Below are 56948 nucleotides of genomic sequence, written 5' to 3'. Positions count from 1 at the left end.
CGGGCACGTCCGCTGGGGCAAGTGGGACCTGCGCATCGGGTTCAACGAGCGCGAGGGCCTGACCCTGCACCAGATCGCCTTCGACGGCCGCCCGATCTGCTACCGCGCCTCGGTGGCCGAGATGGTCGTCCCCTACGCCGACCCGTCCCCGGTCCGCTTCTGGCAGAACTACTTCGACTGCGGCGAGTACATGTTCGCCCGCTACGCCGACTCGCTGCAGCTGGGCTGCGACTGCCTCGGCGACATCCTCTACACCGACGCCGTGATCGCCGATGACCTCGGCAACCCGCGCACCATCCAGAACGCGATCTGCATGCACGAGGAGGACTACGGCGTCCTCTGGAAGCACTCGGACATGTTCACCGGGTCCCGCGAGACCCGCCGCCAGCGCCGCCTGGTGATCAGCTTCTTCACGCCGATCGGCAACTACGACTACGGCTTCTACTGGTACCTCTACCTCGACGGCACCATCGAGCTCGAGGCCAAGGCCACCGGCATCGTGTTCACCTCGGGCACGCCCGGCGAGTACGCCACCGAGATCGCGCCCGGCCTGGGCGCGCCGTTCCACCAGCACCTGTTCTCCGCGCGGCTGGACATGACCGTCGACGGCGGGCGCAACGCCGTCGAGGAGATCGAGGCCGCGCGGGTCCCGATGGGCGAGGGCAACCCCTACGGCAACGCCTTCGCCCGCAAGGTCACGCGCCTGTCCCGGGAGTCCGACGCCCAGCGCGACGCCGACGCGTCCACCGGCCGGGTCTGGCACATCATCAACACGGAGAAGACCAACTCCCTGGGCCAGCCCGTCGGGTACACCCTCCACCCGGAGGGCCAGCCGACCCTGCTGGCCGACGACGCGTCCGTGATCCGGTCCCGCGCCACCTTCGCCAGCAAGGCGCTGTGGGTGACGCAGTACGACGCGGACGAGCGCTACCCCGCCGGCGACCTCGTGAACCAGAACCCGGGCGGCGCCGGGCTGCCGGCCTGGGTGCAGGCCGACCGGCCGGTCGACGGCGAGGACATCGTCGTGTGGCACACCTTCGGGCTCACGCACTTCCCGCGCCCGGAGGACTGGCCGATCATGCCGGTCGACTACACCGGTTTCGTGCTCAAGCCGTCGGGCTTCTTCGACCGCAACCCCGCGCTCGACATCCCGGCCTCCACCGACGGCCACTGCCACGGCGGGGACAGCGGCCACGCAACGGTGCACGGCCCGGGCAAGGACCGCGAGCCCGAGTGACGCACGGCGGACACGGGCCGGTGGATCGTCAGGCCTGGTGGACCCGGCTCCGGCCGGTCATCCTGGTCGTCGTGGCGTACCGGTTCCTCGCCGACGCGGTGATGCTGGTCCACTTCGCGTTCCTGGCCTTCGTCGCGCTCGGCGGTTTCCTCGCCCGGCGGTGGCCGCGGGTCCTCGTGCTGCACGTGGCCGCGGTCGGGTGGGGCCTGGTCAGCGTGCTCGCCCACGTCGAGTGCCCGTTGACGGCGTGGGAGGACCGGTTCCGCCGGCTCGCCGGGGAGCAGGGACTGGCGCGGGGCTTCATCGACACCTACCTGACCGGTGTGCTCTACCCGCGCGAGTACCTGCCCGGCATCCAGCTCGCGATCGGCTGCCTGGTGGTCGTGTCGTGGGTGGGGTTCGCGCTGCGCCGGCGCCGTGTGGTGCGGCGCTGACGCCGCACGTCGACCAGGCGCGCGCCCCGACGTCGTGCCATCCTGTCGCCCGGGCGGGAGGACCGGAGCCGGGAGCACGCATGAACCTCGAGAAGGTCGTGTTCGGCTTCTTCGTGCTGCTGGCCGCGACCCTCAACTTCGGCTTCTTCCTCGGCGACATCTCGAACCCGGCGCTGCACAACATCTACGAGCTGTTCGCCGCCATCGTCGTCAGTCTCATCGCGACGGTGCTGAAGTTCGGCGACCGCACCCAGATGGGCGCGGTCCACCTCGCCACCAGCCTGGTCGCCGACCTCCAGCTCATCGCGGCGGCACTGGCCTGGACCTACTCGGCGCACGTCGCCGAGAACAGCCTGACGCCCTCCGCGATGGCCGCCGTCGTGTCCCTCTCCGGCGGGGCCCTGTTCGCCAACGTGGTCTCGGTGGTGCTGCTCGTGGTCGAGACCGTGTCGTACCACCGCCGGTAGACACTCATGGGCAACCCGCTGCTCTCCTTCTGGATGCGGCTGCTGGGGCAGGACGAGGAGCCCCGTCCCCGCGGTCCGTCCCGGCGGATCCCGATGGCGTCCGCCGTCGAGGCCGAGTCCACGATCTTCCTGATCCTGCGCCGCATGCGCGCCCCGTTGATCGTGCTGATCACGATCTTCGCGGTGAGCGTGTTCGGCCTGACCCTCGTCCCCGGTCAGGACGCCACCGGCGCGCCGTACCGGATGAGCTTCTTCGACGCCTTCTACTTCATGAGCTACACGGCGTCGACGATCGGCTTCGGCGAGCTGCCGAACACGTTCACCCCCGCCCAACGGCTGTGGGTCACCGCGACGATCTACCTCACGGTCATCGGCTGGGCCTACGCGGTCGGCACGCTGCTGGCGCTCCTGCAGGACCGCGCGTTCCGGCGGGCGCTCGCCCTGCAGCACTTCACCCGCAAGGTCAAGCGGCTGCGCGAACCGTTCCTGCTGATCGTCGGGCACGGTCGCACCGGTGAGCTGCTGTGCCGCGCGTTCGACGCGCTCGGCAAACGGGTCGTCGTGATCGACATCGCCGAGGACCGCATCGACGCCCTCGAGCTCGGCTCGTACCACGGGGACGTCCCCGGGCTCGTCGCCGACGCCCGCGACCCGGGGCACCTCGGCGTGGCCGGGCTGCGCAACCCGCGGTGCGAGGCCGTCGTCGCCCTCACCGACGACGACGAGGCCAACCTCGCCGTCGCGATGACCGCGGCACTGCTGCGACCCGACCTGCCGGTGATCGCGCGCACCGTCTCGCCCGCGATCGGCGAACGCATGCGGGCCTTCGGCAGCCCGACCGTCGTCAACCCCTTCGACCGCTTCGGCGACCACCTGCGGATCGCCATGCGCTCGCCCGCGTCCTACCAGCTCATGACGTGGCTGGAGAGCGGACCGGGCGCCGAGCTGCCCACGCGGGGACGGCCGCCCGGCGAGGGCCGCTGGGTGGTGTGCGGTTGCGGCCGCTTCGGCCGCGAGGTCATCGCCGACCTGCGCGCCGAGGGGCTCGACGTGACGGTGGTCGAGCCGCGCGCCACGGCACCCGGACCGGGCGACGGCGTCACGCCCGTCGAGGGTTCGGGCGTGGACCCGACGGTCCTGGTGCGCGCGGGCGTCGCCGACGCCGTGGGGTTCGTCGCCGGCACGGACGACGACACCACCAACCTCTCGCTGGTCTCCGACGCCCGCCGGCTGAACCGCTCGATCTTCGTGGCCGCCCGGCAGAACCGCGCCACGAGCGCGCCGCTCTTCGCCGCCATGGAGATCGACTCCCTGCTCGTGCCGGCCGAGGTCGTGGCGCACGAGGTGTTCGCCCAGCTCAGCACCCCGCTGCTCTGGCGCTTCCTGCAAGGGGTGCCGCAGCAGGGCGACGCGTGGGCGGCAGACCTGCTCCGGCGCGTGACCTCGGACTGCGGGCAGCGGATGCCGGCGCTGTGGAAGATCCGGCTCGACCGCGGCGAAGCGCCGACCCTGCTCGGTTGGCTCGATTCCGGCGAGGCCCGGCTCGGCGACGTCCTGCGCGACCCGGAGCGCCGCGAGGACCGGCTCGGCATCACCGTGCTGATGATCCTGCGGCGGGCCGGCGACGGTGCGGAGGAGCACGTGATGGGGCCGGACGACGACTTCGTCCTCGCCCCGGACGACGAGCTGCTCCTGCTCGGCACCACCCCGGCCCGCCGCGGCCTCGACCTCACGCTGCTGGTCGACGCCGCCCGCGAGTACGTGCGGACCGGGCGACGGGTGCCGGCCGGCTGGCTGTGGCGCACGCTCACCCGGGCCCGGGTCGGCTGAGCGCGCCGGCGCCCGGGCCGGCGTGCGGCCGGGCCCGGGCCCGGCCTCACGGTCGGGCGAGGTCGAACCGGTCGAGGTTCATGACCTTGTCCCAGGCCGCGACGAAGTCGTGCACGAACCGCTCCTTCGCGTCCTCGCAGGAGTAGTACTCGGCGATGGCCCGAAGCTGGGCGTTCGCGCCGAAGACGAGGTCGACGGCGGTGGCGGTCCACCTCGCCTCGCCCGTGCTCCGGTCCCGGCCCTCGTAGACGTTCTCCTCCGACTCGGACGTCCGCCACTCCGTGCCCATGTCGAGCAGGTTGACGAAGAAGTCCGAGCTCAACGTGCCGGGCCGGTCGGTGAGGACGCCGTGCCGGACGTGCCCGGCGTTGGCGTCCAGGGCCCGCATACCCCCGACCAGCACCGTCATCTCGGCTGCGGTCAGGTTGAGCATGTACGCCCGGTCGACCAACCGCTGCTCCGGCGGCACCTTGTCGCCGGCCCGCATGACGTTGCGGAACCCGTCCGCGCTCGGTTCGAGCACGGCGAAGGAGTCCACGTCGGTCTGCTCCTGCGAGGCGTCCGTGCGGCCCGGTGCGAAGGGGACCGTGACCTCGTGCCCACCGTCGTGCGCCGCCTTCTCGACGGCCGCGCAGCCGCCCAGCACGATCAGGTCGGCCAGCGAGATCTTCTTCCCGCCGGACTGCGCGTCGTTGAACTCCTGCTGGACCCGCTCGAGGCTCTCCAGGACGGTCGTCAGCTCGCCGGGCTCGTTGATCTCCCAGCTGCGCTGCGGCTCGAGCCGGATCCGTGCCCCGTTCGCCCCGCCGCGCTTGTCCGTGCCGCGGAAGGAGGCCGCCGAGGCCCACGCGGTCGCGATCAACTGCTGCACGGTGGGTCCCGAGTCGAGGAGTGTCCGCTTGAGCGCGGCCACGTCGTCGTCGCCGACGAGCTCGTGGTCGACGGTCGGGACGGGGTCCTGCCACAGCTGCGGCTCGGCCACCCACGGGCCGAGGTAGCGCGAGACCGGGCCCATGTCGCGGTGCAGCAGCTTGTACCAGGCTTTGCCGAACGCGTCGGCCAGCTCGTCGGGGTTCTCGTGGAAGCGCTTGGTGATCGGCCCGTAGGTCGGGTCGAACCGCAGCGCGAGGTCCGAGGTCAGCATCATCGGCGCGTGCCGCTTCGCCGGGTCGTGGGCGTCGGGCACGGTGTCCCGGGCCTCGGGGTTCTTCGGCGTCCACTGCTTCGCCCCGGCGGGGCTCTCGGTGAGCTCCCAGTCGTAGCGGTACAGGTTGTCGAGGTAGCCGTTGTCCCAGCGGGTGGGCTCGTTCGTCCAGGCACCCTCGAGCCCGCTGGTGAGCGTGTCGGCGCCCGTGCCGCTGCCGCAGGTGTTCCGCCAGCCCAGCCCCTGCTGCTCGATGGGGGCGCCCTCGGGTTCGGGCCCGAGGCAGTCCGGGCTGACCGCGCCGTGGCACTTGCCCACGGTGTGGCCGCCGACGATCAGCGCCACCGTCTCCTCGTCGTTCATCGCCATCCGGCTGAAGGTCTCGCGGATGTCCCTGGCGGAGGCCAACGGGTCCGGGTTGCCGTTGGGCCCTTCCGGGTTCACGTAGATCAGGCCCATCTGCACGGCGCCCAGCGGGCCGGCGAGCTCGCGGTCGCCGCTGTAGCGCTCGTCGCCCAGCCAGGTGTCCTCCGGTCCCCAGAAGATCTCCTCGGGCTCCCAGATGTCCTCCCGCCCGAAGCCGAAGCCGAAGGTCTCGAAGCCCATCGACTCGTAGGCGCAGTTGCCGGCGAAGATGATCAGGTCGGCCCAGGAGATCTTCCGGCCGTACTTCTGCTTGACGGGCAGGAGCAGCCGGCGCGCCTTGTCCAGGCTGACGTTGTCCGGCCAGCTGTTCAGCGGCGCGAACCGTTGGGCGCCGCTGCCACCGCCGCCGCGGCCGTCGGCGATGCGGTAGGTGCCCGCGGCGTGCCAGCTCATCCGGATGAACAGGCCGCCGTAGTGGCCGTAGTCGGCCGGCCACCAGTCCTGCGAGGTCGTCATCAGCTCCATGACGTCCCGCTTGAGGGCTTCGACGTCCAGACCCGCGAACTCCTTCGCGTAGTCGAAGGCCCCGCCCATCGGATCGGCCTGCTGTGCGTGGGTGCGCAGGACGGAGAGGTCCGGCTGGTTCGGCCACCAGTCCCGGTTCGTCATGGCACGGTGGGCCTGCGGTACAGGCGAGGGGATCGCCGGGTTCTCGCTCTCGCTGACGCTCTCGGTCACGTCGGTCCTTCCTCCCGTCTCACTGGTTCCTTCTGGTCGCCGATCGCTCGTCGTGGTCCGTCGCCGGGTCCGGCCGGGGCGCCGGCGACGCACGCCGGGCAGAGGCCCCAGTAGATGACCTCGGCCTCGTCGATCGCGAAGCCGCGACCGTCGGACGCGGTCAGGCAGGGGGTGACGCCGACGGCGCAGTCGACGTCGGCGATCGCGCCGCACGAGCGGCACACCACGTGGTGATGGTTGTCCCCGACGCGCGCCTCGTAGCGCGCCACCGAGCCCATGGGCTGGATCCGCCGGACGAGCCCCGTGGCCGTGAACGCGCGCAGCACGTCGTAGACGGCCTGATGGGACACCGCGCCGAGGTCCTCGCGCACCGTGGCGAGGATCGACTCCGTGTCCGCGTGCGGGTTCTCGTGCACCGCACGCAGCACCGCCACCCTCGGCCGGGTCACCCGCAGGGCGGCCCCGCGGAGCATGCGCTCCAGGTGCGGCGTCGTCGGCACCCGCCCGAGTGTCGTCCGGTTCCTTGAACCACTCAACGAGCAGGTCGCAGGTCCGCCACGTTCGGCTCAGCGTCACGGCGACCGGGGGCGCCGGCGCTACGCCGGGCGGCAGGCCCTGGTGGTCTACCGGAGTGAGGCGGGCCGCTCGTCCTCGACGTCGGTCTCCTCGTCGTCCTCGTCGTCGTCCTCGTCCTCGGCGTCGGCGTCGGCGTCGGCCTCGGTCCGAGAGTCGGGCCGCCGGGAGGCCGCGAACTGCTCCAGCCGCTCGGCGAGCCGCTGGAGCCCCTGGAGCGCCATCAGGGCCAGCCGCTTGATCAGCTGCAGCAGGATGGCCGCCCTCGCGACGAGGAAGCGCAAGGCCACCCCCGTGCCGGTCCGGACGACCGAGCCCACGGCACCGACGGTGCTCTTCAGCGTGCCGGTCGCGGCCGACGCCAGCTCACCGACGCCGGAGACGGCGCCCTGGCCGGCCTCGGCCACCCCCGCCGCGGCGCCCCGGCCGGTGTCGGCGGCGGCGCGCCCGGTGCCACTCACCGCTTGCGCCGCACCGGAGGCCGCGGTCGTCCCGGACTGCGCGAAGGCCCGAGCGGTTCGTTCGGCACCCGGCGTGACCGCCTGTCCCGCCCGGCCCGCGGCCTGTCCCGCCCGGCCCACGGCCCGACCCGTCCGGCCCGCCTGCGTGGCCACGCTCCGGCCGGCCCGGCCCGCGGCCCGACCGGTCGTCCCCGTCGCCCGGCGGACACCTCCCGCGATTCCCGGGACGCGTGGCTTGGTGCCCCCGTCGGGTGCGTTCGTCCCGGGCACCCGGCCCCGGGTCTTCCGCGCGGCGTCGGACGCGTCCTGAGCACCTGCGCGCGCGGCGCGCCCGCGCTCGTCCTGGGGCCGGTCGGATTCCGTCATCGGTCCGCTCCTTCGGTCGGGCCGCAGGGCTACCACTTCCCGGTGCCCGGCTACCTCGCAGGAGCGATGCGGCGGGCAATTTGCGCCGAACGGACGCACGCCCGGACCCCGGGTCCCGCACCACGGGAGGACCGAACGCCAGAGCCCGGACGGTGAGTCGCACGCGTCGGAGCGGGAACCCCGCCGGGATGTGGTTCGACTCCTGGTCCGATCTCGGCCGCATCCTCGTGGTGGGGCCGCTCGCCTACGTGGCCCTGGTGGCCGTGCTGCGCATCTCGGGGGCGCGCACGCTGTCGAAACTGAACGCGTTCGACCTCGTCGTCACGGTGGCGCTGGGGTCCACGTTGGCCACGGTGCTGCTCAGCAGCGACGTCAGCCTGGCCGAGGGGGTGCTGGGCCTGGTGGTGCTCATCCTGCTGCAGTACCTGGTGAGTCGCGCCTCGCTGCGGTGGCCGCGGGTCGAGCGGATCGTCAAGTCCGAGCCGGTGCTGCTCTACCGGCGCGGGTTCGTCGGCCCGGAGATGCGCCGGGCGCGGGTGACCCGCGACGAGGTCCACCAGGCGGCCCGGGCGTCCGGGCGGGCGAGCCTGGCGGAGGTCGAGGCCGTCGTCCTGGAGACCGACGGCACCCTCAGCGTCCTCCCCGCCGTCCCCGACCTGCCCGAACGCCACGGCTGAGCGGCCGTCTCACCCGAGGGCCGCGCGGGTGCCGCGGGCGATCTCGAGGTCCTCCCGGGCCGGGACGACGAGGGTGCGGACGGCCGCCCCGGGCCCGGTGATCTCGCCGTCGGTGCTGTCCTCCTGCGCGGGGTCGACCGCCACGCCGAGGAAGGCGAGCCGCTGCGCGGCCCGGGTCCGGATCCCTCCGGCGTGCTCGCCGACGCCGCCGGTGAACGCCAGCACCTCCAGGCCACCGGCCGCGGCGGCCATCGAGGCGATCCCCGCGGCCAGCCGGTGGACGTAGACGTCGAGGGCGAGGGCGGCGTCGGCCTCGTCGCGGGCGGCGGCCGCCACGACCTCCCGCATGTCCGCCGTACCCGCCAGCGCCGCCAGCCCCGAGCGCTTCTCCAGGGTATCGGCGACCTCGTGCGGGCTGAGGTGCTCGTGCTCCTCCAGCCACAGCACCAGGCCCGGGTCGACGGTGCCGGAGCGGGTCGCCATGACGAGCCCCTCCAGCGGCGTGAAACCCATCGTGGTGTCCACGCTGCGCCCGTCGAGCACCGCGGCCAGCGACGCCCCGGCCCCGAGGTGCGCCGTGACGACGCGCCGGGCCCCGGTCAGCTCGGCGGCGCGCGCCGCGCACCAGGCGTGGGACAGGCCGTGGAAGCCGTAGCGGCGGATCGCGTACCGCTCCCGCCACCGCCTCGGCACGGCGTAGGTCGCCGCCGCCTCCGGGATCGTGGCGTGGAAGGCGGTGTCGAAGCAGGCCACGGCCGGGACGTCGGGCAACAGCGCGCCGACGGCGTCGAGACCGGCCAGCGACTTCGGCTGGTGCAACGGGGCGAGCGCGGACAGGTCCTCGAGCTCCTTCCGCACCGTCCGGTCGATCACGACGGGGTCGGTGAACCGGGTGCCGCCGTGCACCACGCGGTGGCCGACGGCGTCGGGCGTCGGCCAGTCGCGCACGAGCCCGTCGAGGTCGGCGCCCGGCTCGGTGTCCGCGGTTCGCTCCACCTCGTCGTCCGGCCCGAGGAGGCGGAGCTTGAGGCTGGACGAACCGGCGTTGACCACCAGGACCCTCATGCCCACCGCCAGTTCGCGATCTCCGGGTCGTCCTCGCCGTGTTCGCGGGTGTAGGCGCGGGCGGCCAGGCGCCGGTCGGCCATCCGCTGGCGCAGGGTCGCGGCCCGGCTGCCCAGCGACGGCACCCGGTCGATCACGTCCATGACCAGGTGGAAGCGGTCCAGGTCGTTGAGCATGACCATGTCGAAGGGCGTGGTCGTGGTGCCCTCCTCCTTGTAGCCCCGCACGTGCAGGTTGTGGTGCCCACGGCGGGAGTAGGTCAGCCGGTGGATCAGCCACGGGTAGCCGTGGAAGGCGAAGATCACCGGCTTGTCGGTGGTGAACAGCGCGTCGAACTCGCGGTCGGACAGCCCGTGCGGGTGCTCGCGGTCCGGCTCCAGCCGCATCAGGTCCACGACGTTGATGACCCGGACCTTCAGCTCGGGCAGGTGCTCGCGCAGCAGCGTCGCCGCCGCGAGGGTCTCCAGGGTGGGGATGTCGCCGCAACAGGCCAGCACGACGTCGGGCTCGTCCTCCCCGTCGCTGCCCGTGGTCGACGCCCAGTCCCAGATGCCCAGGCCCCGCGTGCAGTGCGCGACGGCCTCGTCCATGGACAGGTAGTTCAGCTGCGGCTGCTTGCCGGCGACGATGACGTTGACGTAGTGCCTGCTGCGCAGGCAGTGGTCGGCGACCGACAGCAGGGTGTTGGTGTCGGGCGGCAGGTAGACGCGGGTGATCTCGGCCTTCTTGTTCACGACGTGGTCGAGGAAGCCGGGATCCTGGTGGCTGAAGCCGTTGTGGTCCTGGCGCCAGACGTGGCTGGACAGCAGGTAGTTCAGCGACGCCAGCGGGGCCCGCCACGGGATCGACCGGGTGGTCTTGAGCCACTTGGCGTGCTGGTTGAGCATCGAGTCGACGATGTGGATGAACGCCTCGTAGCTGGTGAACAGCCCGTGCCGGCCGGTCAGCAGATAGCCCTCGAGCCAGCCCTGGCACAGGTGCTCGGAGAGGATCTCCATGACCCGCCCGTCCGGGGCCAGGTGGTCGTCGCCCGGCTCGCGGGCGGCGTTCCAGGCCCGGTCGGTCTCGTCGAACACCGCCTGCAGCCGGTTCGACGCCACCTCGTCCGGCCCGAACAGCCGGAAGCGGTCGGGGTTGCGGTGCATCACCTCGCGCAGGAACTCACCCAGGACGCGGGTCGCCTCGCTCATCTCGACCGCGGGCTTGTCGACCGGCACGGCGTGGGCGCGGAAGTCCGGTATCGCGAGGTCGCGCAGCACCAGCCCGCCGTTGGTGTGCGGGTTGGCGCTCATCCGCCGCCCGCCCTCCGGCGCGAGGGCGCGGACCCATCCGACCACCCGCCCGTCGTCGTCGAACAGCTCCTCGGGCCGGTAGCTGCGCATCCACTCTTCGAGCTGGGCGCGGTGGCCCTTGTCGGTCCGGGTTCCGGCGAGCGGGACCTGGTGGGCGCGGAAGGTGCCCTCGACCGGCTTCCCGTCGACCACGGCCGGCCCGGTCCAGCCCTTCGGGGTGCGCAGCACGATCATCGGCCAGGTCGGGCGGCCGGCGGGCGGGTCCGCCTTGATGGCGGCGATGTCGTCGAGCGCGGCGTCGAGGGTCGCGGCGAGCTCGGTGTGCACGGCAGCGTGCTCGGTGTCGATCCCGGCGGTGACGAACCGGGGCGCGTAGCCGTAGCCGCGCAGCAGCGCCGCGAGCTCCTCCTCCGGGATCCGGGCCAGGACCGTCGGGTTCGCGATCTTGTAGCCGTTGAGGTGCAGGACCGGGAGCACGACCCCGTCGCGGCGCGGGTCGAGGAACTTGTTCGAGTGCCAGCTCGCCGCGAGCGGGCCGGTCTCGGCCTCGCCGTCGCCCACCACGCAGAGGGCCAGCAGGTCCGGGTTGTCGAACACCGCGCCGTAGGCGTGCACCAGCGCGTAGCCGAGCTCACCGCCCTCGTGGATCGACCCGGGCGTCTCCGGCGCCACATGGGAGGGCACCCCGCCCGGGAAGGAGAACTGCCGGAACAGCGCGCGCAGCCCGTCGTGGTCCTCCCCGATGCCCGAGTAGACCTCGCTGTACGTGCCGTCGAGGTAGGCGTTGGCCACGAGCCCGGGCCCGCCGTGGCCGGGCCCGGTCACGTACAGGGCGTTCAGGTCGCGGGCCCGGATCGCCCGGTTCATGTGGGCGTAGAGCAGGTTGAGCCCGGGCGTGGTCCCCCAGTGGCCGAGCAGGCGCGGCTTGACGTGCTCCGGGGCCAGCGGCTCACGCAGCAGCGGGTTGTCGAGCAGGTAGATCTGCCCGACGGACAGGTAGTTCGCGGCCCGCCACCAGGCGTCGAGCACGGTCAGGTCGTCGGACGGAACAGGGGACACGAGCGGCTCCCGCGGATCGGCGCTGGATACTGGTCCACCCCGATCGTGCCCGGCCCGCCGGTGATCGGCCAGCGCCCGCCCCCGGGTCGGCGGCCGATGAGTTCCCGGCGGCCGGACGGTCTCCCCCGCGAGAGCACGTCAGCACCCCTGAGAGGCACCGATGACCCGCACACTGATCTCCACCGCCTTCATCTCGCTCGACGGCGTCGTCGAGGCCCCGGGCGGTGAGCCCGGGCACCGCTCGTCGGGCTGGACCTTCACGGACATCGCCCAGGACCCCGACGCCTACGAGCTGAAGGACAGCGAGCAGAAGGAGGCCACCGCGATGATGCTGGGCCGGGTCAGCTACCGGGCCTTCGCGCCGGTCTGGCCGACCATGGACGACTTCGCGGACTACAACGCGATGCCGAAGTACGTCGTCTCCTCGACCCTGTCCGAGGCCGACCTCGCGACGAACTGGGGCGAGACCACCCTGCTCCGCACGCTCGACGAGGTCGCCGCCCTGAAGGAGACCGAGGGCGGCCCGATCATCATCCACGGCAGCGCGACGCTCAGCCGCGCCCTCTCCGACGCCGGCCTGATCGACCGCTACCACCTGCTCGTGTTCCCGCTGCTCCTCGGTGCGGGCAAGCGGCTGTTCAGCGAGACGGACAAGGACAAGCAGATGCTGCGGCTGGTCGACAGCCGGGCGTACGCCAACGGGGTGCAGAAGCAGGTCTTCGAGGTCGTCCGGTAGCGGCCGGGAGACGCCGTGCGGGTCGGCCGAGGCCCGGCCGGCCTCACCGGCGAGCGAGCGCGTCCGTCCTCAGTGCGGCGAGGATGTCCTGGACGCGTTCCTTGGCGTCGCCGAAGAGCATCTGGGTGTTGTCGCGGAAGAACAGCGGGTTCTGCACGCCGGCGTAGCCGGTGGCCATGGACCGCTTGAACACCACGACGGTGCCGGCCTCCCACACCCGCAGCACGGGCATCCCGGCGATCGGGCTGCCCGGGTCCTCGGCCGCGGCCGGGTTGACGGTGTCGTTGGCGCCGATGACGAGCACGACGTCGGTGTCGGCGAGGTCGTCGTTGATCTCGTCCATCTCCAGGACGATGTCGTAGGGGACCTGGGCCTCGGCGAGCAGCACGTTCATGTGGCCGGGCAGCCGCCCGGCGACCGGGTGCACCCCGAACCGCACCTCCACGCCGGAGTCGCGCAGCGTGCGGGTCAGGTCCGCGACCGGGTACTGCGCCTGCGCGACGGCCATCCCGTAGCCGGGGGTGATGACCACCGAGCGGGCGTTCGCCAGCAGATCGGCCACGCCGGCGGCGTCGATCTCCCGGTGCTCACCGGTGACCTCGGCCCCACCCGACGCGGCGGGAGCCCCGAAGCCGCCGGCGATGACCGAGAGGAACGAGCGGTTCATCGCCTTGCACATGATGTAGGACAGGTAGGCACCCGAGGACCCGACGAGCGCGCCGGTGATGATGAGCAGGTCGTTGCCCAGCAGGAAGCCCGACGCCGCCGCGGCCCAGCCCGAGTAGCTGTTGAGCATCGACACCACCACGGGCATGTCCCCGCCGCCGATCGAGGCGACCAGGTGGATGCCGAGCAGCAGCGCCAGCACCGTGACCACCCCCAGCAGCCACACCTGCGGGGTGATCACGAAGACGACGGTGAGCACGGCGAAGGCCAGCAGGGCGCCCAGGTTCAGCACGTTCTTGCCGGGCAGGGTCAGCGGCGCCGAGGCGATCTTCGCCGACAGCTTCAGGTACGCCACGACCGAGCCGGTGAACGTCACCGCGCCGATGAACACCCCGATCACCACCTCGGCGTGGTGGATGCCCAGCAGCGACCCGGCCAGCTCGGTGTGACCGGCCCCAGCACCCGTGGTGGGGTCCGCACGCTCCCCCTCCACCTCGAGGAAGCCGTTCCAGCCCACCAGCACCGCGGCCAGGCCGACGAAGCTGTGCATCAGCGCGATCAGCTCGGGCATGCCGGTCATCTCGACGACCCGGGCCCGCCACAGCCCGATCGCCGCGCCGACGACCAGGGCCACCAGCAGCAGCGCGATCCCGAGCCCGGACGCGGAGCCCAGTGCCACGATCGCCGTGGCGACCAGCGCGATGGTCATCCCGGCGATGCCGAACACCACCCCGGCCCGGGAGGTCTCGTGCTTCGACAGCCCGGCGAGGCTGATCACGAACAGCAGGGCGGCGATCAGGTAGGCCGCCGTCGTCCACGTCTGCACCAGCTCAGCTCCGTCCGGGGCTACGGGAGAACATCGACAGCATCCGGCGGGTCACCGCGAAGCCACCGACGATGTTGATCGAGGCCAGCAGCACCGCCACCGCGGCCAGCCCGAGCACGAGCCCACCGCCGCCGGTGCCGATCTGCAGGATCGCGCCGACGACGATGATCCCGGAGATGGCGTTGGTGACCGACATCAGCGGCGTGTGCAGGGCGTGGTGCACGTTCCCGATCACGTAGAAGCCGATCACGATGGCCAGCACGAACACCGTCAGGTGCCCGGCCAGCTCCGCCGGCGCGAACGCCGTCGCCAGGAACAACACCACCGCACCGGCGATCCCCACACCGGCGCGCGCCCACGGCGAGCGCTGCTTCTCCCGTTCGGGTTCGGGCCGGGCGACGACGGGCTGGGCGGCGGGGGCCGCGCTCACCGACACCGGGGGCGGCGGCCACAACGTCTCGCCCGCGTGGGCCACGGTCAGCCCCCGCACCACGACGTCGTCGAGGTCGAGCACCAGCCGCCCGTCCTTGGCCGGGGTGAGCAGCTTCAGCAGGTTGACCACGTTGGTGCCGTAGAGCTGCGAGGCCTGCGCGGGCAGCCGGCCCGGCAGGTCGGTGTAGCCGATGATCGTGACCCCGTTGTCGGTGACGACGGCCTCGCCGGCCACCGTGCCCTCGACGTTGCCGCCCTGCGCGGCGGCCATGTCGACGATCACGCTGCCCGGGCGCATCGAGGCGACCTGCTCGGCGGTGATCAGTCGCGGTGCGGGGCGGCCGGGGATCAGCGCGGTGGTGATGATGATGTCGCAGTCCGCGGCCTGCTCGGAGTAGATCTCCGCGGCCCGGCGGTCGTAGGCCTCCGAGGTGGCCTTCGCGTACCCGTCGGTGGACGCCTCCTGCTCGACCTCGACCGCCAGGTACTCCCCGCCCAGCGAGCGCACCTGCTCGGCGACCTCGGCGCGGGGGTCGGTCGCGCGGACCACCGCGCCGAGGCTGTTCGCCGCGGCGATCGCCGCCAGGCCGGCCACTCCGACCCCGGCGACCAGGACCTTGGCCGGCGGGACCTTGCCCGCCGCGGTCACCTGACCGGTGAAGAACCGGCCGAACGCGTGCGCCGCCTCGATCACCGCCCGGTACCCGGCGATGTTCGCCATCGACGACAGCACGTCCAACGACTGCGCCCGGCTGATCCGCGGCACCGCGTCCATCGCCAGCGCGGTCACGCCCCGCTCGGCCAGCTTGCCCAGCCGGTCCGGCTCGATCGCGGGGGCCAGCATCGACACCAGCGTGGCCCCCGGGCGCAGCCGCTCGATCTCGTCCGGAGCCGGGGCGTCGATCGTGACCACCACGTCGGCGTCCCACACCGGCCCCTCGGACACCTCCGCGCCCGCGGCGAGGTAGGCCGCGTCGTCGAACCCGGCCCGCCCGCCGGCACCGGCCTCGACGGTGACCGCGTACCCCAGGTCGAGCACCTTGCGGACGGTGTCCGGGGTCATCGCCACCCGGGTCTCCGCCTTCGTGGACTCGGCCACGACGCCGAGGCGCAGTGGCTGTTCGACCGGGGGTGCGGTCGAGGGCTCGGCGGCCTCGGGGCTGTCGCTCATCGCTCTCCTCGACGTCCGGCGTCGCTGTCGATCGCCACGTACGGCAGCCTGGCGGCAGTTCGGTCGCGCGCTCCTCGGCGGCCCGCGCGATCCCCAGGCGATGCTTGAGAAAGTTAACGTAGTGCTGCGCGTCAGCAAGCAACGATTTCGTCACACCGCGATCACTCCCCACGCAGCGCGCTCCGGTCCGTGCTCGGCAGGCGCGGTTACGCCAGTCCCCTGCACCGCCACACCCGTACCGAGTGGGCGACCGGCGTGCTCCGCGCAGAGGCGTCCGCTTCGCTCGTTCCGTGACGGGCGCCGAATCCTGAACGCGGAGCCAGACCTAGCGACCGGCAGGCACGAATTCGGGCTCGGTCCCATGCTGCGGCAGTGACGGATCAGGGAAAGAGGGCTCTGACTTTCTCGGGATCGGGCCCTCCCGGCTCGATCACCACCACCGCGTCGTCGAAGCCTGCTTCGGCGTAGCGGTGGAGTTGCTCGCCGACCGGGGCGAGGTCGGACGGGTCGGAGAGTGGGATGGCGCAGACGATGGCTCGTCCGCCACCCGCCACTCGGAAGCGCCGGAGAGCCTCGAGGATCTGGTCGGGGGTGCGGCGGTGGGCGGAGGCGAGCCAGCCGTCGAAGTCCCTGGCGGCCTTCTCGACGTTGGCGCCCCAGGAGCCGAGCAGGAAGGGCGGCGGGGCCGGTAGCAGGTCCCGCAGCCGGGCCACGTTCTCGTCGAACGTGCGGAAGCGGCTGCGGTAGTCCCGGTCCAGGAGCGCGTAATCGGTCTCGGTCGACCCGGGGCTGAGGCCCATGACCAGCCTGTCCCCGCACACCAGCTGCAGCGACCGGATGCGGTGGGCGAGGTCGGCGGGGTGGTGGAGCGGGACCTGGATCGTGGCCGGGCCGATCTCGACCTCGGGAGCAACGACGACGGCCGCCGCCAACGCGACGAACGGGTCGGGGACGAAGCCGGAACGCCCGATGATCTGGGGCGCCCAGAGGCTCTCGAAGCCCGCGTCCACCAGCCGCCGGGCCCAGGAGGCGACGTCGTACGGCCGACCGGAACCGAGATGCGCGAGGTAGGCGCCGAGCTTCACCACCGGGACGCGGCGAACCGCGCGTACCAGCGCAGCGCGTCGGGGTCGTCGACCGAGGCGATGTTCGCGGCCTTCTCCAGCGGCCGGCCGCTCAGCAGCTTCTTGATCGGCACCTCGAGCCGTTTGCCGCTCAACGTGTGCGGGACGGCGGGGGCTTCGACGATCTCGTCCGGGACGTGGCGGGGCGTCAGCCGGGTACGGAGCGTGGACCTGATCCGATCCCGGAGCCCTCCGTCGAGCGGGACACCGGGAGCCGGGACGACGAACAGACCCAGCCAGTAGCCGTCGTCGGGCTGCTCGACGCCGACCACCAGGGCCTCGCTGATCTCCGGCATGGTCTCGAGCACGTCGTAGAAGTCGCTGCTGCCCAGCCGGACGCCCTGCCGGTTCAGGGTCGAGTCCGAGCGGCCGTGGATGGCGAGGCTGCCGTCGGCGTGGAACGTGACCCAGTCCCCGTGCCGCCAGACGCCGGGCCAGGTGTCGAAGTAGGACTCCGTGTAGCGCACGGCGTCCGGGTCGTTCCACAGGTACACCGGCATCGACGGCATCGGCTGGGTGACGACGAGGTCGCCCACCTGGTCGACGACGGGCTTGCCGTCCTCGTCCCACGCCGCGCAGTCGACACCGGCGAGGCGGCCGCCGATGCACCCGACCCGGACCGGGGCGTACTCGTTGGCCCCGACGAACGCGCCGGAGACGTCGGTGCCGCCGCTGGTCGAGTCGATCCGCACGTCCGGGCCGACGTGCTCCATGATCCAGTGGTAGCCGGCCGAGGGCAGCGCCGAGCCGCTGACCATCACGTGCCGCAGCCGGCTCAGGTCGTGCTCCTGGCGCGGCGACACGCCGGTGTTGGCCGTGGCCATGACCACGGCGGCACCCAGCAGCATGACGTCCGCCCGGGCGCGGGCCGCGACCTCGAAGACCGCGCCCGCCGGGTGGCCGGGGCTGCCCTCGTACAGCACGATGCTCGCGCCCCGGGTGAGCACGCCCAGCTGCATGTTCCACAGCGCCCAGCCGGTCGAGGTGAAAGCGAACATCCGCTCGGCGGCGCCCGGCTCGCGCGGAGCGGGGCGCAGCCCGCAGTACAGCCCGGACCACATCAGGCCCTGCAGCGTCATCCCGCCGTGGCCGTGGACCAGGCCCTTGGGCAGCCCGGTGGTGCCCGAGGTGAACAGCACCCAGAGCGGGTGGGAGAACTCGACCTGCTCGAACTCGAGCGGCACGTCCTCGGCGAGGACCGAGTCCCACGGGAGCGCACCCGGAGGAGCGGGCCGGTCGAAGACGTACGGGACGTGGACGACGTGCCGCAGCGTGGGCAGCCCGGAACGCAGCTGCGCGACGACGTCGGCGCGGTCGATCTCCGTGCCGTTCCAGTGGTAGCCGTCCGCCGCGATGAGCACGGTGGGCTCGAGCTGCGCGAGACGACCGATGGTGCCCTCGGCGCCGAAGTCCGGCGAGCAGCACGACCACACCGCGCCGACCGCGGCGGCGGCGAGGACGCCGATCACCGCGTGCTCGGTGTTCGGCAGGTAGGCGCAGACCCGGTCGCCGGGGCGCACGCCGGCCCGCCGCAGCCAGCCGGCCGCCGCCGCGACCGACCGGCGCAACGAGCCCCACGTGATCTCTCGCGCCGGCTCCCCGCCCTCCCGGACGCACACCACCGCCACCGAGGAGTCGGCCCCGTGGCGCAGTGCGTGCTGGGCCCAGTTCAGCCGCGCCCCGGTGAACCAGCGGGTGTGCGGCATCGGGTCGGCGGTGCGCGCCTGCGTCCACGGCGCGGAGAACTCGACCCCGTAGTAGTCCACGATGGACAGCCAGAAGCGGTCGACGTCCTCCACCGACCAGGCCCACAGGGCGTCGTGGTCGGGGAACGGCCGCCCCTCGCGCTCCTCCAGCCAGTCCAGGTACTCGCGCAGCGCGGAGCCCTCGATCCGGGCCGCCGTCGGGCTCCAGAGCGTGTCGGTCATCGGCACCGCCTCCCTGTGCGACGGTCCCGGTCGCGCCGGCCCGTCGCACATGCTCACACGAGGGAGGCGGTCAGCCCGCCGTCGAGGACGTCGTGGCCGCCGGTGATCCACGACGCCTCGCCGATCCCGGCGGCGGACCCGGTGACGAGGACCCGCTCACCCTCGAGCTCGCTCATGTCAGGAGGCCTCGACCTTCGGCATGATGTCGTTCTTGATCCGCTTGAGGTCGTCGAGGGTCTTCGACACCGGGACGTCCGCGAACGGCGGCCAGAACATCGGCATCGTCATCCCGGCCTCCTTGTACTCCTTGAGCTTGTCGGTGATCTGCCGCTCGCTGCCCGCCAGGAGGTTCGTGACCTTGCCCGCGGGCGAGTCGTCCAGGTCGACGTCCGTGATGACCGTCCAGATCATGCTGCTGATCTCGAGGTCACCGATCTTGCGTGGGCTGCCGATCTCCTCGAGCTCGCGCTCGATCCCGCCGCGCCAGGTGGCGATGTCCTCGGGCGAGTCCTGGATCCCGATCCAGCCCTTGAGGTCGTAATTGCTGACGCGCTTGGCCGCCCGCGCCGGGTCCTTGAGACCGGAGAAGAAGATCGGCAGCGGGTCCTGCAGCGGCTTGACCCCGAACCCGCAGCGATCGAAGTCCGCGAACTCGCCGTGGTACTCGAACAGGTCGTTGGTCCAGATGCCCTGCATCACCTCGATCGTCTCGCGCACGTGCTGGTGCCGCTTCGGGAAGATGTGCGCGGCGCTCGCGGCCGCGAACTCCTCGGGCATCCACCCGGATCCGACGCCGACGTTGAGCCGACCGTTCGAGAGGTGGTCCATGGTGGCCATCTCCGCGGCCAGGACGCCCGGGGCACGGAACGGCGTGTCGATGATGCTCATGCCGATCCGGACCTTCGAGGTCTTCGCCGCGAGCCACGGGATCAGCGGGTAGCCCTGCAACCACTGGCCGCGCGAGGACACGGGCAGTGCCCTGGGCAGACCGTCCATCATCCCGAACGGGTACTGCAGCTCCTGCCGGTCCGACGCCTCCGGGACGACGATCCGGTCGAGCGTCCAGACGGAGTCGAAGTCGAGCTCCTCGGCGAGCGCGGTGAGGTCCTCCAGCTCCTTGACGGTCACCTTGTCGCGGAAGTTGGGCAGGTAGAGGGCGAGCTTCATCGGGTTCCGCCTCCTTGCGGTACTGCGCTGAGGGTCGTGCGGATCTCTGTCTTGAGGACCTTGCCGACGGTGGAGCGCGGGAGGTCCGGCCAGATCTCGATCTGCTTGGGCGCCTTGACGCTGCCGATCCGCTGCTTGACGAACGCGACCAGTTCGTCGAGGTCGACCTCGGCCGCGGGCCGGAGCTGGACCACGGCGGTGACCCGTTCGCCCCACTTCTCGTCGGGCAGGCCGACCACGGCACAGTCGCGGACGGCGTCGTGGGCCATCAGCGCCTGCTCGACCTCGGCGGAGTAGACGTTGAACCCGCCGGTGATCACCATGTCCTTGGCGCGGTCGACGACGTGGAGGAAGCCGTCCGCGTCGAGGAAGCCGATGTCGCCGGTGTGGTGCCAGCCGTGGGCGGACGCCTCGGCCGTGGCCTCGGGGTTGCGGTAGTAGCCGGCCATCACCAACGAACCCCGGACACAGATCTCGCCCCGCTCCCCGCGCGGCACGGGCCGGCCCTGCGGGTCGAGGATCGCCACCGTGACCAGCGGCGAGGGTCGGCCGGCCGACGACAGCCGATCCGCGGCGATCGTCCCGTCCGGCCGACGATGCTCGGCCGGGGACATCGTCGAGATCATCATCGGGGCCTCGGACTGCCCGAAGAGCTGCGCCATCGGCCCGATCCGGTCGAGCGCCTCGGCCAGCCTGGCCACCGACATCGGCGCCGCGCCGTACCAGAAGCACTGCAGCGACGACAGGTCCGTGCTGTCGAGCGCCGGATGGCCGAGCACCATGTAGATCACCGTCGGCGGCAGGAACGTGTGGGTGACCCCGTGCCGCTCGATCAGCTCCAGGAACCGGCCCACGTCGGACTTCGCCATGATCACGACCTCGCCGCCGAGCGCGAGGATCGGGAAGCACAGCACGCCGGCCGCGTGGGTCAGCGGCGCCAGGGCCAGGTACACCGGGCGCCCCTCGAAGGGATAGCTCATCAGCGTGATCGCCGACATCGCCTCGAGATTGCGATCGGTCAGCATGACCCCCTTGGGCCGCCCGGTGGTGCCGCCGGTACCGACCAGGGCCACCACGTCGTCGGGCTGGGCGGTCTCGGCGTCCGGGTCCGCGCGCGCGGCGTCGAGCCAGGGGCCGAACGCCTGGGCCGGACCGTCCTCCTCACCGAGGCGGACGAGCGTGGCGAGTTTCGGGAGCGTCGGGGCGATCTCGGCGACCAGCTCGTCGAAGGTCGGCTGGAAGATCAACAGGGAGCAGTCGAACAGGTCGAGCAGCTCGGCGTTCTCCGCGGCCGCGTTGCGCGGGTTGATCGGGCACCACACCGCACCCGCCCGGGCGATGCCGAAGACGCACGAGAACGCCGTCGGGTCGTTGGCCGAGAGGATGCCGACCTTGTCCCCGGGCCCGACGCCCGACCGCCGCAGCGCCCTGGCGACCGCGTGGGAGAGCTCGACGACCTCGCCGTAGGAGAGCGAGCGCCCGTCGAAGGTCAGGCAGGGAGCCTCGGGATCGAGGGAGACGCCCTTGTCGAGGTAGAAGGTCAGCGACATGGTCGTCCCTCGATCGTCGGCATCGTTGCTGACGAAACGACCGTGGCCCGATCCAGGACGGGTGTCAAGATCTACCGGGACGAGCGGTCAGAGAGGTCCACTCGCAGCGCCGAGCGCCCGACGGGGTCGACCCCGGCCCTCCACCCGACCGACTTACGTTCTGGACTTGATCCAGTCAGGTCTTCGTGGTGGGATCGGTCCCGTGCAGAGCCCAGCGCAGATCGAGCGTTCCCTCCGTGACGCCGCGCTGCGTGTCACCGCACCGCGCACCGCCGTGCTGGCGGCGGTGCACGAGCACCCCCATGCCGACACCGAGACCCTGCTCGCGGCGGCGCGGGCACGACTCGGGTCGGTGTCCCACCAGGCCGTGTACGACGTCCTGCGCGCCCTGACCGACGCCGGCCTCGTCCGCCGCATCCAGCCGGCCGGCTCGGTCGCCCGCTACGAGGCGCGGGTGGGAGACAACCACCATCACCTCGTGTGCCGTTCCTGCGGCACGGTGCGCGACGTCGACTGCACCGTCGGCGAGCCGCCGTGTCTGACCGCGTCGGACGACGGCGGCTTCGCGATCGACGAGGCCGAGGTCGTGTACTGGGGCCTCTGCCCCGCCTGCCAGTCTTCGCCCGCGGACCGCTGAGCGCGCGCCCGCCAGACCAGACGCACCCACCACAGGCCCCTCAGGAAGGACCGACGTGACCGACCCGAAGCCCCGCGACTCGTCCGCGAGCCCCCAGGGCACCGACAGCACCGCAAGCCGCAGCGAGAGCGAGAACCCCGCCCTCGCCGGCCCCACCTCCCACACGGAGCACCGGCCGCGGACCAACCGCGACTGGTGGCCGAACCAGGTCGACCTGTCCGTGCTCACCAGGACCTCGCGTGAGTCGGACCCGCTCGGCGACGACGACTTCGACTACAAGAAGGCCGTGGCCCAGCTGGACTTCGAGGCCGTGAAGGCCGACATCGTCCAGGTCATGCGCACCTCGCAGGACTGGTGGCCCGCGGACTGGGGCCACTACGGCCCGCTGTTCATCCGCATGTCGTGGCACGCCGCCGGCACCTACCGGCAGCACGACGGCCGCGGCGGCGCCGGCGAGGGGGCCCAGCGCTTCGCCCCGCTCAACAGCTGGCCGGACAACGGGAACCTGGACAAGGCCCGCCGCCTGCTGCTGCCGGTCAAGCAGAAGTACGGCCGCAACCTGTCCTGGGCCGACCTGCTGGTGCTCGCCGGCAACGTGGCCCACGAGGACATGGGCTTCGAGACCTTCGGCTTCGCCTTCGGCCGGCCGGACGTGTGGCAGCCGGACGAGGTCTTCTGGGGTCCGGAGGACACCTGGCTGGGCGACGAGCGCTACAGCGGCGACGCCCCGCTCGAGCTCGAGGGCGCGCTCGGCGCCGTCACGATGGGCCTGATCTACGTCAACCCGGAGGGCCCGAAGGGCTCGGCGGACCCGGTCGCGTCGGCGCACGACATCCGCGTCACCTTCGGTCGGATGGCGATGAACGACGAGGAGACCGTCGCCCTCATCGCCGGCGGCCACACCTTCGGCAAGGCGCACGGCGCCGGGAACCCGGACCTCGTGGGCCCGGAGCCGGAGGGCTGCCCGGTGTTCTCCGGCGGCCTCGGCTGGAAGAACCAGAACGGCACCGGCAAGGGCCCCGACACCGTCACCAGCGGCCTCGAGGGCGCCTGGACCCCGAACCCCACCCAGTGGGACAACGGCTACTGGGACATGTTGTTCGGCTTCGAGTGGGAGCTCACCGAGAGCCCGGCGGGCGCCAAGCAGTGGAAGCCCAAGGAGGCCGAGGGCCAGGAGCTGGTCCCCGACGCCCACATCGAGGGCAAGAAGAACCCGCCGATGATGGCGACGACCGACCTGTCGCTGCTCGCCGACCCGGAGTACCGCAAGATCTCCGAGCGGTTCCGCGACAACCCCGAGGAGTTCGCCGAGGCCTACCGGCGGGCCTGGTTCAAGCTGCTGCACCGCGACATGGGCCCGGTGTCGCGCTACGTCGGCCCGTGGGTGCCGCAGGAGGTCCAGCTCTGGCAGGACCCGGTCCCGGCCGTCGAGCACGAGCTGCTGTCGGAGTCCGACGCCGCCGAGCTCAAGAAGCAGATCCTGGCCTCCGGTCTGACGGTCTCCCAGCTCGTGCACACCGCCTGGTCGTCCGCGGCGTCCTTCCGCACCACGGACAAGCGTGGCGGCGCGAACGGCGCCCGGCTGCGCCTGGAGCCGCAGGCGAGCTGGCCGGTCAACGCCGGCACCGCCGAGGTCATCGCGAAGCTCGACGAGGTCCGCCAGGCCTTCGGCAAGCCCGTCTCGCTCGCCGACACGATCGTGTTGGCCGGTGCCGCCGCCGTCGAGAAGGCCGCCGCGGACGCGGGCGTGGACGTCACCGTGCCGTTCGCCCCCGGTCGTACGGACGCGTCGCAGGAGCAGACGGACGTCGACACGTTCGGCTACCTCGAGCCGCGCGCCGACGGGTTCCGCAACTGGATCTCCCCGGACGTGAAGCTCGAGCCGGAGACGCTGCTCGTCGACCGGGCCTACAACCTCGAGCTCTCGGCGAAGGACCTGACCGTGCTGATCGGTGGCCTGCGCGTGCTGGCCGCCAACACCGGCGGCACGCAGCACGGTGTCTTCACCGACCGGCCGGGCGTCCTGTCGCAGGACTTCTTCCGCAACCTGCTCGACCTCGGGGTCGAGTGGAGCACGTCGAAGGACACCGAGGGCGTCTACGAGGCCCGCGACGCCCAGGGCAACGTGGTGCGCACCGCCACCGCGGTCGACCTCGTCTTCGGCTCCAACTCGATCCTGCGCGGCATCGTCGAGGTCTACGGCGCCGACGACGCCAAGGAGAAGTTCGTCCGTGACTTCGTCAAGGCCTGGGACAAGGTCATGAACCTGGACCGCTTCGACCTGCGCTGACCGCTCCGCTCGACGACGCCCTGGCCCGCCGCACCCGCGGCGGACCAGGGCGTTCGCCGTGCTGCAGGGGAATGCCCCGTCGTCGGGCCTCGCCCACCACCTCGCGCGTCGTCGGTCCGGCTCGCCGTTCCGGCGGCCGCGCTCCGGCTGCAGGTCGAGCGCCCGCGCGCCGCACCGGAGGCGGTGAACCGCGCCGTCGGTGGATCACGAAGAAGGGTGCGTGAACCAGCCGAGGGCGCAGGCCCGGGTCGCGGGCGCGGTGCCGCCGCCGTCCGACGAGGAGCTGCTCGGCGCCGTCGCCGCCGGGTCGGGTGCTGCGCTCGGCGCCTTGTACGACCGCTACGGGCGCCGGGCGTGGTCCTTGGCCCGGCGGATCTGCGGGGACCAGACATTGGCCGAGGATGCGGTGCAGGACGGGTTCCTGACGGCGTGGAGGCAGGCGGCGCGGTTCGATCCGGCGCGCGGTGGCGCGTCGAGCTGGCTGATGACGCTCGTGCATCATCGAGCCGTCGATCTCGTCCGCCGTGAGGACGCCGTCCGTCGCCGCACCATGAACGGCGAGGTGGTGGACCAGATCCTGCCCGCGGAGCCCGGAGCGGACGCCGGTGCGCTCGATGCCGTGGTGGCCGGGTCGGTACGGACCGCACTGGACGAACTGCCCGCGGAACAGCGGCGGGCCCTGGCGCTGGCCTACTTCGGCGGGTACACCCAGCGGGAGGTCGCGTCGTTGACCGGTGTTCCGCTGGGCACGGTGCCGGGCTCCGGGAGCGGATCCTGGCGGCTGCCGTCGCAGAGTTCGGCGGACGCCCGCCCGTCCCGGGCGGACGCCTCGACGTGGTGGCCGCGTCGTCGGCCGATGCGGTGAGACCGCGTCCACCGCGGCGACGCCTGGTGACCGTGGTGGCCGCTGCAGCCTGCGTGATCGCCGTCGGTGGGCTGGCGGGGCAGGCGGCGAGCATGCGGTCCCCCCATGACACCGAGGTGGCGCAGAGTCGGGACCTGGGCCGGATCGTGACCGGACTGCCCGACGCCGGCGCGCCGCGCCCACTGGGCACCTTCGGACGGGGTCACCACTCTGCCGGCCCGTCCGGTGCGGTCACGACGCTCGCCGTCTCCCTGGAGCCCGGCCGGATCGCCCCGGTCTCCCCGACGCGAGTGGTGGCCAGCGGCCACCTCGGCTGAGAAGGGCCGCCGGCCGGCGAGTACCGGTCGTGGGCCACCACGCCGGGCCGGTCCCGTGTCGACGGCTGCCTCGGCACGGCCCGCGACGTTTTGCACCATCACCTGATCGGAGGTGAACCGGAAATCGTCGGAGAACGTAGTCGAGGGCCTCGCCGAACCGCATCAGCAATCACGCCGAAGACCCGATGAATGGCTCGGAGGAACGAGCCGGAACAACGGGAGAAACGATGAACAAGCCCTTTCGGTTGGCCGCTGCAGGCGCCGTCGCCGCACTGACCGTGACCCTCGCCGCGTGCGGGGCGTCGGCGGACTCCGCCGACCCCTCGCCGGCGGCCGCCGCGCCGATGTCGCAGGCCCCGATGTCGGGGTCCCCGATGTCCGGGGCCACGGGTGCGGGGGTCACCACCGAGGCGGACGTGTTCGGGCCGGCCTGCGACCAGCTGCCGCAGGGCGACGCCCCGGGCTCGCTCGACGCCATGGGCCCGCAGCCGGTGGCCACCGCCGCGAGCACCAACCCGCTGTTGAGCACGCTGGTCACCGCCGTCGGCAAGGTTCCGGGCCTGGCCGACACCGTGAACCAGCAGGAGGCGATCACGGTGTTCGCCCCGTACAACGGCGCATTCGACGAGGTGCGGACCCAGCTCGGGGACCAGGCGTTCACCGAGCTGCTGGACAACCCGACCCAGCTCGGGGACCTGCTGTCCTACCACATCGTCCCGCAGCGTGACGACGCGCAGGGCCTCATCGACGCGGGCACGACGAACCAGCTGGCGGGCGGCACCGTGACGATCGGCGGCACCGCGCAGGCGCCGACCCTCACCGACGGCACGGGCAACACCGCGAACGTCCTCTGCGGCAACATCCCCACCTCGAACGCCACCGTCTTCGTGATCGACAAGGTCCTCATGCCCGCGTCCTGACAGCGGACGAGCGGGGTGAGCACCGAGGGGGTGCTCACCCCGCGCCGGCTGTGCGGTCCGGGAACCGCCGGGGCCGCCTCAGGACCCCTTCGGGAGCCGGCAGTGGATCGCCACCGCGAGCACCAGCACCGCCAGGCCGGCCAGCGACATCACCGGCTGCAGAACGTGGTAGCGCTGCATCACCAGCAGCTGCACCGCGATCCACCCGACCTGCGCCGCTCCGGCCAGCACGGACGCCACGACCGCGCGGCGGTCGTGGCGCAGCTCGAGCACCGCGGCCGCCACCATCGGGACGGCGACGACGAGCAGCAGGAACACCCCGGGCCACAGCCACGACGTGAACGGGGTCCCGGCCAGCCAGTCGTCGGGCATCCCGATCAGGTTCCCGGCCGCGAGCCCGACGCCACCGTAGATCGCAGCCGCGGCGATCAGCAGTTCGAGGCCGGCGAGCGCGCGGACCGCCGCGGTGGCCCGACGACCGTTCGCCGCGGTCAGGGCCGTACCGCCGTCCGGCGAAGCGACCCGATCAGCACTCCCCGCCCCGCCGCGGCGATCGACGCGCGGGCCGGGTGCCGGCTCAGGAGGCATGGGCGTCGAGGTGCCGCACCGCCGGACGGAGCCGGCGGCCGTGCAGCAGCTGCAGCGGTATCGAGATGACGTGCCCGTCGCGGCCGGCGACCCAGGGGCCGGGCAGCATCGCGGACAGGTTCTCCAGCCGGTCGGGCACGACGACCTCGTAGGCTTCCCCGACGCCGAGCACCGTCCAACCCGCGCGCGCGACAGCATCGATCTGATCGGCCTGGAAGCCGACGACCGCGTGCCGGACGGCGGCGGCGAGCGTGCTGCCCTCAGCGGTCCGGAACACGACCTCCTCGCCGTCGAGCACGAAAGCCACGGGATGCGCGGCGGGCAACGCCCCACCGGTGTACAGCACCCTGCCGACCTGTACCCGGGCGAGCAACGCCAGGCACCCGGAACGGCTGATCTCACTCAGCTCGCCGCCGACGTCGTCCACGACCTCTCCTCCTCGCCTTCGTTCCGGCGCGTGCCGGAATGCACCGGGGCGACCATGATCGCCCGCGCCGCCACGACCCTGGCTGGTTCCGCTTCCCGCACCAGGGACCAAGGACTCCGACTCGCCTCGGCAGCTTGGGTATGGTGACGGGCTCGTCGCCCGTCGACATCGTCGTCCCCGGACCCGATCCCGACGCCCCCAGGTTCCCCCAGCCACGCCACCCGGAGGGGTGGCCGAAGGTCCTGGCTGTTGCCGCGATGGACCTGCTCCGCCCGCCGCGTCCGACGGCCCGACGAGGGCCTCTGGCCCCTACGACCGGAGGCATCGTCCACGACAGGCTGCAGGAGACGAAGGAGATCACCATGCGGACCCGACTCCGGCAGCGGCAGCTCCGGCATCTCACCGACGGGCGCCTGTGGCGCTTCTGGCTCACCGGCTGGGTCGGACTCGCCGCGCTGGCCTTCGCCAACGGCACCCTGCGGGCCATGGTCTACCAGGACCTCGTCGGCGAGACCGCGGCGCGGCAGATCGCGACCGGGGTCCTGCTGGTCGTGATCGGGATCTACGTGACGGTCCTGCACCACCGCCGCCCACTGCCCGACACCCCCACGGCCCTCGCCGTCGGCGCGGCCTGGGCCGCGATGACGCTGGCCTTCGAGTTCGGCGTCGGCCACTACGTGCTCGGCACCCCGTGGCAGACCCTGCTCGCCGACTACGACCTCACCCAGGGTCGTCTCTGGGTCCTGGTCCCGATCGCCACCCTGCTCGCGCCCGCGCTCGTCCGCTCCCAGCAGCAACGCTGACGATCCGGCAGCAGCCGGCCGCCGATCAGGCCTGCCACCGCCCCGGCCCCGAGCAGGCCGGCACTCGCCGCCGTTCCGAGACCACGGCGGACGCACACCTCCGGCCGGATCACCGCGGGTTCCGGTGGGGGCGGCGGCGGCTCCAGCTGGTTCTCGCGCGCGGTGGCCGCCCAGGCCGCGATGAAGATCAGGAACCGGGACACCGTGTAGATGAAGATCATGAGGCCGAGGATCGGGCCGAACGCGATGCCGGTCGGGGAGCGGGTCACGAACGCCAGGTAGACCACCATCCCCTGCTTGATGATCTCGAGGCCGACCGCGGCGCCGATCGCCGCCCGTCCCGCACTGCGCCAGGTCAACTGCCCGCGGGGCAGCCGCGCGTAGACCCAGACGAACAGCAGCCAGTCGGCGAGCAGGCTCAGGACGACGCCGAGCGCCATGAGGAGCCAGCGGCCCCAGCCGAGGTCGGCGAGCCCGAGGAACTCCAGGATCCGCCCGGCGAAGACGCCGGCCGCGGTGGTGATGCCGAACGACACCACCAGCGCCAGGCCCAGCCCGAGCAGCGCCACCAGGTCGATGCGCAGGCGGCGCAGGAACGGCGGCGGCAGCGGCGGTTGGCCCCACTGCTCGGACAGCGCGGCCCGCAGGTTGCTCATCCACCCCAGGCCCGTGTAGACGGCGATGACCAGGCCGACCACACCGACCGTCGAGGCGGAGGCCACGGCCTGGTCGATGATCGAGTTCACCGTGTCGTCCAGCCCGGCCGGGAGGGCCTCGTCCACGTGGGCCCGCACTCGCGCGAGCGGCTCCGGGTCCGCGACCAGCACCAGCGTCACCACGGCGAACGCCACCATGACGAGGGGGACCAGCGCCAGCAGGCTGAAGTAGGTGATCCCGGCCGCGTAGTGGTTGCCGTGCCGTTCGGTGTAGCGCACCCCGGCGCGTACCAGGTGGTCGAGCCACGGACGACGCCGTCGGAGGCGGTCGAGACCCGACACGACGGTCGACTGGTCGGTCACCACGGCCTCCCCGGGCGGTCTGCGTTGCGGTGATCCACGGTCGCGAACGCGTCGCCGGCCCCGCTCACCTGCGCGGGGTGACGTTCGGGCTCGGCGCGGTGCGCCTTCGCATCGCGATCGGGGTGCTCGGCGGGTCGGCCATGGCCGCCACCGTCGCCGTGCTGACCGGAGCCGCCGCCGTGCGACTCGTCGCCCGGCCCGACTCCGGCCCTGGTCCCGGGTCATGGAAGAGAGACGGCGACACGCGGGATGCGGCGTGAACGGAGGCTGGGGGGACGACGTCGATCACCTCGCCCCCCGTCACGCGGGCCGGAGCGTTCTGGTCCTCGGCAGCATCTCGACCGGCGGGCCGGTCTCGCGGCAGCTCCCGGACTTCACAGGTACGCCCCGGGTTCGAAGGCCGGGGGGAGCCGGCCCGGAACGATCCGGCGGCCGCTGATCTGCTGCGGGATCAGACGCATCCAGTGCCCGTGCTCGCCCGGCGCCCACGGCTCGACGCCGCTGGCATGAGTACGTTCGACGAGCTCGGCCCGGTGCTCCGCGGTCACCTCCTCGGCCAGCCCGCGTACGAGCACGCTCCAGCCGGCTCGCGTCCCCCTGTCGATCTGGTCGACCTCGAAGGTGACGTTCGCGTGGTCGGCCGCGCCGAGCTTGGTCCCGGCGTCCGTGCGGATGACGATGATGCTGCCGTCGAGTGCGTAGTTCACGGGGAAGATCAACGGGTAGTGCTCGGCGTTCACGCCCAGCCGCCCGATCTGCTCGGTGCCGAGGAGGCGGTAGCACTCGTCGGCCTCCAGGACCTGCAGCTCCCGGTCGCGTTCGGCTTCGGTCATCGGTTCTCGTCCTCTCGGGGTGACGCTCTCGGGCAGACCCGGACGTGGCCATCGTCTCCTGATCCGCACCGGAAGTCATCGCAGCGCTGCGCGGGCGCGTTCACCGCCCCTGGTCCCTGCCCTGTCGGGCTCGGCCGAACCCGGACGGTGACCGATCGATCGGAGGTACCGGCCGCCGCCTCCGTGTACATCCGGACGGCCCCTTCCCTGCGGCCCTCGACGATCCGGGCTGCAGCCGAGACGTCGACCTTGTGCCCTGCCGGGCCAGGTCCTCGGTCCGCATCCGCGCCCGCGTCTGCGGGGGAGAGTCGTGTCGTGACGACGACCGGTGCCCCGACCTCACGGACTCGGTTGGCCCACCTGGACGGCCTCAAGGTCGTCCTGGTGGCCTGGGTCATCGGCGGCCACGCCCTGCTGGGCTACTCGGCGGTGGGTGGGTGGGCCTACGACGAGGTGCGCGAGGTGACGTTCGCGCCGGGTGTCGAGATCGGGTTGGTCGCGGTCCTGGGGCCCTCCGGGCTGTTCGTGATCGGCCTGTTCTTCTTCGTCGCCGGCCTGCTCACCGAGGGCGCGGTACACCGGCACGGACCGGCCCGGTACGTGCGGGACCGCTTGGTCCGCCTGGGCCTGCCGTGGCTGCTGTCGGCGCTGCTGATCTGGCCCGCCTCGGTGTGGGTGGCGGCGGTGTCCGCGGGCGAGCAGGTGTCGCCGTGGTGGGTGTTCACCCACCGTGACCCGTTCCTCGACGCCGGGTCGCTCTGGTTCGCCCTGGTCCTGCTCGTCTTCTCGATCGCGTTCGCCGGCTGGACGGTCCTGCGCGGCGGGCATCCCGCGCCGTCCGGTGCGTTGGGCGGGGGACACGTCGCCGGGGCGGCGGTCGCGATCGCCGTCGCCACCGTCGTGGTGCGACTGGCGTTCCCGGCCCGCAGTGGTCAGATCGCCGACCTGCACCTGTGGCAGTGGCCGCAGTGCCTCGGCATGTTCCTGCTCGGGGTCGCCGCGGCCCGCCGGGGATGGGCGGTGCACATCCCCGACCCGATCCGCCGGGCGTGCAGCTGGATCACCGTCGGGGTGCTGGTGGCGCTGCCCGTCGTCGCCGTGGCCAGCGGTCTGCACGACGTCGCCCGCGACGACGGGCCCTATCTGGGCGGCTGGACCTGGCAGGCTGCGGCGACCGCGGCGGTCGAGGCGCTCCTGGTGACGTGCGGGTCGATCGCGCTCGTGGGACTCGCGGAGCGGCGGCTGCACCGGACCGGACCCCGGGCGCGGCGGTGGTCGCGCGCTGCCTTCGCGGCCTTCGTCGTCCAGGGACCGGTGCTGATGGTCGCGGCGACGGCGCTGCGCCCGCTGCCGGCACCCGCCGAGGTCAAGGCCCCGGTGGTGGCGGTGGTGGCGATCCTGGTGTGCTTCTGGCTGGGTGGGCTGTGGAGTGACGCGGCCCGCCGCCGGCGTGGGGATCGACGGGCATCCGCGGCGGAGGGCGACGCGCGGGATGGCCTGCTGTGACCCGGCGCTCCGTCGACGCCGCCCAGGCGTCCCCGGCGCTGCACCACGTCGACTTCGGCGGTCCGCCCGGCGCCGCGACCGTGGTGTGCGTGCACGGGCTCGGCGGGTCGCACCTGAACTGGGATCTGCTGGCGCCGCTCCTGCGCGCGCGGTACCGGGTGCTGGCCGTGGACCTTCCCGGCTTCGGGCTCAGCCCGCCGCCCCGGGGTCCGGCGACGGTCCGGCGCAACGTCGACGCGCTGGCCGGGTTCCTCGCGTCCTGCGGAGGGCCCGTGACCCTCGTCGGCAACTCGATGGGCGGCCTCGTCGCGGTCCTGGTCGCCGCGGGACACCCGGACCTGGTGCGAGCGCTGGCACTGCTCGATCCGGCACTGCCCGCACCGGGACGGCTGCTGCGGTCGCCGGAGGCCCTTGCCCGGGTCCTGGCCTACGCCGTCCCGGGCGGCGGGGAGTGGCTGCGGCGCGCCCGGCGCAGACGGATCGGCGCGCGGGCGACGGTCGAGGGGACGCTGCGGCTGTGCGGGATCGACCCCGACACGGTGCCGCCCGCGCTGATGGCGCGGTCCGTCGCCCTCGTCGAGCACCAGGACGACGTGGTCGGCTTCGACCGCGCCTTCCTGTCGGCGTCGCGGTCGTTGACCTGGGCCATGGCCCGGGCACACACCTACGAGTCGGCGATGACGGCCCTGCAGATCCCGGTGCTGCTCGTGCACGGCGACCGCGACGGGCTCGTCCCCGTCGGCGCCGCCCGCACGGTCGCCCGGCGTCACCCCGACTGGCGCTACGTCGAGCTGAAAGACGTCGGACACGTCCCGCAGCTGCAGGCCCCCGACGAGGTCGCGGGACTGCTCCTGCCCTGGCTCGACGAGATCGGCGCGGCGCCGCCCGGGTAGGCCCGCGTTCCTGTACCGACCGCACCCGCTGTTTCGGACGTCGTTCTGACGGACCTCAGCGCCACTGCGGCCCTACGGTCAGCCGCTGCGCGGCGCTCCGTCGCGGGGACCGGGTGCTTGCCGGACAGCACCGGCGACGACACCGAGGCCGGCACCGATGGCCGCGCCAAGCGCGATGCCAGGTCCGCGCGCTACGACGACGCCCACGGTCATGCCGATGCCGGCCCCCCAGCGCGACCCCCACGCCCGGGCCCACACCTGCCGTGCGTCCCTTGATCTCCGTCATCGCTGTTGCGCTTCCTCTCCCGGCGCCTCGGCCTGCACCCTCGACGGCCTGCGACCGCTGGGACGGCGGTCGAACCCGAGCCTTCCACGGGTGAGAGCAACCAGGAGTGCCGCTACCGCAAGGAGCGTGCCCAGGACGACGAGGTCGACGGTGAGGTTGTCGTCGACCAGGAGGAGGTGGTCCAGCGACGGAGTGAAGGCTCCGTGCGGCAGCACGCAGAGCAGGACGCTCTCGGTGCGGTTGTAGAGCCAGGTGCAAACCCGAACAGCGTCGGCGCCCACAGAGACCACGAGATCGCGTAGGCCAGGACGACGAAGGCGAGAAGAGGACGCTGCGCCGCCCAGCGGGTGATCCCGCGTCTCGATCGCGCCGAACCGTCCACCCCGGCCGCTCCGTCGAGTTCCGACCCCATGTGTCGGCCTCTTCCCGTGCGTGGTTCGCCGAGGCTGTCCCCGGCTGATGCACCCGAACCTCTGACCAGCGCGCGAGGGGCATCAGCGCTTGGGGCATCCACCTGGCCACACCGCTGTCGGGCCGGCCGGCGCAGCAGTCCGTCGTTGCGGGCGAGCTGGTCATGGTCAGTTGCCGCTCCGGCGGTCGACGCGCTGACGATGCGGAGTGGCCGGGCGCGGGGAGGTGTCGGCCGAATCCCCGCAGCGGCCGGCCTCAGCGCCTTCCGCGTCGGCGGTGCACCCCGACCACCCCGCCGACGACCGTCACCGCACCCACGACGATCAGGACAGCGGGCACGATCACCGACCACGTGATCGTGAGCAGCCCCAGTTCCTGCAACAGGAACACCACACCGAGCAGCAGGAAGCCCAGACCGGCACCGAGCACGCCCGCCGAGAACTCCGGGAACGCCCCGGAAGGGGCCGTCTCAGGAACCGACACGGTGCACCTCCACGTCCCCGACCCCCAGGTCGACCGCGACGACGGGCGCCGGCGAGGTCACGGACCGGGACCACGACAGATCGACACCCTCCTCGACCTTGCCCCCGTCGACCGTCACGCTGCCGGCGACGACGTCGGCCTCGACCCCGACCGCGGCGGACGCCAGGACGCGCACCACGACCTTGCCGGCCCCGACGTGCACGGCCATCCGCCCCCCGGTGGGCAGGGCGGAAGCGGTCAGATCGATCTCGACCGTACCGGCGGCCAACCTCGTGTCCGCCGGCCACCCACCCGGTCCCGCGGCAATGGTCCGGTCGCCGACGGGACCGGCGAACCGAGCCGCGCCGACCCCGACCCCGGCCGCCAGCACGGCCAGCACGACCCCGATCACCACGACGTCCGCGCGGCCCCGCCCACCCGCCAGCGACAGCAGCAGGACCACGCCGACCAGGACGAGCCCGACGGCCGGCACGAACCGCCACGGAACGGAGACACCCTGCGCGCCGAGCATCGAGCCGACGCCGACCGCGACGATCAACGACCCGAGCACGATGCGCCCCCACTGCGGGCCCGCCCTGCGCCGGATCCGCGGCGCCTCCACGACGCGGGGCTCGGTCGCCGTCACGACCGCCCCCGATGCCCCGACACGAGCACGACGATCCCGACGGCGACGACGACCAGCGGCCAGAACACCTCGGCACCGAACCAGGGCATCCACTGCCGGGCCAGGAGCAGGGCGCCGAGCCCGATCAGCACGGCGCCCCAGGCGATCGCGACGGTGTACCGGTCCCCGGTCGCGGGTGCGGTGTCCGGCTCGTCCTCGTCGGCCTCCGGGACGACGATCCAGGCGACGACGTAGGCCAGCACGCCGAACCCGCCCGAGAGGGCCAGCGCGACAGCGGCGATCCGCAGCAGCACCGGGTCGACGTCGAGGTAACGGGCGACGCCGCCGCACACGCCGCCGAACACGCGGTCCCGCCGGCTGCGGCGCAGCCTGCGGGTCTCACCACGCCCGACGGGCGGAGAGACGGACGGGGGCGGGAAGTCGGGTCGGGTCACGGTGCACCTCCGAGGGGCTCGCCGACGACGATCCCGGCCGCCGCAGGACCCCGTCCCGGGGCGAGGGCACCGAACCGGGGCACCGGACGTCCCGTTCCTCCGGACCGCAGGACCCGCCCGCTCCGTGACCACCGCCGTCAGGGTTACGAGCGCGGCTCGCCGGCGGTCGACCGGTGTTGGTGCGGCCGTCGGGACTGCGGCGGGGCGACAGGGCGTCGCCGAGGCGTGCGACGTCCCCGGACGAGGGTGAGGAGCGGCCCGCGACACCGAGGCGGAGTGGCGGCGCCCGCGGTCGCGGCCCCCCGACCCGACGTCCTCGTGGTCGGTGTCGGGCCGCTTGCGCTGGCCCTGCCGGCGTACGCGTACGGTGCCCGGGTCCGCGTGGTGGAGCTGACCGCGCGACCCGGGGTGCATGGGCTGCTACCCAAGCAGGGCCCGCCCCCTCGCCCAGGGCCCCGGCCCCACGACCATCGACCCGGGGCGCCGGGCCGTCGGTCCGGCGCAGCGGGGACCTGTGGCACTGCTGGCCGGATCATCCGATGGCCGACGCTGCCGCAGTGAGGAACGACAACGCGATCCCGGTGGACGACGCCACGTCTCCGCCCGGCTCCCACTGCACGGTCCAACTCGGCGTCGGCATCGCCTCGGATCTGGGCGATTATGCGAGCTCGGTCATCGGCCGCGTGCTCGAGCACCGCGGGCGTGGTTCGGCGCCGGCCCGCGTGCACGTCGTGAGGCACCGCGACCCGGCTCGCCCGCTTCCGGTGACGGCCCGCGCCGTGGTGGACCTGGACGGGACCGTGATCACCGCCCATGCGGAGGCGGCGACTCCCCGTGCCGCCGTCGACCTTCTCGTGGCGCGACTCACGCGCCGGCTCGAGAGGATGCGTCGTCCCGCCCGGGAGGGTGCGCACGGTCTTCCCGGTCCGAACCTGCGCCGCACCGGCGAGCTGCGGTGAGGGACGCCGTCACCGTCGTCGGGGCCGATGATCCCGCCGCGGCGCCGCTGCCGATACCTCCGGTGGCGACGCTCCGAGCCGGCGTCGGGGGTGTGGCCGCATCGCCCCCCGCACCTCGCACCGCGGGACAGCCCGCCGCGCGACAGTTGCTCGGCGCAGGCCCAACGGCACTGCTGGCGAAGCGCTCCGGCCACGCCCGCGCGATCGGGTTGTCGCCGCAGGTCGATCAGACGCCAGTGCCGACGGCGACCTCCCCGCATCGGACGCGCGTCATCGGGCGGACCGGCGTTGGGTCTCGTACACCGCGGCCTCGGTGCGCCGCGAGTAGCCCAGCTTGTGCAGCAGCGAGGAGACGTAGTTCTTCACCGCCTTCTCGGCCAGGAAGAGCTCCGCGCCGATCTGCCGGTTGGTCAGCCCGTCGGCGACCAGCCCGAGGATGCGCCGCTCCTGCGGGGACAACGCCTCGTAGAGGGGGTCCTCCGGCTTGTCCCCGGCGCGGAGCCGCTCGAGCACCAGGGCGGTGGCCTCGGGGTCGAGCAGCGACCCGCCGGCGGCGAGGGTGCGCACGGCCCCGATCAGGTCGATGCCGGCGACCTGCTTGAGCAGGTAGCCCGAGGCGCCGGCCATGATCGCGCCGAACAGCGCCTCGTCGTCGGAGTGCGAGGTGAGCATGAGGCAGGCCGGGGGCGGCTCCATCGCCGAACGCACGTCGCGGCAGACGGTCACGCCGTCGCCGTCGGGCAGCCGCACGTCGAGGATGGCCACGTCCGGGCGGGCGGCCGGGATCCGGGCCAGGGCCTGGGCGGCGGTGCCGGTCTCGCCCACGATGCGGATGTCGTCCTCGGTCTCGAGCAGTTGGGCGATGCCGCGTCGGACGATCTCGTGGTCGTCGAGCAGGAACACCGAGATGGGCACGCTTCCTCCTCGTGCATGCGGTCGATCAAGACCGTATCCAATGCGCGAGCGGGGTGCCGAGGTGCGGCCCGATGTTCCGTACGGACGGGCCGGAGCACTTCCCGTTCGTCCGGCTTCTTCCTGCTCGCGGTTGCTGTTGATGACGTGGATGTAGACGAGGCCCGCTCACCTCCCGCGCCGGCGCACTCCGCCCCCGCCGATCAGGAGAGGTTGCCCAACCGTGCTCGGAGCTGCGTTCGGGTCAGCGGAGGGGAACGGTCCACGTCAGAGCGGTGCCGCGCGGTACGCGAGCGTCGATGGTGAACGAGCCGCCGCGCTGCTCGGCTCGACGGCGCATGTTCTGCAGTCCGCTTCGACGACCGTCGACCGGGATGCCGACGCCGTCGTCACGGATCCGCAGGAGGAGCTGACCGTCGGCCGCGGTCAGGTCGACCTCCGCCATCGTGGCGTGGGCATGACGGGCGATGTTGGTCAAGGCCTCACGTGCGACGGCGAGGAGATCGGGCGCCAGGTCGGGGCCGGCGACCGTCTCGATCGGGCCCGCGAACCGCACCACGGGCTCGAAGCCGAGCACCGCTGTCAGCTCGGTGGCCAGGTCCAACACCTGAGCTCGCAGTCCCTCGGGCCCGGAAGCCGGGGGCTGGTTGAGGGCGAAGATCGTGGTGCGGATCTGGCCGATGACCCCGTCGAGCTCACCGACGGCGTCGAGGACGCGCTGGGTCGCGCGCCCGGCCGGCATTCCGGCTGCGGTGCTGTGCAGGGACAACCCCGTGGCGAACAGCCGCTGGATGATGTGGTCGTGCAGATCCGCGGCGATGCGGTCGCGCTCGTCGAGCAGCACCAGCCGCTCCTGCTCGACCCGGGCATCGGCCAGCTCCAGCGCGACCGCCGCCTGATTGGTGAACCCGGCGGCCATGGCCAGGTCTTCGGCGGTGAACACGGGGCGGCCGCGGCGACGGACGACGGTCAGCACGCCCCGTCCGGTGTGTGCGCCCGCCAGCGGAAGGATCATCATCGGACCCACGTCGAAGCTCGTGGCGATGCCGGACCCCCCGTCCTCGAGCGAGGTGAGCCGCGACGGTGTGCCGGTGTGCAGGGCATCCCGAAACAGTGGGGTGTCTGCGGGAAGCTCCAGGTCGGGCAGATCCTCGGCACCGACCCTGGCTGCGGAGTGCAGCCGTTCGTCGTCCTCGTCGCGGAGCCAGATCGAGACCACGTCGGCATTCGCCGTGCTCAGGCACAGGTTCGCGATCAGCGTCCAGGGGTCCGGGGTCCGCCTCCGCGACTCGGGGCCGTCCGCGGTGAGCGCTTCGGGCGGGGTGAGCACGGTGTGGGTGACGGTGGCCGCAGCACGCAGCCACTCACCGCGGTCGCGGGCGATGTTGTACAGGCGGGCGTTGTCGATGGCCACCGCGGCGGACGCGGCCAGGGCCAGCGTGAGTTCCTGGTCCTCGGCGGTGAACTCGCCGTGGGTGCTCTCGGCGAGGTAGAGGTTGCCGAAGACCTCGTCGCGAATTCGGATGGGCACCCCGAGGAAGCTGTTCATCGGGGGGTGTCCGGTGGGGAAGCCCGACGAGCGGTCGTCGTCGGAGATGCGGGAGAGCCGGATGGGCTCGGGCGTGTCGATCAACGCCCCGAGCAACCCCTTGCCCTGCGGCAGGTGCCCGATGGTGGCGGCGGCGTCCTCGGACATACCGGAGTGGATGAACTCGATCAGGTGCCCGTCGGAGCCGATCACGCCGAGGGCCGCGTACCTCGCGCCGACCAGCTCTCGCGCCTCCTCGACGATGCGCCGCAGCACCACGGGCAGGTCCAGGTCCGAGCCGACGGCCTGATGGGCACGCAACAGGCCCCGCAGCCGCCCCTGACTGGCCATCACCTCCTGCGCCCGGTCGACGAGCTGACCCAGGAGCTGGTCCAGCTCGAGGCGCGGAACGTCGACGAACGCAAACCCCCGGTTCGCGTCCTGTCCGCCGGGGTCGGGAGGCGTGTCCGATCGCGTCCCGGACCCGTGGCGCCCCTCCGCCTCGGTCACCACACTCACCACCTGTCGAGACTCTCCCGCGAGGAGCGCGTCACCAGCCGGGCCGCCTGCTCGGGTTTCTCTCTGCTCGGCTGCGGTGTGGCCAAAGACCGTTGAGCTTGCTGACCACGAGCCGTTCGCCCCCGGTTCCGACCATACCCAGCTGCCTCCCCACCCCGTCCAGGATCAGGCTGGTTTCGGCCGCGGAGAACTCGGTCTGGCTGCCCCGGATACTGGGAGAGGGCGCCGACCGCCCCGTCATCCTTGCGATGCGAAGTTCCTGACGGGAGAGCTCAACCGGTGCCATCGATCTCCCGTGGGCGGCTGACCGCCGACGGTGTCGTTCGTCAGGTACCGGGACGAGGGCCTGCCGTCGGCTGTCGTCCCGGCTAGGAGCCGAATTCGCCGGCCGAGGCGCGAGAGTCGGCGAGTCCGCCCAGGCTCCGGCCCCAGCTGCGTGCACGGTCCTCCTCACCATCGGCCAGGGGCCCTCTGGTGTCGGCGACGAAGAAGTGCTCGGCAGGCGCAATGATCGTCGCGCCGAGCTTGCTGAGGAGCTTCTCCTCCGTCCGGGCGGCATGGTCCATCTTCGTCAGGATGCGATGTCCGCTGCCTCGGGTGTCGAAGGCGGCCGCAGCGAGCCCGGTACGAGGCACGCGCACGGCCTGCAACCACTCGTGCAAGCCGGTGGTGGTGTCGGCGATCGTGGCGCCGTGCTGCGTCACCGCGCTCTCTCGCGTGGAGGGCCGGGGCATGCCGAACGCATGGTTGGGACCACCCACGACGAGCAGCTCCACATCGGGGCCGATCTCGGCGGGGGCCTCGCCCGCGGCGAGGACCTCGGCGGCCAGGACGGGTGACAGTCCGTCGGCGATCGCGTACGCGATCACGCGGGCATCCCCGAACACCGACTCGTAGACCACCAGGGCGCGGGTCACGCGCTCACCACCTCGTTTGCTCGCTCGTCCACGCACCTGACGCTAGAGAGGTCCACTGCGCGCGTCCTACGGACGAACGGCCTCCGTCGCCGGGCGAGAGGTCGCGCAGCGATCGGCCGCGTGGCCTGGCTCCTCCGTGGCCACAGCTCGGACCGGCAACCGTTCTTCCAGGGGGCCGTCCACGCCATCTGCGCTTCGCTGCTTCTGCAGGCGCGCTGGGACCCGGCCCCTGACGTGATGAAGGGGCGGGGCCTCCCGCTCCTCGTGGCCCTCGGCTCATGCTCGAGGTGCTTCGCGCCAACGATGTGGGGAGGCCCCGGTGAGCGAAGCATACGAGGGACGGCAGATCGTCGGGATGGATCTGCACCGGCGCCGGTCGGTGCTGGTGCGGATGACCGAGTCCGGGGAACATCTGGAGACGGTGCGGATCTCCAACGACCCGGAGTACCTGGCGCAGGTCATGGCCCGCGCCGGGGAGGACCTGGAGGTGGTGCTGGAGGCCACCTACGGTTGGTACTGGGCCACGGACACCCTCGCCGAGCTGGGCGCGACTGTGCATCTGGCGCACCCGCTGGGGGTGAAGATGTTCTCCCTTCGGCGGGTGAAGAACGATCAGCGCGACGCCGCGGATCTGGCCGACCTGCTGCGGATGGGGCGGTTGCCGGAGGCGTGGATCGCCCCGCCCGCGACGTGGGAACTGCGTGGGTGGGTGCGGCAGCGGGCGAAGCTGGTCGGGATCCGGTCGAACCTGAAGTGCCAGGTCCACGCCGTGCTGGCCGGCGCCGGGGTGGCGGTGCCGATGAGTGATCTGTTCAGCCCCGGCGGGCACAAGCTCCTCGCCGCCACCGCGCTGGCGGTCGGGTCGAGAGCGCGGGTGGACTCGCTGCTGCGGTTGATCACCGCGCTGGACTTCGAGATCGACACCTACGCCCGCCTGGTCGCCGGCCGGTTACGCACCGACCCCGGCTACCTGGCCATCCAGGCCGTCCCCGGGGTCGGGCCGGTCCTGGCCGCGGTGTTCGTCGCCGAGATCGGCGACATCAGCCGCTTCCACCGACCCCAGCAGTTGACCTCGTGGGCCGGGCTCACCCCGACCCACCGGGAATCCGACACCACCGTGCGCCGGGGTCGGATCACCAAGCAGGGCTCCCGGCTGGTGCGGTGGGCCGCGGTCGAGGCCGTGCAACGCGTCCCGGCCCACACCCGCCTCGGGCAACGCCGGGATCGGGTCGCCGACCGGCGGGGCCGCAACATCGGGGTCGTCGCCGCCGCCCGGGACCTGGTCACGCTGGTGTTCTACGGGCTCCGTGATCACCACATCCGCTGCCTGCACCCCGCCGCCGGTGCGGCGTGAGCAGGCCCGACAACGGGGTGGGCGCGGATCGTACGAGTCATGATCCCCGAGCCGGCTCGGCGTGATCGTCCCGTCTGATTGATCTCGCCCACCACCCTGTCTTGTCGCAGCGCACCATGGCGCCCGGCGTTGACTAGCCGGCGCGGCGAAGGGATGACCGACGACCCCTTTGGGGCTCGTCCACATCAAGCCGGGACCACGGCTTCGGCGCAGCACACACACCCCCGCCTCGATGGGCAGGAGCCACCGACACCTTGCGCGATCTCGCCAGCTGAACAGCATGCGCCGCTGTCACCGTAGGCGTCAGCCGTCGCCTCTTCGATCAACGCAGCCAACTCGACATCCCCTCCGCCCACGCCGCCGAGCCTACGGCCAGGCCCGCTCACCACAGGTGCAACCCGAGAGCTGGGGATCGCTCCCGCAAGACCAAACCGCCCAGGGACACCAGCCCCGTGCACACCTCAGCCCGGCCGAGCTACGCACTCACCTGTGGCATGAGTCCCGTCATGCCACGGGCTCGCAGTCGAAGACGATCACCACGACCCCGTTGAGCAGGGCCGGAACAGGTCGACAGCCTGCTGAAACAGTGTTTCTGTGAGTGCGCCGGGTCAACACGACTGAACGCACTGATCGAACATCCGCAGGTCTCTGACCTGCGAAAACAGTGGAGCCGCCTTGGGGAGTCGAACCCCAGACCTACGCATTACGAGGCAACCGGCGTGCGTCGCTCAGCCCTCTACCAGCACCGATCGCGCGGCTCACGGCACCCGACGCTCTGATCGACCACAGTGAACTCCTCACCCATGCCACGAGCCATGCCATCAACTGAACGCGGTTCAGACGATCGTCCTCCGGTCTCTCGGAGCCATCGACCTTCGGCGGCCTCGCTCGCGATGTCGGGCGCGGCGACCCGCCTCGTCGCCGTCGCGGTCAAGAACACGTGCGCCGCCACGAAGTCCTCGTCAGCTCCACCGGGTCGCACGACAACGTCCTCAAGGTCCGGCCGCCGATCGCCCTCGGCGAGGGCCACGTGCCCACGTTCGCGGACGCGCTGCGCGTCGCCCTCGCGGAGCTCGCGTCGTCCGGTTGAGCAACCATCCGGCTGGGTCACTCCGTTCGTCTCACGACCAGGCGCGGGCGTCATCCACCCAGGGCGTCGGCCCGCTCCTGCCCGATGTCGACAGCGTCCAGGACCGCCCGTCCGGTCTCGTCCAGCTCGACCGCCGTGGCACCGCAGGCGAGCCGCAGGTGCTTCTCCGAGGTCGCGCCGACGACGACGGTGGTCACGGCCGGTCGACCGAGCAGCCACACGATCGCCGCCTGAGACGCGGGCAGGCCGACGGACGCCGCGGCGGCCTCAAAGCGTCCGGCGGCCTCGATCTCGTCGTCGGAGAAGCCGCTCCCGCCCCACCGGGCGTGCCCGGCCCAGCTTCGCTCGGCTGCCGCGCGGCCGGCGAGCAGTCCCATGCCCAGCGGGCTATACGCCGCCAGCCCCATCCTCGCCCGTTCCAGCACGGGGACGAGATCGTGCTCGACGGAGCGGTCCGCAAGGTTGTAGCGCGGTTGGTGGACGATCGGCGCGTGCGTCCCGAGGGCCGCCGCCGTCGCCACCACCTCGGCCGTCTGCGCCCCGGTGTAGTTCGAGACGCCCCAGCTCCCGATGTCACCGCGATCGACGAGGTCGCTGAACACCGACACGGTCTCCTCGAGCGGCGTCTGCGGATCCGGCAGGTGGGCGTAGTAGACGTCGATCCGCTCGCGGCCCAAGCGCCGGCGGCTGACGGCCAGCTGCTCCTCGACGTGCTCGCGCGTCAGCAGGCCCCGCCACTCACTCGTCGGACGGGCCTCCCCGAGCGGCTCCCCGACCTTGCTCGCCACGACGACCTCGTCGCCCGCTCCGCGCAGGGCGCGGCCCAGGAGCTCCTCCGACGAGCCCCGGTCCTGCCAGCGCGGGACCCCGGGCCAGGCATACCCCGGCTGGTTCCCGTAGGAGTTGGCAGTGTCGAAGTAGGTCACTCCGAGGTCCCTCGCCAACCCCACCAAACCTGCCACGTCGTCCTCGCGTGGTGAGAGCCCGAAGGTGGCTGTCCCGAGCGCGACGCGGGACACCTCGACCCCCGAAGCGCCCACGGTGGCGTATTCCACGACTGGTCCCTCTCTGGTCTACGGACGGACGACACACCGCACCTCGCGGCCGCGGCCACGGCCGGGCTCCTCAGGCTCGACCCTCGGGCGGCCACGGCCCAGCCCGCTGTTCTGCCCAGCAAACCGGAGGCCCAGAAGTTCGCCGCGCGTTCCCCTGAGCGGACCGACGCGCGTCACCGGGGCCGGGCCGCCTTCCTACGCTCGCACCACGAGTCCCGAGGAGGCGCAGTACATGAGTTCGCCATCGCCGTTCGTCACCAGCAACGGCCTGACCGACCAGTCGGCCAGCCGGTCCGTGGTAGTCGACGGCACGCCGATGCACTACCACGACATCGGTGAGGGCGAGCCGATCCTGTTCCTGCACAGCTACGGTCCGGGGTCGAACGCCTGGATCACGTGGCACAAGGTCGTCCCGTACTTCGCCGCGCGCTACCGCTGCATCCTCATGGACCTGGTGAACTACGGAGAGAGCGGGCCGCGCGTCTTCCAGGAGCAGATCCACGGGCTGCACGCCCGGCAGGCCAAGGGGCTGCTCGACGCGATCGGGATCGACCGCGTCGACGTCGTCGGCAACTCCCAGGGCGGTCAGACGGCGTTCGCCTTCGCCTACACCTATCCCGAGCGGACGAAGAAGCTCGTATGGGGCGCGGGTCACGTCGGCACCAACCGCGGCTACCGCAACGAGTACCTGATGGCGATCGAGCCCGAGGAGGGCCTTCGCGCCACCCTCGAGGTGATCGAGGACCCGAGCGCGAAGAACTTCGAGCGCTACCTCAACGTGCACATCGACGACCCGGCCCTGGTGACCCCGGAGCTCGTCGAGTACGTGCGGGGCACCTACCTGTCACGCCCGGACATTCTGGAGGCGTCCGGCAAGAGCTTCTCGACGCCGCACGACCATGCCCCCGAGATGGCCGAGCTCGAGGCCGAAACCCTGATCATCTGGGGCCGCAACGACCGGATGTGCACGTTCGAGATCGGGATCAACGCGCTCAACCTGACACGCAACTCGCGCCTCGTCGTCCTGCGCGACACCGGGCACTGGGTCCCGTTCGAGAAGCCGGCCGAGTACGCGGCGCACGTGCTGTCGTTCCTCGACGGCTACCTGCAGAAGCCGGCCGCCGGCTAACCGCCTCTCCCCTGCCGTTCCACCCCTGCGAGCACAAGGAGTTCGAGTGACTGCGACGACCACCGGCGCCGAGGAGCTCGGCGCACCTCCCGGCAGGCTCGTGCCCGCCGGAGACTACGAGCTGTTCGTCTCCGAGGTCGGCGACGGCGGTCGCTCCACCGTCTTCCTGCACGGCGGCGGTCCCGGCTGCACGTCGTGGACCGACTTCGGGGTCGCCATCCCCTACTTCGACGACCGCCGGTGCGTGCTGGTCGACCTGCTGAACTTCGGCTACTCGAGCGCCGCGGAGTACCCGGCCGACAAGTGGGCGTTCCACGCGAAGCACGTGGCCGCCGCCCTGGAGAACCTCGGGATCGAGAACGCGGACTTCGTCTGCAACTCCCAGGGCGGTTCGGTGGCCCTCGTGCTGGCAGCCGACTACTCGCACCTCGTGCGCAAGGTCGTACTGAGCGGCAGCGAGCCGCTGTTCCGGGGGCGCGGAGCGCTCACCCCGGAGCTCGGCGACCTCATCGGGCAGCTGGTCACCGACTTCACCAAAGGTGAGGGCCCGACCCGGGAGAAGATCCGCGAGATCATGATCAAGCTCGAGTACTGGGACCCGGCCGCGGTAAACGAGACGACTCTCGACCTGCGCTGGCACTATCTGCAGCAGCCCGGCCCGGCGTCGACCTGGGGCAGCGGCAGCGTCCGTGCCGGTGACCCCGAGGATCTGGAAGCGCTTCTCGCCGAGGTGAAGCGCCGCGTGCTCGTGCTGTGGGGTCGTTACGACGTCTTCGGCACGCCGGCCTATGCGCTGTCCATCGCCGACGCCGTCCCCTACGGCGACGTGTTCCTCATGGACCAGGGCGGCCATCACATGGAGGAGGAGCGCCCGCAGGACTTCGCCGCCATTGTGAAGACCTGGCTCGACCTCCCGGCCGACACCAACCAGTAGTCCAACACCGGCAGCTCGACGACACCGTCCCGCCGGCACCGAGTCCCGGTGCCGGCGGGACGTTTCGTTTCCGCACAGGCGTCACGGGCCGGCGATCTCAGCCCGTCGGGGACCTCATGGTGTCGGCGGCCTCGGAGTCGAGGATGCGGGCGGCGGCGAGCGCCCCGAGGAGCGCGAATACCGCGGTGGCGAGGTAGGCCAGGCGGAAGCCGCCGCTCGCGAGCGAGGTCAAGAGGATCGTCGCAGCGGCGACGCCGATCGCGGTGGCGACCTGCCGGTTGACGTTGAGAATGGTGGACGCCGATCCCATATGCTCCGGACCGACCTGGGCGAACATTGATGCCTGCAGGGCGACCATCGCGCTGCCGTTGGTGAGACCGGCGAGGAACATCAGCCCGCACAGCACCCACATCGGGGTCGAGCCCCCGAACAGCGCCAGGCAGAGGCAGATCGCCCCCAGCAGGCCGAGACCGACGACGGACATCAGCCGCGGACCGAACACGTGATAGCGCCGTCCCACCGTCTGGGACGAGATGACCACACCGAAGGGGACCAGCGACATCACCAGACCGGCTTGCAACGGGGAGGAACCAGCCGTCTCCTGCAGGAAGATCGGCGTGATGAACAGGATGCCGCCGAGGAAGGTCGCCGTCTGGAACGCGGTGGCGATGTTGGTCTGCCGGAACAGCCGGCCGCTGAGCAGCCGCAGGTCGAGCAGCGGTGCGCTGCTCCGCAGCTGCACCACCACCGAGACGGCCAGGGCCGCAGGACCGAGGACGGCGAGCACGAGGACGGCGGGCGAGGCCCAGCCCCACTCGGGTCCCTGCGTCAGGGTCAGCAGCACCGCCGCGAGCCCGACCCCGGCGAGCAGGTAGCCCCGCAGCTCGAAGCGACCCGGGCGGCCCGGCGGGTCGCGCGGCAGACCGAGGGCGATCAGCGCCATCGTGGCCAGGCCGACGGGGAGGTTGACCAGGAACGCCCAACGCCACGAGAGGTGCTCGACCAGGAACCCGCCCAGCGGCGGGGCGAGGGCCGGCCCGACCGCTATGGGCAGCAGCAGCGTCCGGACGAGCCGCGCACGCAGCTCGGGTGGGTAAATGCGGTACAGCATCGAGGTCGCGACGGTCATAACCAGCCCACCTGACGCACCCTGGACGACGCGCAGGCCGATGAGCTCGGGCAGGTTCTGGGCGACCCCGCACAGCCCGCTCGCCACGGTGAACGCCCCGAGGGACACCTGGAACACCCGCCGGTCGCCGAACCGCGTCGCGAGCCACCCCGACGCCGGCATAGTGATCGCCAACGCCAGCACGTAGGCGAGCACGGTCCACTGCACCGCGGAGAGCCGGCTGTCCAGCTCGACCGTCAGCGTCGGAAGCATGACGTTGACGACGTGCGTGTCCAGCGCGCCCATGAGCAGGCTGGCCACGTAGGCGACGGCGACCGCCGCCCGAGCGGAGACCCGGCGTCGCCGGAGAGCGTCGATGGTCCTGGCGATCACCACCCCCGTAGATTTCGGACCTCGTCCGAGAGGGTCAACGCGCCCGGTTCGCTCACCGGAACCAGCGATCCGGACGGCGGCGAAGACCGCTGAGCGGACCGGCCCGACGGACGGGAAGGGCCGCATTCCCTAGCGTCACGCCCGCGACACACCTCCCGCCCGGCCCCGAGGAGCGCCTTTCATGACGACCACGACGATCGCCGAGTCCCTGGGTGCGCCCGCCGGACGCTTGGTCGCCGCCGGCGAGCACAAGCTGCACGTGGCCGAGGTCGGCGAGGGGGGTCGCCCCACTTCCTGCACGGCGGCGGCCCGGGGTGCACCTCGTGGACCGACTACTGGCCGACCATCCCGTACTTCGCTGCCGACCGGCGCTGCGTCCTGGTCGACATGCTCAACTACGGCTACTCCGACGCGGTGCCGTCGATGGCGAAGAACTGGACCTTCCAGGGCGACCACGTCGCACTGGCCCTGCAGGACCTCGGCATCGGGTCGGCGGACTTCGTCTGCGACACCGTCGGCGGCTCTGCCGCGCTCGCGCTCGCGGCGCGACACCCGGAGCTCGTGCGCCGGCTCGTGCTCACCGGCAGCGAGCCGATGCACCGCGGCGCGGGCCCGCTCACCCCGGAGCTCGGCGCGCTGACCCGCGAGCTCGTCGGCGGCTTCACCCAGGGCGAGGGCCCACCAAGGAGAAGATCCGCGAGATCATGATCAGGCTGGAGTACTGGGACCCGGCCGTCGTCGACGAGAACAACCTCGAGCTGCGCTGGTACTACATGCAGCAGCCCGGCCCGCACTCCACGTGGGGTACGGCCGAGAACATGATGAGCGGCACGCCCGAGGACCTCGAGGAGCTGATGCGGACCGTGCAGGCGCCGGTCCTCGTCTTCTGGGGCCGGCAGGACGTGTTCGCCACTCACGAGTACGCGAAGTCCATCGCGGACACCGTGCCGCACGGTGACTTCTACCTGATGGACAACGCCGGCCACCACATGGAGGAGGAGCGGCCCCGGGACTTCGCCGGACTGGTGAAGGCGTGGCTGGACATGCCCGTCGACGGGGAGTGACGACGCCGTGACTCGCCCCTCCTGACGAAACCTGCGGACCCGAGCGGGTCACGTAAATGGCATCTGAACGGGTGAGACTCTCTCCGGAGGTGATCACGGGCTGTGACTCCCCCCATCGCACGGCCCGACGACATGATTTCGATCGCCGAGGCGCGTGCCTTGACCGAACCGCAGCCTGCGGCAGGACATGACGAGCCTTCGCGCGCTGGCGCGGAGACCGTGGTGGACAAGATCCGCAAAGTCGTCGAGACGATCGCCCACCACGGTCCGATCGGGCTCTCGGCCCTCGCGCGCGAGGCCGGGGTGTCGAAGACCACGGTGCACCGGCTGTCGGGCGAGCTACTCGCCTGGGGCGTGATCGAACGGGTCGAGGGCCGGTTCGTCGTGGGCCGGCGCATGGCCGAGCTGGGCCAGCTGGTGACGCCCCGGGAGTCGCTCCGGGAGGTCGGTCATCCCTTCGCCGTCGAGCTGTTCGCCCAGTTCCGCCTGCCGGTGACCGTGTCCGTGCGGCAGGGTCTCGACGTCCTCTGCGTAGCCAAGATCTCCGGCACGGTCGACGAGGCGACGGGCTGGATGGGCGTCGGCACTCGCGCGCCCCTGCACTGCACGGCGGCGGGCAAGGCCATCCTCGCGTTCAGCCCGCCCGAGCTGTTCCGCGCCGTCGTGGCACGCCCCATGCGCGGGGTGACGCCGTTCAGCACCGTCGCGCCCACCAAGCTCGCGCTGCAGCTGCGCGACGTCCGCCGCGCCGGCTACTCCGTGGTGCGGCGGGAGGTCCACGTCGGGGCGAGCTCCATCGGGGTGCCGGTGATCGACCGGCACGGGACGGTCGTCGGTGCGTTCGCGATGCCGCTCCCGGCACGCCCCGAGCAGGCCGTCGAGCTGCAGCGCAGCATCAAGCAGCAGGCGGCGCGGCTGGCGGTCCAGCTCCCCTGAGCCGCGCGGAAACAACACCGACATGCTGTTTCCGGCACGCAAACCCTCACGTCGGAGGTCCGGCTAGCGGAACGCGTCCGGCACGCGCTCGAGGCGGGCCGACTCAGGATGTCCCCCGAGGGCAGGTCCTTCCACTTCGGAGACACTCCCTGGCCGCCGAACGAGAGGGGACACGAGATGACCGACAGCACGGCGCCTTTCATCCGGCTCACCGGGATCTCCAAGTCCTTCCCCGGCGTGCGAGCGCTCGACGACGTGTCACTGGACATCAACGCCGGCGAGGTGCACTCGCTCACCGGGGAGAACGGGTCGGGGAAGTCGACGCTGGCGAAGATCGTGAACGGCAGCCACCAGCCCGACGCGGGCACGATAGAGATCGATGGTGTGCCCACGGTGGTCACGAAACCGGCCAAGGCCCTCGCGCTGGGGATCGTGTCGATCAGCCAGGAACTGACCCTGGCGTCGTCGTTGTCGGTGGCGGAAAACATCTTCCTCGGGCGCATGCCGCGGACTCGCTGGGGGACGATGGACTGGGACCGGTGTGTGCGGGAGGCCCAGGCCGTCCTCGACGACCTGCGGGTACACGTTGACCCGCGCACTGCGGTGCGCGACCTCAGCCTCGAGCTGCAGCAGGAGATCGAGATCGCACGGGCGATCTCCAGCAACGCACGCCTGCTCATCCTCGACGAGGCCACGAGCTCGCTCTCCGAGGCCGCGACCGACCGCCTGCTGGAGATCGTCGAGGAGCAGCGCGACCGCGGCGTCGGGGTGCTGATGATCTCGCACCGGATGCCGGAGCTGTACCGCTCGTGCTCGGTCGCGTCGGTGCTGCGGGACGGCAGGCTGATGGGGACCGTGCCACTGCCGGAGACCCCGGAGGACGCCCTGGTGCGCCTCATGGTCGGCCGCGACCTCGCCGACTACTTCGGCTCCCGCGACGTCACCCCGGACGCCGTCGCGCTGAAGGTCACCGACCTGCACACCCTGGACGGCGCGCTGCTTCCCACCTCGTTTGAGGTCCGCCGCGGAGAGATCCTCGGCGTGGCCGGCCTTGTGGGGTCGGGCAAGGCGGAGCTCGGGATGGCCCTGGGCGGCGCGATCCCCTCCGAGGGCTCCGTTGAGGTCGGAGGCCGGGAGGTCTCCATCACCAACCCGCGTCAGGCCGTGAGCAACGGGGTCGGCTATGTCCCCGACGACCGGAAGGGTCAGGCGATCCTGCCGAACCGCAGCGTGGCCGAGAACTTCGCGCTTGCCTGGCGGGGCACACTGTCCAAGCTCGGCGTGCTGCGGGTCCGTCAGGAGGCCAAGCTCGTGCGGGACGGCATGACACGCTACGGCGTGGCCGCCACCAACGAGAACGTCAGGATCTCGACGCTGTCCGGCGGTAACCAGCAGAAGGTGGTGCTGGGGCGCACCTTCGCGCGGGGCTGCACCGTCTTCGTCCTCAGCGAGCCCACCCGCGGCATCGACGTCGGCTCGAAGAGCCAGGTGTACGCACTGCTGCAGGAGCAGGTCAGCAAGGGCGCCGCCGTCGTCTTGATCTCCTCGGAGCTCCCGGAGATCCTCGGCCTCGCCGATCGCGTCATCGTGTTCCACCGCGGCAGCGTCCACGCCGAGTTCGCCGCCGAGGGTCTCGACGAGGAGACCGTTGCCGCAGTTGCCGTGTCCGGGCGCCCGCAGCCCGCCGCCGCTTAGTCGCACCGCTCTCGAGAAGGATCGTCATGACTCTCTTGGACAAGGATCCCGTCCTCTCCGCGGAGACCTCGCCGGCGGACGTCGCGCCCGCCAGGCGCCGCCCGCGCCTGTCGCTCGGTCGCTTCACCGGAGTCGTCATCGCGCTGGTGGTGGTCTGCGTGTACCTCGCGCTGACCCAGCCGGTGTTTCTCAGCTGGGGCAACATCACCAACATCGTCGCGTCCAACAGCGTGATCCTGCTGCTGGCGCTGGGTGCCACCTTCGTGATCATCGGTGGTGGCTTCGACCTGTCCGCCGCGTCGGCGCTGAGCGCGACCGGCATGGTGCTCGGGCTAGCGCTGCAGGCCGGGCTCCCGGCCTGGGTCGCGATCGCGTCGCCGATCCTCGCGGGCCTGGTGATCGGCCTGGTCCAGGGCGTCCTGATCAGCTACGTGAAGATCTCCATGATCGTCGTCACGCTCGGGTTCATGTCGATCCTCGCCAGCTTCGCGCTGATCGTGAACACGGGCGCGACGATCAGCGTCTACGACACCCCGGGCTTCGACCCGATCTACCAGTTCGTCAACGGCACCGTCGGGCCGATCCCGCTGCTCATGATCTTCGACGCAGTCGTGCTCCTCGTGGCGGCGTTCGTGCTGCGCTACACCGCCTTCGGCCGCTCGCTGTTCGCCATGGGCTCCAACCCCGAGGCCGCGCGGCTGAACGGCATCAACACCGCGATGATGGTGCTGTTCGTCTTCCTTATCGCGGGCCTCGCCGCCGGGCTCGCGGGGATGGTCTCCGTGGGGCGGCTCACCGGCGCCGCCGCGGCATCCGACCCCACCCTGCTGATGACGGCGATCGCCGCGGTGCTGATCGGCGGTACCGCCTTCACCGGTGGCGAGGGCGGGGTGCTCGGCACGATGATCGGTGTCCTGTTCCTCGGCGTGATCCAGAACGGCATGACGCTGAGCGAGATCCCGGCGTTCTGGCAGGGCACCGTGAACGGCGCCATCCTCATCCTCGCGGTCGGCATCGGTGTCCTGCGTGATCGCGGGATCCGGCTGCGACGCAAGGCCATCACGACCAAGGTCGGCTGAGCGGACCTCCTACCTCGGCCCGTGGCGATCCTGCGCCGCGCACCGGGCCGGCTGCACGACCAGATCGATCCGAAGCGCTCCCACCGCCCGGTCCCCGAACCACATCTGGAGATTCGCGTGAGAAAGACACTGGCCGCAGCGGCCGCAGCGGGTGCCGCCCTGGTGCTGGCACTGACGGGCTGCAGCTCGTCGACCGCACCCACCACCTCCGGGAGCGGCTCGGCCGCCTCGGGTACCGGCGACGGCAGCTTCAAAGCCGGGACCAAGTTCGGCTACGCGGCCCCGGTCGCCGCCCAGCCGGGCCAGCAGCAGTTCGACTCGGGCGCGAAGGCCGCGTCGGCGTCGGTCGGCTGGGAGTACACGATGTACGACTCGAACATCAACCCCAGCACGCAGATCTCCAACATCACCACGATGATCCAGCGGCAGATGGACGTGGTCGGCTCGTGGACGCTCGACCCGGGTGCGACGGTCGGCATCTACAAGCAGGCGGAGAACGCGGGCATCCCGATCGTCGGCGTCAATTCCGAGGGCGAGGGGATCTCGGCGACCCTCTGGCAGGAGTCCTCGACCTGCGCGCCCGGCGGGCCCATGGAACAGTCCGCCGCGCTGTACGCCAAGGCGCACCCGGGTGGTGACATCATCACGGTGGGTCTCGACGGCGTCCCGTCGATCGACGCCGTGGTGAAGTGCTTCACCGAGGCGGCGAAGGCGGCCGGGCTGAATATCGTCAGCCACGTGTCGAACACCACCGACCAGGCGGCGGGCGCGCAGAAGCTCGTTGCCGACCTGCTCACCCGCTACCCGGACGTCGGCGGTGTGTGGGCGTACAACGACGCCTCGGCGCTCGGGGCCTCGGCCGCCGTGATCGCGGCAGGCAAGACCGTCTACGACATGAGCAACGACGGGGTGGTCGTCACCGGTTCCAACGGTGACGCCGACGCCGTGAAGGCGGTCCAGGAAGGTCGCCTCACCGGCACATGGGACCCCAACAACCCGGAGGCTGGGTGGCTGTTCGTGAAGCTGGCCAACGAGGTCCTCAACGGTACGGCGCCGAAGAACACGGTCCTCAAGTCGACGTTCGTCACCAAGGAGACGATCGGCCAGTACGTGCCCCCGGCCGACCGGCAGATCACCTTCGACACGCTGGACTACACGACGTCGAACTGAGCGCGCCCGATCCACGCGGACGCCCCTCGGTGCTCCGGCACCGAGGGGTGGCCGTGCGTCCGAGAGCAGGAGATCCCCATGTCCGACGGCACGATCGGCGCCGTCCCCACCACGTCGTCCACCCCGGCACCCACCGCTGATCACCCGCACCGCCGGCGCCACCGCTGGGTGCTGATCGCGGTCCTGGGCTTGATGGCCGGAACGGCACCGCTGTCGATCGACATGTAGATCCCCGGCCTGCCCGAGATGGCGCAGGGGTTCGGGGTGGGCGACGTCGAGGTCCAGCTCACCCTCACGGCGTTCCTCATCGGCCTCGGAACCGGTCAGCTGGTGATCGGGCCGCTCCGCGACTCGCGCGGTCGGCGGACCCTGCTCCTGGTGGGCACGGTCGGGTACATCGCGTTCTCGCTACTGTGCGCGGTGGCGACATCGGTCGGCGTGCTGGTCGCGGCACGCTTCTTCCAAGGCCTGCTCGGCGCCGCGGGCGTCGTCCTGTCGCGGGCGGTGCTCGCGGACCGGTTCTCGCTGCAGGAGGTCCCGCGCTACTTCAGCTACATGGCGATGGTGTCCGGCGTCGCCCCGGTCCTCGCCCCCTTCGTGGGGGCGTGATCGTCGGGCTGGCCGGGTGGCGGACCGTCTTCGGTGTGCTCGCGGGCATCGGTGCCGTACTCCTCGTCGGCATCCTCGCGTTCGTCCCGGAGTCCCTCCCGCGGGAGCGCAGGACGTCCGGGGGGGGATCCACCACAGCTTGGCGGCGATGGGGCGGCTCGCGCTGCGGCCGTCGTTCCCCCGCTACCTCGCAGCCGGCACCTTCACCCCGTGCGCTCTTCGCCTTCATCTCCGGTGCGACGTTCGTGTTCCAGGAGATCTACGGCCTGTCGCCCACCGGCTACGGCGTCATGTTCGGCAGCAGCTGCGTCGGGATGGTCGGTGCGGGGTTCGTCTTCGGCAGGCTGGCCCGGCGGTTCGGGGTCGACGACCTGCTGCGGGCGAGCGTGCTCGTCGCCCTCGGCGGGACGCTCCTGCTCCTGGTGACCTGGCTGTGCGGGGTCGACGGGCTCGCCGTCGCGTGGATCTCCTTCACCGTCTTCATGATCGGCATGGGGATTGTGACCCCAGCGGTGATCACCTCGGTGCAGCGTGAGGGGGCGACTCCGCCGGCGCCGCCTCGGCGCTGTTCGGCGGTGCTCAGTTCGGGATCGCCGCGCTCGCCACTCCGGTCATCGGGCTGCTCGGGTCCGGGGTCGGCGCGCTGGCCGGGGTGTGCGCCGCGGCGACGACGCTCGCGGCGCTGAGCTGCTGGCCGGTCGCCTGCGCTGACCGGTCCTCAGAGCCCGTTGCGCCGGAGGAAGAGCTCGACCTGGTCGGCGAACTCGGCGGGCCGCTCGACCGAGGGCCAGTGGCCGCAGCGATTGAGGGCCACCAGGTCGGCCTGCGGCACTAGCTGCTGATCATCAGGCCCTGCTCGAACGGCACCATGCGGTCGACCCGGCCGTGGATCACCAGCATCGGGACCGCGATCTCCGGCAGGAGCGCCATGTTGCTGTGGGCCACGCTCACGGCCGCCGCCCCGGCGTGCAGGTGCTCGGGGTGCTCCTTGCGGAAGGCCATCGTGTCGGCCACCAGCTCGTCGGTCACCATCGCGGGGTCGTGGAACAGCGTGCGCAGGAACCGCCGCAGGGCGCCCTCGTCGTCGGGTGCCTCGCCGAGGTCGGCGGCGGCGACCCCCGACTCGGACGGGAACGGTGCGAGCAGGTAGGGGTCACCGCCCGTCGAGGCGTGGCAGGCACCGACGACCAAGCCGGTGACGCGCTCGGGCGAACTCAGCGCGAGGACGATCCCGGTGGTCGCCCCATCGACGTCCCGACGACGGGCGCCGCGGCGATCCCCTCGGCGTCCATGGCCGCCGCCACCGCGCGGGCGGCGGGATCGTGCGCCGGCTCGTGGAAGGTCAGCGGCCCGGTCCGCTCGAAGTTGGGCAGGTCCACCGCGATGCACCGGCAGCCGGCGCCCAGCCGCTCGAGGACGCCGGCGTAGGTCAGCCAGGCCGTGGTGCCGGGTTGTGGGCCCCACGCCGCGACGAGGACCAGCGGTGGACCGTCGCCGACGGCGACGTAGTGCACCGGCCCGTCCGGACCCGTGGTCGAGCGGGCGAACTGCGGCGGGGCGTCGAGCAGACCCACGGGGCACCTCCAGAGAGATCGGCGAGCGCGACTGTCCCCCGGCATCGTCGCGCGGTCAACGACGGTGATCCGCTCGATGGACCGTCGGCGATCGCCGGACCGGGTCCGGCCACCGGACCGGGACGGTGGGTCACGGCGACACTCGTCCGTAGCGTGAGTGCATGATGAGCACGATCTTCCGGGCCGCCATCCGCACGACCCCGGGCGCGCGTTCATGACGCCGAAGTCGGTGGTGATCGCCGGGGCGAACCTGGCGGGCGGGACCGTAGCCCGGTCGCTGCGCTCGCGCGGGTTCGAAGGGCGCATCACCCTGGTGGGGGCCGAGGCGACGCCGCCGTACGAGCGTCCGGCGTTGTCCAAGCAGGTGCTCAGCGGCGCGCAGGAACCCGACGAGCTCGTCCTCCCGATCGACTGGGCCGGTATCGACGTGGACCTGCGCCTCGGTCAGCGGGTCGACGAGATCGTGCCGGCCGAGTCGGCGGTCGCCCTGTCGGCGGGGACGCGCCTCGGGGCCGACGCCGTCGTCCTCGGCACGGGTGGTCGCGGCCGCAGGCTGGGCGCCGAGGGCGAAGAGCTCGGCGGCATTCACGAGGTGCGCACCATCGAGGACTCGTTGGCGCTGCGCGGCGAGCTCGTCGCCGGCGCCCGGGTCGTGGTGGTGGGCGCCGGCTTCATCGGGGCCGAGGTCGCCGCCACCGCGCTGGGCGTGGGCTGCGAGGTGACCGTACTGGAGCACGCTCCGGTCCCCCTCGCCCGCTCCCTCGGGCCGGTCTGGGGCCCGTTCGTGCTCGAGGAGCACGCCCGGCGCGGTGCCCACGTGCGCCTCGGCACCGGCGTGCACCGCTTCCTGGGCGACGACCGGGTGCGCGAGGTCGAGATCGGCGGCGGCGACCGGATCCCGGCCGACGTCGTCGTGGTCGGCGTCGGGATCGAGCCCGCCACCGAGCTCGCCGAGGCGGCCGGCCTCGCCGTGGCCGGGGGCGTCCACGTGGACGAGCGGGCCGCGACGAGCAATCCGGGCGTCTTCGCGGTGGGCGACGTCACGCTACAGCCGGGGTGGCACGGCCAGGGCATGGTCCGCCTCGAGTCGTTCCAGAACGCACAGGAGCAGGCCGACGTCGCGGCGGCGGCGATCCTGGGACAGGAGGTGCCGGCGCGCGACGTGCCCTGGTTCTGGTCCGACCAGTTCGAACACAACATCCAGATCGCCGGGATGCTCGACGCGAGCGTCGACGTCGTCATCCGCGGCGACCGGGACGGCTGGGACTTCAGCGCGTTCCACGTGCGCGACGGCGTGGTCCGCGGGGTGTTCGCCGTCAATCGCGGGCGCGAGGTGCGGGCCGCGATGCGGCTCATCGCAGCAGGCGTCGTCGTCGACCCCGCGGCACTGGCGGACCCGACCACCGACCTGCGCAAGCTGCCCCGGCCGGCCCGCCCCCTCGCGTCGTAACTCCCGGCCCGACACGATGACGCCGGCGGTTCGGGGTCCACCCCCGAACCGCCGGCGTCGTGGGCCGGTGCTCGCGCTACTCGTTCATCCCCGCGGTGCCCTCGTACTGGGCCTTCTGCGGGTCGAGGGAGATGTCGGCCCACGAATCGGCGTTCATGAACTCCTGCCAGCGCTGGTAGAAGAACCGGTGGTTGTTCTCGGACACGAACTTGTCCGAGAGCTGGCCGGGGAAGACGTCGTCGGTGTGGCTGTGGCCGATGCCGAGGTTCACCCGCTGCCCCATCTCGCGGTAGGTCCCCGAGAGGCCCGACTCCGAGACCTGCCGCCAGTTGTCGACGTCGTCGGCCTCGAAGTGCCCGGTGACGCCGTTGCGCGCGGTGTGGACGCGCAGGACCTCCCGCTGCTGCTCCGGCGTGTCGGCGTGGCTGGCCAGGGCGAAGTGCCAGAACTCGGTCTTGAGCGGGCCGCGCGGGATCGCCAGCCGGAAGCCCAGGACCGTGTTGGGGAACAGGCTGTGGGTGCCCAGCACGACGGACTTCGCCCGGAACTCGCCGAGCCGCTCGACCGCCTCGGCCGTCTGCTCCTCGGCGGTGGCCGTCGGGATCGACTCGCCGGACAGGTTGTCCTCGGGCATCTTGAAGTACTGGACCTGGTGCCCGTTCACGAACGCCGCCCGGCCGTGCATGTTGAAGAGTCGGTCCTGGGTGAACCGAGGGGTTCCCAGCACCCGGAACATGGCGTTGGCCGCCGAGGCGTGCGACACGGGTACGTGGTACCAGTCGGAGCAGTTGTCGACCGCGGTCTTCCAGTTGATCGGCTGGATCCAC

57 protein-coding genes and 1 pseudogene (2 of these 58 cut by a window edge) are annotated in these 56948 nt (G+C 72.0%); 29 read left to right on the top strand and 29 right to left on the bottom strand.

Annotation, left to right across the window (positions count from 1 at the left end):
* From ACL02T_RS16905 to ACL02T_RS16890, 4 genes are all read left to right on the top strand, one after another.
* Positions 1 to 1237 carry the 3' portion of a primary-amine oxidase gene (locus tag ACL02T_RS16905; RefSeq protein WP_412831678.1) on the top strand. It extends 704 nt beyond the left edge of the window, so 1237 of the gene's 1941 nt are visible here — the last part of the coding sequence; its start codon lies off the left edge, out of view; it ends in the stop codon at positions 1235 to 1237.
* A complete protein-coding gene (locus ACL02T_RS16900; RefSeq protein WP_412831677.1) occupies positions 1234 to 1671 on the top strand; it encodes a DUF2784 domain-containing protein in 438 nt (145 codons plus the stop codon). The genes ACL02T_RS16905 and ACL02T_RS16900 overlap by 4 nt, the downstream gene beginning before the upstream one ends.
* A gap of 80 nt (positions 1672 to 1751) precedes the next feature.
* Positions 1752 to 2138 (top strand): DUF6394 family protein, encoded by a 387-nt coding sequence (locus ACL02T_RS16895; protein WP_412831676.1) that lies wholly within the window; start codon positions 1752 to 1754, stop codon positions 2136 to 2138.
* Positions 2139 to 2144: 6 nt separating this feature from the next.
* The gene (locus ACL02T_RS16890) at positions 2145 to 3968 is read left to right on the top strand and encodes a potassium channel family protein (RefSeq protein ID WP_412831675.1); all 1824 of its coding nucleotides are present in this window, start codon (positions 2145 to 2147) and stop codon (positions 3966 to 3968) included.
* Between the two features lie 46 nt (positions 3969 to 4014).
* Here the strand turns inward: ACL02T_RS16890 and katG (ACL02T_RS16885) are convergent, their stop codons facing one another.
* From katG (ACL02T_RS16885) to ACL02T_RS16875, 3 genes are all read right to left on the bottom strand, one after another.
* On the bottom strand, positions 4015 to 6216 hold the full coding sequence (gene katG, locus ACL02T_RS16885) for a catalase/peroxidase HPI (protein ID WP_412831674.1): 2202 nt from the start codon (positions 6214 to 6216) through the stop codon (positions 4015 to 4017).
* Complete coding sequence (locus ACL02T_RS16880) at positions 6213 to 6716, bottom strand: Fur family transcriptional regulator (RefSeq protein WP_412831673.1); 504 nt, start codon at positions 6714 to 6716, stop codon at positions 6213 to 6215. Before ACL02T_RS16880 ends, katG (ACL02T_RS16885) begins: the two co-directional genes overlap by 4 nt.
* A 123-nt stretch (positions 6717 to 6839) precedes the next feature.
* Positions 6840 to 7616: a TrbL/VirB6 family protein gene (locus ACL02T_RS16875; protein ID WP_412831672.1), complete on the bottom strand. Its 777-nt coding sequence runs from the start codon at positions 7614 to 7616 to the stop codon at positions 6840 to 6842.
* A gap of 152 nt (positions 7617 to 7768) precedes the next feature.
* Between ACL02T_RS16875 and ACL02T_RS16870 the strand changes: the two genes are divergently transcribed.
* Positions 7769 to 8293 carry a DUF421 domain-containing protein gene (locus ACL02T_RS16870; RefSeq protein WP_412831671.1) on the top strand — a complete coding sequence of 175 codons (525 nt, stop codon included), beginning with the start codon at positions 7769 to 7771 and terminating at the stop codon, positions 8291 to 8293.
* Positions 8294 to 8302: 9 nt separating this feature from the next.
* On the opposite strand, the gene ACL02T_RS16865 is transcribed toward ACL02T_RS16870, so the two are convergent.
* Complete coding sequence (locus ACL02T_RS16865) at positions 8303 to 9358, bottom strand: acetate/propionate family kinase (RefSeq protein WP_412831670.1); 1056 nt, start codon at positions 9356 to 9358, stop codon at positions 8303 to 8305.
* Positions 9355 to 11709, bottom strand: a complete 2355-nt coding sequence (locus ACL02T_RS16860) for a phosphoketolase family protein (protein ID WP_412831669.1) — start codon at positions 11707 to 11709, stop codon at positions 9355 to 9357. Before ACL02T_RS16860 ends, ACL02T_RS16865 begins: the two co-directional genes overlap by 4 nt.
* A 160-nt stretch (positions 11710 to 11869) precedes the next feature.
* Here ACL02T_RS16860 and ACL02T_RS16855 point away from each other — a divergent pair, with 160 nt between their 5' ends.
* Entirely contained in the window at positions 11870 to 12445 is a 576-nt protein-coding gene (locus tag ACL02T_RS16855) for a dihydrofolate reductase family protein (protein ID WP_412831668.1), read from the top strand.
* A 43-nt stretch (positions 12446 to 12488) separates the two neighbouring features.
* Here ACL02T_RS16855 and pntB read toward each other — a convergent pair whose 3' ends face one another.
* The 7 genes from pntB to ACL02T_RS16820 all read right to left on the bottom strand — a co-directional run bounded on the left by pntB (position 12489) and on the right by ACL02T_RS16820 (position 21309).
* Positions 12489 to 13937 (bottom strand): Re/Si-specific NAD(P)(+) transhydrogenase subunit beta, encoded by a 1449-nt coding sequence (pntB, locus tag ACL02T_RS16850; protein ID WP_503129091.1) that lies wholly within the window; start codon positions 13935 to 13937, stop codon positions 12489 to 12491.
* 4 nt (positions 13938 to 13941) lie between these two features.
* Positions 13942 to 15540, bottom strand: coding sequence for a Re/Si-specific NAD(P)(+) transhydrogenase subunit alpha (locus tag ACL02T_RS16845; RefSeq protein ID WP_412831667.1), 1599 nt, complete (start codon positions 15538 to 15540; stop codon positions 13942 to 13944).
* A 380-nt stretch (positions 15541 to 15920) separates the two neighbouring features.
* Positions 15921 to 16625 (bottom strand): LLM class flavin-dependent oxidoreductase, encoded by a 705-nt coding sequence (locus ACL02T_RS16840; RefSeq protein WP_412831666.1) that lies wholly within the window; start codon positions 16623 to 16625, stop codon positions 15921 to 15923.
* A complete protein-coding gene (locus ACL02T_RS16835; protein ID WP_412831665.1) occupies positions 16622 to 18592 on the bottom strand; it encodes an acetoacetate--CoA ligase in 1971 nt (656 codons plus the stop codon). The genes ACL02T_RS16840 and ACL02T_RS16835 overlap by 4 nt, the downstream gene beginning before the upstream one ends.
* A gap of 53 nt (positions 18593 to 18645) precedes the next feature.
* Complete coding sequence (locus ACL02T_RS16830; RefSeq protein ID WP_412831664.1) at positions 18646 to 18768, bottom strand: hypothetical protein; 123 nt, start codon at positions 18766 to 18768, stop codon at positions 18646 to 18648.
* A 1-nt stretch (position 18769) separates the two neighbouring features.
* A complete protein-coding gene (locus ACL02T_RS16825) occupies positions 18770 to 19759 on the bottom strand; it encodes an LLM class flavin-dependent oxidoreductase (RefSeq protein ID WP_412831663.1) in 990 nt (329 codons plus the stop codon).
* Complete coding sequence (locus tag ACL02T_RS16820; protein WP_412831662.1) at positions 19756 to 21309, bottom strand: acyl-CoA synthetase; 1554 nt, start codon at positions 21307 to 21309, stop codon at positions 19756 to 19758. The genes ACL02T_RS16825 and ACL02T_RS16820 overlap by 4 nt, the downstream gene beginning before the upstream one ends.
* Before the next feature lie 202 nt (positions 21310 to 21511).
* Here ACL02T_RS16820 and ACL02T_RS16815 point away from each other — a divergent pair, with 202 nt between their 5' ends.
* The 5 genes from ACL02T_RS16815 to ACL02T_RS16795 all read left to right on the top strand — a co-directional run bounded on the left by ACL02T_RS16815 (position 21512) and on the right by ACL02T_RS16795 (position 26338).
* Positions 21512 to 21946, top strand: a complete 435-nt coding sequence (locus tag ACL02T_RS16815; protein WP_412831661.1) for a Fur family transcriptional regulator — start codon at positions 21512 to 21514, stop codon at positions 21944 to 21946.
* A 55-nt stretch (positions 21947 to 22001) separates the two neighbouring features.
* On the top strand, positions 22002 to 24236 hold the full coding sequence (gene katG / locus ACL02T_RS16810; RefSeq protein ID WP_412831660.1) for a catalase/peroxidase HPI: 2235 nt from the start codon (positions 22002 to 22004) through the stop codon (positions 24234 to 24236).
* 220 nt (positions 24237 to 24456) lie between these two features.
* Positions 24457 to 25101 carry an RNA polymerase sigma factor gene (locus ACL02T_RS16805; RefSeq protein WP_412831659.1) on the top strand — a complete coding sequence of 215 codons (645 nt, stop codon included), beginning with the start codon at positions 24457 to 24459 and terminating at the stop codon, positions 25099 to 25101.
* 35 nt (positions 25102 to 25136) lie between these two features.
* Entirely contained in the window at positions 25137 to 25418 is a 282-nt protein-coding gene (locus ACL02T_RS16800) for a hypothetical protein (protein ID WP_412831658.1), read from the top strand.
* 227 nt (positions 25419 to 25645) lie between these two features.
* Positions 25646 to 26338 (top strand): fasciclin domain-containing protein, encoded by a 693-nt coding sequence (locus tag ACL02T_RS16795; protein WP_412831657.1) that lies wholly within the window; start codon positions 25646 to 25648, stop codon positions 26336 to 26338.
* A 78-nt stretch (positions 26339 to 26416) separates the two neighbouring features.
* Here ACL02T_RS16795 and ACL02T_RS16790 read toward each other — a convergent pair whose 3' ends face one another.
* Positions 26417 to 26926 carry a hypothetical protein gene (locus ACL02T_RS16790; RefSeq protein WP_412831656.1) on the bottom strand — a complete coding sequence of 170 codons (510 nt, stop codon included), beginning with the start codon at positions 26924 to 26926 and terminating at the stop codon, positions 26417 to 26419.
* Complete coding sequence (locus ACL02T_RS16785; RefSeq protein ID WP_412831655.1) at positions 26916 to 27353, bottom strand: pyridoxamine 5'-phosphate oxidase family protein; 438 nt, start codon at positions 27351 to 27353, stop codon at positions 26916 to 26918. The genes ACL02T_RS16790 and ACL02T_RS16785 overlap by 11 nt, the downstream gene beginning before the upstream one ends.
* Positions 27354 to 27715: 362 nt before the next feature.
* On the opposite strand from ACL02T_RS16785, the gene ACL02T_RS16780 reads away from it, so the two are divergent.
* The gene (locus tag ACL02T_RS16780) at positions 27716 to 28156 is read left to right on the top strand and encodes a hypothetical protein (protein WP_412831654.1); all 441 of its coding nucleotides are present in this window, start codon (positions 27716 to 27718) and stop codon (positions 28154 to 28156) included.
* Here the strand turns inward: ACL02T_RS16780 and yhjD are convergent.
* On the bottom strand, positions 28066 to 29175 hold the full coding sequence (gene yhjD, locus ACL02T_RS16775; protein ID WP_412831653.1) for an inner membrane protein YhjD: 1110 nt from the start codon (positions 29173 to 29175) through the stop codon (positions 28066 to 28068). The two genes, ACL02T_RS16780 and yhjD, sit on opposite strands and share 91 nt — an antisense overlap.
* A 77-nt stretch (positions 29176 to 29252) precedes the next feature.
* On the opposite strand from yhjD, the gene ACL02T_RS16770 reads away from it, so the two are divergent.
* The gene (locus tag ACL02T_RS16770) at positions 29253 to 29435 is read left to right on the top strand and encodes a hypothetical protein (RefSeq protein ID WP_412831652.1); all 183 of its coding nucleotides are present in this window, start codon (positions 29253 to 29255) and stop codon (positions 29433 to 29435) included.
* A gap of 114 nt (positions 29436 to 29549) precedes the next feature.
* Here the strand turns inward: ACL02T_RS16770 and ACL02T_RS16765 are convergent, their stop codons facing one another.
* Positions 29550 to 30008 carry a pyridoxamine 5'-phosphate oxidase family protein gene (locus tag ACL02T_RS16765; protein ID WP_412831651.1) on the bottom strand — a complete coding sequence of 153 codons (459 nt, stop codon included), beginning with the start codon at positions 30006 to 30008 and terminating at the stop codon, positions 29550 to 29552.
* A 315-nt stretch (positions 30009 to 30323) separates the two neighbouring features.
* Here ACL02T_RS16765 and ACL02T_RS16760 point away from each other — a divergent pair, with 315 nt between their 5' ends.
* Complete coding sequence (locus ACL02T_RS16760) at positions 30324 to 31514, top strand: acyltransferase family protein (protein WP_412831650.1); 1191 nt, start codon at positions 30324 to 30326, stop codon at positions 31512 to 31514.
* Positions 31511 to 32407, top strand: a complete 897-nt coding sequence (locus ACL02T_RS16755; protein ID WP_412831649.1) for an alpha/beta fold hydrolase — start codon at positions 31511 to 31513, stop codon at positions 32405 to 32407. Before ACL02T_RS16760 ends, ACL02T_RS16755 begins: the two co-directional genes overlap by 4 nt.
* Positions 32408 to 32689: 282 nt before the next feature.
* Here the strand turns inward: ACL02T_RS16755 and ACL02T_RS16750 are convergent, their stop codons facing one another.
* From ACL02T_RS16750 to ACL02T_RS16735, 4 genes are all read right to left on the bottom strand, one after another.
* Positions 32690 to 32974, bottom strand: a complete 285-nt coding sequence (locus tag ACL02T_RS16750; protein ID WP_412831648.1) for a hypothetical protein — start codon at positions 32972 to 32974, stop codon at positions 32690 to 32692.
* Between the two features lie 385 nt (positions 32975 to 33359).
* Positions 33360 to 33587, bottom strand: a complete 228-nt coding sequence (locus tag ACL02T_RS16745) for a hypothetical protein (protein ID WP_412831647.1) — start codon at positions 33585 to 33587, stop codon at positions 33360 to 33362.
* Positions 33574 to 34212 (bottom strand): hypothetical protein, encoded by a 639-nt coding sequence (locus tag ACL02T_RS16740; protein ID WP_412831646.1) that lies wholly within the window; start codon positions 34210 to 34212, stop codon positions 33574 to 33576. Before ACL02T_RS16740 ends, ACL02T_RS16745 begins: the two co-directional genes overlap by 14 nt.
* The gene (locus ACL02T_RS16735) at positions 34209 to 34646 is read right to left on the bottom strand and encodes a PspC domain-containing protein (RefSeq protein WP_412831645.1); all 438 of its coding nucleotides are present in this window, start codon (positions 34644 to 34646) and stop codon (positions 34209 to 34211) included. The genes ACL02T_RS16740 and ACL02T_RS16735 overlap by 4 nt, the downstream gene beginning before the upstream one ends.
* Positions 34647 to 35203: 557 nt before the next feature.
* On the opposite strand from ACL02T_RS16735, the gene ACL02T_RS16730 reads away from it, so the two are divergent.
* On the top strand, positions 35204 to 35605 hold the full coding sequence (locus ACL02T_RS16730) for an HPF/RaiA family ribosome-associated protein (RefSeq protein WP_412831644.1): 402 nt from the start codon (positions 35204 to 35206) through the stop codon (positions 35603 to 35605).
* A 270-nt stretch (positions 35606 to 35875) separates the two neighbouring features.
* Here ACL02T_RS16730 and ACL02T_RS16725 read toward each other — a convergent pair whose 3' ends face one another.
* The 3 genes from ACL02T_RS16725 to ACL02T_RS16715 all read right to left on the bottom strand — a co-directional run bounded on the left by ACL02T_RS16725 (position 35876) and on the right by ACL02T_RS16715 (position 39481).
* On the bottom strand, positions 35876 to 36520 hold the full coding sequence (locus tag ACL02T_RS16725) for a response regulator (RefSeq protein WP_412831643.1): 645 nt from the start codon (positions 36518 to 36520) through the stop codon (positions 35876 to 35878).
* A gap of 241 nt (positions 36521 to 36761) precedes the next feature.
* Positions 36762 to 38555 carry a sensor histidine kinase gene (locus ACL02T_RS16720; RefSeq protein ID WP_412831642.1) on the bottom strand — a complete coding sequence of 598 codons (1794 nt, stop codon included), beginning with the start codon at positions 38553 to 38555 and terminating at the stop codon, positions 36762 to 36764.
* A 377-nt stretch (positions 38556 to 38932) separates the two neighbouring features.
* On the bottom strand, positions 38933 to 39481 hold the full coding sequence (locus ACL02T_RS16715) for a flavodoxin family protein (protein ID WP_412831641.1): 549 nt from the start codon (positions 39479 to 39481) through the stop codon (positions 38933 to 38935).
* 319 nt (positions 39482 to 39800) lie between these two features.
* On the opposite strand from ACL02T_RS16715, the gene ACL02T_RS16710 reads away from it, so the two are divergent.
* Together ACL02T_RS16710 and ACL02T_RS16705 are read left to right on the top strand one after the other, a co-directional pair.
* Complete coding sequence (locus tag ACL02T_RS16710) at positions 39801 to 40835, top strand: IS110 family RNA-guided transposase (protein ID WP_412831640.1); 1035 nt, start codon at positions 39801 to 39803, stop codon at positions 40833 to 40835.
* Between the two features lie 940 nt (positions 40836 to 41775).
* On the top strand, positions 41776 to 41925 hold the full coding sequence (locus ACL02T_RS16705) for a hypothetical protein (protein WP_412831639.1): 150 nt from the start codon (positions 41776 to 41778) through the stop codon (positions 41923 to 41925).
* A gap of 50 nt (positions 41926 to 41975) precedes the next feature.
* On the opposite strand, the gene ACL02T_RS16700 is transcribed toward ACL02T_RS16705, so the two are convergent.
* The gene (locus ACL02T_RS16700) at positions 41976 to 42944 is read right to left on the bottom strand and encodes an aldo/keto reductase (protein ID WP_412831702.1); all 969 of its coding nucleotides are present in this window, start codon (positions 42942 to 42944) and stop codon (positions 41976 to 41978) included.
* Between the two features lie 268 nt (positions 42945 to 43212).
* Between ACL02T_RS16700 and ACL02T_RS16695 the strand changes: the two genes are divergently transcribed.
* Both ACL02T_RS16695 and ACL02T_RS16690 read left to right on the top strand, forming a co-directional pair.
* A complete protein-coding gene (locus ACL02T_RS16695) occupies positions 43213 to 44109 on the top strand; it encodes an alpha/beta fold hydrolase (protein ID WP_412831638.1) in 897 nt (298 codons plus the stop codon).
* A 46-nt stretch (positions 44110 to 44155) separates the two neighbouring features.
* Positions 44156 to 45043 (top strand): alpha/beta fold hydrolase, encoded by an 888-nt coding sequence (locus tag ACL02T_RS16690; protein ID WP_412831637.1) that lies wholly within the window; start codon positions 44156 to 44158, stop codon positions 45041 to 45043.
* Between the two features lie 97 nt (positions 45044 to 45140).
* Here the strand turns inward: ACL02T_RS16690 and ACL02T_RS16685 are convergent, their stop codons facing one another.
* The gene (locus ACL02T_RS16685; RefSeq protein ID WP_412831636.1) at positions 45141 to 46547 is read right to left on the bottom strand and encodes a DHA2 family efflux MFS transporter permease subunit; all 1407 of its coding nucleotides are present in this window, start codon (positions 46545 to 46547) and stop codon (positions 45141 to 45143) included.
* Positions 46548 to 46838: 291 nt separating this feature from the next.
* Between ACL02T_RS16685 and ACL02T_RS16680 the strand changes: the two genes are divergently transcribed.
* From ACL02T_RS16680 to ACL02T_RS16645, 8 genes and pseudogenes are all read left to right on the top strand, one after another.
* Positions 46839 to 47252 (top strand): alpha/beta fold hydrolase, encoded by a 414-nt coding sequence (locus tag ACL02T_RS16680; RefSeq protein WP_412831701.1) that lies wholly within the window; start codon positions 46839 to 46841, stop codon positions 47250 to 47252.
* Positions 47249 to 47608, top strand: coding sequence for an alpha/beta fold hydrolase (locus ACL02T_RS16675; protein WP_412831635.1), 360 nt, complete (start codon positions 47249 to 47251; stop codon positions 47606 to 47608). Before ACL02T_RS16680 ends, ACL02T_RS16675 begins: the two co-directional genes overlap by 4 nt.
* A gap of 219 nt (positions 47609 to 47827) precedes the next feature.
* Positions 47828 to 48544: an IclR family transcriptional regulator gene (locus ACL02T_RS16670; protein ID WP_412831634.1), complete on the top strand. Its 717-nt coding sequence runs from the start codon at positions 47828 to 47830 to the stop codon at positions 48542 to 48544.
* Positions 48545 to 48721: 177 nt separating this feature from the next.
* A complete protein-coding gene (locus ACL02T_RS16665) occupies positions 48722 to 50239 on the top strand; it encodes a sugar ABC transporter ATP-binding protein (RefSeq protein ID WP_412831633.1) in 1518 nt (505 codons plus the stop codon).
* A gap of 26 nt (positions 50240 to 50265) precedes the next feature.
* Positions 50266 to 51318: an ABC transporter permease gene (locus tag ACL02T_RS16660; RefSeq protein WP_412831632.1), complete on the top strand. Its 1053-nt coding sequence runs from the start codon at positions 50266 to 50268 to the stop codon at positions 51316 to 51318.
* A gap of 117 nt (positions 51319 to 51435) precedes the next feature.
* Entirely contained in the window at positions 51436 to 52488 is a 1053-nt protein-coding gene (locus tag ACL02T_RS16655; protein WP_412831631.1) for a sugar ABC transporter substrate-binding protein, read from the top strand.
* 78 nt (positions 52489 to 52566) lie between these two features.
* On the top strand, positions 52567 to 52716 hold the full coding sequence (locus tag ACL02T_RS16650; RefSeq protein WP_412831630.1) for a hypothetical protein: 150 nt from the start codon (positions 52567 to 52569) through the stop codon (positions 52714 to 52716).
* Positions 52717 to 52734: 18 nt separating this feature from the next.
* Positions 52735 to 53783, top strand: a pseudogene (locus tag ACL02T_RS16645) (MFS transporter).
* Between the two features lie 32 nt (positions 53784 to 53815).
* On the opposite strand, the gene ACL02T_RS16640 reads toward ACL02T_RS16645, so the two are convergent.
* Genes ACL02T_RS16640 through ACL02T_RS16630 form a run of 3 tightly spaced genes read right to left on the bottom strand, consistent with a single transcriptional unit; the run spans position 53816 to position 54671 of the window.
* A complete protein-coding gene (locus ACL02T_RS16640) occupies positions 53816 to 53929 on the bottom strand; it encodes an alpha/beta fold hydrolase (RefSeq protein ID WP_412831629.1) in 114 nt (37 codons plus the stop codon).
* Complete coding sequence (locus ACL02T_RS16635; RefSeq protein WP_412831628.1) at positions 53929 to 54288, bottom strand: alpha/beta hydrolase; 360 nt, start codon at positions 54286 to 54288, stop codon at positions 53929 to 53931. Before ACL02T_RS16635 ends, ACL02T_RS16640 begins: the two co-directional genes overlap by 1 nt.
* Before the next feature lie 23 nt (positions 54289 to 54311).
* The gene (locus tag ACL02T_RS16630) at positions 54312 to 54671 is read right to left on the bottom strand and encodes an alpha/beta fold hydrolase (RefSeq protein ID WP_412831627.1); all 360 of its coding nucleotides are present in this window, start codon (positions 54669 to 54671) and stop codon (positions 54312 to 54314) included.
* 214 nt (positions 54672 to 54885) lie between these two features.
* Between ACL02T_RS16630 and ACL02T_RS16625 the strand changes: the two genes are divergently transcribed.
* Entirely contained in the window at positions 54886 to 56121 is a 1236-nt protein-coding gene (locus ACL02T_RS16625) for an NAD(P)/FAD-dependent oxidoreductase (RefSeq protein ID WP_412831626.1), read from the top strand.
* A 76-nt stretch (positions 56122 to 56197) separates the two neighbouring features.
* On the opposite strand, the gene ACL02T_RS16620 is transcribed toward ACL02T_RS16625, so the two are convergent.
* Positions 56198 to 56948 carry the 3' portion of an aromatic ring-hydroxylating oxygenase subunit alpha gene (locus tag ACL02T_RS16620; protein ID WP_412831625.1) on the bottom strand. It continues 560 nt past the right edge of the window, so the window shows 751 of its 1311 coding nt (coding positions 561-1311); the start codon falls outside the window, past its right edge; its stop codon occupies positions 56198 to 56200.

Origin of the sequence: Pseudonocardia oceanicola (assembly GCF_047200735.1) — a bacterium.
GTDB lineage: Bacteria > Actinomycetota > Actinomycetes > Mycobacteriales > Pseudonocardiaceae > Pseudonocardia.
Note: the sequence above shows the minus strand (reverse complement) of the source record. Positions and strands in the feature narration are given on the sequence as shown.

Excerpts from the sequence above, each read along its gene's own strand:
- ACL02T_RS16895 (WP_412831676.1), top strand. The coding sequence starts at position 1,752 with ATGAACCTCGAGAAGGTCGTGTTCGGCTTCTTCGTGCTGCTGGCCGCG.
- ACL02T_RS16780 (WP_412831654.1), top strand. The coding sequence starts at position 27,716 with ATGCGGACCCGACTCCGGCAGCGGCAGCTCCGGCATCTCACCGACGGG.
- ACL02T_RS16865 (WP_412831670.1), bottom strand. The coding sequence starts at position 9,358 with ATGAGGGTCCTGGTGGTCAACGCCGGTTCGTCCAGCCTCAAGCTCCGC.
- ACL02T_RS16625 (WP_412831626.1), top strand. The coding sequence starts at position 54,886 with ATGACGCCGAAGTCGGTGGTGATCGCCGGGGCGAACCTGGCGGGCGGG.
- ACL02T_RS16795 (WP_412831657.1), top strand. The coding sequence starts at position 25,646 with ATGAACAAGCCCTTTCGGTTGGCCGCTGCAGGCGCCGTCGCCGCACTG.
- ACL02T_RS16695 (WP_412831638.1), top strand. The coding sequence starts at position 43,213 with ATGAGTTCGCCATCGCCGTTCGTCACCAGCAACGGCCTGACCGACCAG.
- ACL02T_RS16890 (WP_412831675.1), top strand. The coding sequence starts at position 2,145 with ATGGGCAACCCGCTGCTCTCCTTCTGGATGCGGCTGCTGGGGCAGGAC.
- ACL02T_RS16790 (WP_412831656.1), bottom strand. The coding sequence starts at position 26,926 with ATGCCTCCTGAGCCGGCACCCGGCCCGCGCGTCGATCGCCGCGGCGGG.
- ACL02T_RS16665 (WP_412831633.1), top strand. The coding sequence starts at position 48,722 with ATGACCGACAGCACGGCGCCTTTCATCCGGCTCACCGGGATCTCCAAG.
- ACL02T_RS16820 (WP_412831662.1), bottom strand. The coding sequence starts at position 21,309 with ATGTCGCTGACCTTCTACCTCGACAAGGGCGTCTCCCTCGATCCCGAG.
- ACL02T_RS16660 (WP_412831632.1), top strand. The coding sequence starts at position 50,266 with ATGACTCTCTTGGACAAGGATCCCGTCCTCTCCGCGGAGACCTCGCCG.
- ACL02T_RS16835 (WP_412831665.1), bottom strand. The coding sequence starts at position 18,592 with ATGACCGACACGCTCTGGAGCCCGACGGCGGCCCGGATCGAGGGCTCC.
- ACL02T_RS16855 (WP_412831668.1), top strand. The coding sequence starts at position 11,870 with ATGACCCGCACACTGATCTCCACCGCCTTCATCTCGCTCGACGGCGTC.
- ACL02T_RS16845 (WP_412831667.1), bottom strand. The coding sequence starts at position 15,540 with ATGAGCGACAGCCCCGAGGCCGCCGAGCCCTCGACCGCACCCCCGGTC.
- ACL02T_RS16875 (WP_412831672.1), bottom strand. The coding sequence starts at position 7,616 with ATGACGGAATCCGACCGGCCCCAGGACGAGCGCGGGCGCGCCGCGCGC.
- ACL02T_RS16765 (WP_412831651.1), bottom strand. The coding sequence starts at position 30,008 with ATGACCGAAGCCGAACGCGACCGGGAGCTGCAGGTCCTGGAGGCCGAC.
- ACL02T_RS16675 (WP_412831635.1), top strand. The coding sequence starts at position 47,249 with ATGATCAGGCTGGAGTACTGGGACCCGGCCGTCGTCGACGAGAACAAC.
- ACL02T_RS16825 (WP_412831663.1), bottom strand. The coding sequence starts at position 19,759 with ATGAAGCTCGCCCTCTACCTGCCCAACTTCCGCGACAAGGTGACCGTC.
- ACL02T_RS16830 (WP_412831664.1), bottom strand. The coding sequence starts at position 18,768 with ATGAGCGAGCTCGAGGGTGAGCGGGTCCTCGTCACCGGGTCCGCCGCC.
- ACL02T_RS16650 (WP_412831630.1), top strand. The coding sequence starts at position 52,567 with ATGTCCGACGGCACGATCGGCGCCGTCCCCACCACGTCGTCCACCCCG.